This is a genomic window from Pseudomonas sp. Choline-02u-1 (genome assembly GCF_002836515.1).
In the GTDB taxonomy this organism is placed as follows: domain Bacteria; phylum Pseudomonadota; class Gammaproteobacteria; order Pseudomonadales; family Pseudomonadaceae; genus Aquipseudomonas.
In genome coordinates this window covers 57,672-115,342 of record NZ_PJBC01000065.1, presented here as the reverse complement: position 1 = coordinate 115,342, position 57,671 = coordinate 57,672, and the positions used below count along the sequence as shown (strand labels likewise).

The window sequence follows — 57,671 nt, the reverse complement described above, 5'->3', positions numbered from 1 at the left end:
GTCGAATTCCGCCAGCCGGACGGCTTCGACGAGCAGTCCTTCCGCGAAGGCCTGGCCGAGCGCGGGCAAGCGTTCGGCATGCTGTTTGAGCTGACCGCACCGAACTACCGGCCGAAAGTGGTGATCATGGTCTCCAAGGCTGATCACTGCCTCAACGACTTGCTCTACCGCCAGCGCATCGGCCAGTTGTCGATGGACGTGGCGGCGGTGGTGTCCAACCATCCGGATCTCAAGCCGCTGGCCGACTGGCACCAGATTCCCTACTACCATTTCCCTCTCGACCCCAACGACAAACCGGCGCAGGAGCGTCAGGTCTGGCAGGTGATCGAAGAAGCCGGTGCCGAACTGGTGATCCTCGCTCGCTACATGCAGGTGCTGTCGCCGGAGCTGTGCCGCAAGCTCGATGGCAAGGCGATCAACATTCATCACTCGCTGCTGCCGGGCTTCAAGGGCGCCAAACCGTATCACCAGGCTTACAACAAAGGCGTGAAACTGGTCGGCGCGACGGCGCATTACATCAATAACGATCTGGATGAAGGGCCGATCATTGCTCAGGGCGTCGAGGCGGTGGATCACAGTCATTACCCCGAGGATCTGATCGCCAAGGGGCGCGATATCGAAGGCCTGACGCTGGCGCGGGCGGTTGGGTATCACATCGAAAGACGGGTGTTCCTGAACGCCAACAGAACCGTCGTTCTCTAGATCGCCAAAAGATCGCAGCCTTCGGCAGCTCCTACAGGGGGATGCGATCCATGTAGGAGCTGCCGAAGGCTGCGATCTTTTGATTTACCGAGCACTCAACGCGCTGCCCAACCGGGGCAACGCAGTTCCATAAAAACAACAGCGAGGTGAAAGCATGTCTGGCAATCGTGGTGTGGTGTATCTCGGCGCTGGCAAGGTCGAAGTACAGAAAATCGACTATCCGAAAATGCAGGATCCGCGCGGTCGCAAGATCGAACACGGGGTCATCCTCAAAGTGGTCTCCACCAACATTTGCGGCTCCGACCAGCACATGGTGCGCGGCCGGACCACGGCGCAGACCGGTCTGGTGCTGGGCCACGAGATCACCGGTGAGGTGATCGAAAAGGGCTCTGACGTCGAAAACCTGAAAATCGGCGATCTGGTTTCCGTGCCGTTCAACGTGGCTTGCGGGCGCTGCCGTTCCTGCAAAGAGCAACACACCGGCGTCTGTCTGACCGTCAACCCGGCCCGTGCCGGTGGCGCTTACGGTTACGTCGACATGGGCGATTGGACCGGCGGCCAGGCCGAATACGTGCTGGTGCCGTACGCCGACTTCAACCTGCTGAAACTTCCGGACCGCGACAAGGCCATGGAGAAAATCCGCGACCTGACCTGCCTCTCCGACATCCTCCCGACCGGTTACCACGGCGCCGTCACTGCTGGCGTTGGCCCGGGCAGCTCCGTGTACATCGCTGGCGCCGGTCCGGTCGGTCTGGCGGCTGCCGCTTCGGCACGTCTGCTCGGCGCGGCGGTAGTGATCGTCGGCGACGTCAACACCATCCGCCTGGCTCACGCCAAAGCCCAGGGTTTTGAAATCGTCGACCTGTCCAAGGACACTCCGCTGCACGAACAGATCGCTGCACTGCTGGGCGAGCCGGAAGTCGACTGCGCGGTGGACTGCGTCGGTTTCGAAGCACGCGGCCACGGCCACGACGGCGTCAAGGCCGAAGCCCCGGCCACGGTGCTCAACTCGCTGATGGGCGTGGTACGCGTGGCCGGCAAGATCGGTATCCCCGGCCTTTACGTCACCGAAGATCCGGGCGCCGTCGACGCCGCCGCGAAAATGGGCAGTCTGAGCATCCGCTTCGGTCTGGGCTGGGCCAAATCCCACAGCTTCCACACTGGGCAAACGCCAGTGATGAAATACAATCGCCAGTTGATGCAGGCGATCATGTGGGATCGCATCAACATCGCCGAAGTGGTCGGCGTGCAGGTCATCAGCCTCGATCAGGCGCCGGAAGGCTACGGCGAGTTCGATGCCGGTGTGCCGAAGAAGTTTGTGATCGACCCGCACAAGTTGTTCAGTGCGGCTTAAGGTCTTACCGCAACAGAAGACGGCGACCCGAGGGTCGCCGTTTTTTATTGTCGTGCTTTTCACATTTTCTCGACGGATCGTAGCTGAAAATGGATCTGCAACCCGGAACATGCCACCCGATCCCCGGTCAAACCGCCAGTTTCGTCGCCGTTACCCGGTGGCAGCTTTTCCCCAAGAGGATGTCTGAATGAAGATTTCACGCGGTTTTGCCCTGGCATCGCTCCTGACCCTGGCAGCGGGGCCGGTATTTGCCGGTTTCAGCCTGAATGACGTGGCCGGTGCGGTGTCGGGCATGCAGGGTGGCGACAAGGCCGCGGCGGCTGCGCCGACCTCGGAGACCGCCGGTCTGCTCAGTGCCCTGAGTGCGCTGGACGTGACACCAGAGCAAGCGGTGGGCGGCACCAGTGCGATGCTGGGTCTGGCGAAGAATCAATTGAGCAGCACCGACTACTCGCAACTGGCCAAGGAAGTGCCGGGCATCGACAAGTTGTCCGGTGGCAGCGGCAATCTGGCGGCGCTCGGGGCGTTGCTCGGTTCGTCCGGCAAGTCTGCTGGCCTTGAGAATGCGTTGGGCAATGTCAAAGACAGCAACGACCTCAACAACGCGTTCAGCGCGCTGGGCATGGACACTGGCATGATCGGCCAGTTTGCCCCGGTGCTGTTGCAGTACTTGGGTCAGCAGGGCGTCGGCGGTTCGCTGTTGAGCAGCCTGGGCAACATCTGGGGCACCGGCACCGGCAGCTGAGTCAGCGGCGCTCGTTGCGCAACGCGACGATGCGCTGATCCTTCTCGGTCCAGAGCTGGTTGACCCAGTTCTGGACGCGCAGACGAAACGCCGGATCCTTCTCGTAATCGCCCTGCCACAGCGAGGGGTCGAGTTCGCGGGTGCGGATGTCGATGATCACGCGTGGCACGTTGCCGCTGATCAGGTCCCAGAAGCCCGGAATTTTCTCCTGCGGATACACCACCGTCACATCGAGCATCGCGTCGAGCTGTTCGCCCATTGCCGCCAGCACAAACGCCACGCCACCGGCCTTGGGTTTGAGCAGGTGGTTGAACGGCGATGCCTGCTGCGTGCTTTTCGCCAGGGTGTAGCGGGTGCCCTCCAGATAATTGACCACTGTCACGGGCTGGCGCTTGAACAGCTCGCACGCCGCTTTGGTGATCTCCAGATCCTTGCCCGCCAGTTCCGGGTTCTTCGCCAGAAAGGCTTTGGTGTAGCGCTTCATGAACGGGTAATCCAGCGCCCACCACGCCAGGCCCAGGAACGGCACCCAGATCAGCTCTTTTTTCAGAAAGAATTTGAAGAACGGCGTGCGCCGGTTGAGGGTCTGGATCAGCGCCGGAATGTCGACCCACGACTGATGGTTGCTGACCACCAGATAGGACGTGTCGCGGCGCAGATCGTCGCCGCCGCGTATGTCCCACTGCGTCGGGATACACAGCTGAAAGATCAGCTTGTCGATTTCGGCCCAGGTCTCGGCAATCCACATCACCGCCCCGGATGCACAGTCACGCCAGCGCCCGGGTGCGACCAGTTTGAGCAGGGCGAACACCATCAGTGGCCCGATCAGGATCAGGGTGTTGAGCAACAGCAGCAGGGTGACGAAACAGCCGGTGAGCAGGCGGCGCATAAGCAACTCTATTAAATGTCAGGGGCGGGCCATGATAAGCAGCTTCGCGCGGCAGGCCAAATCGGCGCTGACGAATGTTTCACTTCAGTCCCGTTAACCTGATCGTTCCCACGCTCTGCGTGGTAACGCCGCCCGGGACGCTCCGCGTCCCCTATGACGCAGAGCGTCACAGGATGCATTCCCACGCAGAGCGTGGGAACGATCAACCGCGCGGCGGTCTAAAATCCCGTTGCCCAACCTCCCAAGGAAGCCCCTTACGTGAAATCCCTCCTTGCTCTGTTTGCCCTTGTCGCGCTGCCGGTCATGGCCGCCGAGCCGACGCTGTACGGTCGCTACGAATACATCGCGCTGCCGGAAATCGGTGGCGAAGTGCTCAAGGCCAAGATGGACACCGGCGCGCTGACCGCCTCGCTGTCGGCCAAGGACATCGAAACCTTCACCCGCGATGGCGAAGACTGGGTGCGTTTCCGCCTCGCCACCAAAAATGCCAGCAACAAGGTCTTCGAACATAAGGTCGCGCGCATCAGCAAGATCAAGAGCCGCTCCGATGAAGATGACGAAGAGCGCGACACCAGCGAGGTCGCCAAGCGCCCGGTGGTGGATCTGGAATTGTGCCTGGGCAACGTCAAGCGCACCGTCGAGGTCAATCTGACCGACCGCAGCCACTTCAACTACCCGCTGCTGATCGGTGCCAAGGCTTTGCGCGAGTTCGGCGCGGCGGTCAATCCGGCGCGGCGCTACACCGCCGACAAGCCTGACTGCTAAGTGGTCTGATTGACGTAACCCCGGGCTTGGGGCACCGTTCGCGCACTAACTGCCACGGGCTCGGACGCCATGCCGCACATCCTGATTGTCGAAGACGAAGCGGCGATTGCCGACACACTGATTTTTGCCTTGCAGGGCGAGGGGTTCAGCACCACGTGGCTGAACCTCGGCGCAGCGGCGCTGGAGCATCAGCGGCAAACCCCGGCCGACCTGATCATTCTCGATATCGGTCTGCCGGACATCAGTGGCTTCGAAACCTGCAAGCAGCTGCGGCGCTTCACGGAAGTGCCGGTGCTGTTTCTCAGCGCCCGCGACGCCGAGATCGACCGCGTCGTGGGTCTTGAGATCGGCGCCGACGATTACGTGGTCAAGCCGTTCAGCCCGCGTGAAGTGGCCGCGCGGGTCAAAGCCATCCTCAAGCGCATGGCGCCGCGCCCAACCCCGGAAGCAGGCTCAACGCTATTTCGCATCGATGCCGAACGCGTGCAGATCAGCTATCGCGGCCAGCCGCTGAGCCTGACCCGCCATGAATTTCGTCTGTTGCAATGCCTGCTTGAGCAACCCGAGCGGGTATTTAGTCGCGAGCAACTGCTTGATGCCCTCGGCGTAGCCGCCGATGCCGGCTACGAGCGCAGCATCGACAGTCACATCAAAAGCGTGCGCGCCAAGTTGCGCCTGGTGCGCGCCGAAGCCGAGCCGATCCAGACCCATCGCGGCCTGGGTTACAGTTACAGCCCGGGGCACAGCTGATGTCGTTGGGTCTGCGGATCTTTCTGGTGTATGTGCTGTTTGTCGGCCTGACCGGTTATTTCGTCCTCAACACGGTGATGGAAGAAATTCGCCCTGGCGTGCGTCAGTCCACCGAAGAGACGCTGGTGGATACCGCCAACCTGATGGCAGAAATCCTGCGCGACGATTTCAAGGCCGGCACCCTCAGCGAGAATCGCTGGCCGCAATTGCTCCGCGCCTATGGCGAGCGCCAGCCGCAAGCGACGATCTGGGGTTTGCCGAAGAATCAGGTCAACCATCGCATCTACGTCACCGACGCCAAGGGCATTGTCGTGCTCGACTCCAGCGGCGTCGCGGTCGGCCAGGATTATTCGCGCTGGAACGATGTCTACCTGACCCTGCGCGGCGAGTATGGCGCGCGCTCCAGCCGCAGCGATCCTGACGATCCGAACTCCTCGGTGATGCACGTCGGCGCGCCGATTCGTGACAACGGCAAGATCATCGGCGCGGTCACCGTGGCCAAGCCCAATAGCTCGCTGCAACCCTATGTCGATCGCACCGAGCGGCGTTTACTGTTTTACGGCGCCGGGCTGATCGGCCTCGGTCTGTTGTTCGGCGCGTTGTTGTCGTGGTGGCTGAGTCGTGCGCTGCACCGCTTGACCGGCTATGCCCAAGCGGTCAGCGAAGGCCGACGCGTGGAAGTGCCGCATTATCGTGGCGGCGAACTGGAGCAACTGGCGACGGCGGTCGAGCAGATGCGCACGCAGCTCGAAGGCAAGGCCTACGTCGAGCGCTATGTGCACACCTTGACCCATGAATTGAAGAGTCCGCTGGCGGCGATTCGTGGTGCGGCGGAGTTACTGCAAAGTGAAATGCCGGCCGTGCAGCGTTTGCGCTTTGTCAGCAATATCGACAGCGAAAGCGCACGGATGCAGCAGTTGATCGAGCGCCTGCTCAATCTGGCGCAGGTCGAGCAACGCCAAGGCCTGGAAGAACGGGTGGCAGTGCCGCTGGCGCTGTTGGTCGCAGAACTGCTCAAGGCGCAGGCAGCACGGATCGAGGCCAAGCGACTGGGTGTCGAGCAAGCGATCGGTGAGGATCTGCTGTTGCTTGGTGAGCCGTTTCTGCTGCGTCAGGCGCTGGGCAATCTGCTGGAAAACGCGCTGGATTTCACCCTGGCGCAAGGGTTGTTGCGCTTGAGTGCCGAGCGGGTTGGCGAGCAGATCGAGTTCCGCCTGTTCAACCAGACCACGCCGATCCCCGATTACGCTTTGCCGCGCCTGACCGAGCGTTTCTACTCACTGCCGCGCCCGGACAGCGGACGCAAGAGCACCGGGTTGGGGCTCAATTTTGTCGAAGAAGTGGTGAAGTTGCATGGTGGCGGGATGCGCATTGGCAATGTCGAGGGCGGGGTTGAGGTGGTATTGCGCCTGCCTTGAGATAGCCAAAAGATCGCAGCCTTCGGCAGCTCCTACATTTGGAATACGGTACAACTGTAGGAGCTGCCGAAGGCTGCGATCTTTTGATCTTTCCACACAATCTCCATATTCCCCGCACATTCCCTCCACACCGCATCACCAGACTCCCCGCATCCAAACAGGGAGAGTCCCATGAACAAGAATCTGACCATCAAGCTCGGCGCCATCGCCTTGCTGATCCTGCTGTTGCTGATCCCGCTGCTGCTGATCGACGGCATCATCGATGAGCGTCAGCAATTGCGCGACGGCGTGCTCGAAGACATCGCGCGCAGCTCCAGTTACAGCCAGCAACTGACCGGGCCGGTCATGGTGGTGCCGTATCGCAAGGTCGTGCGAACCTGGAAAACCAACGAAAAAACCAACAAACGCTATGAGGACATCAGCGAAGCCCGCGGGCGCTTGTACTTTCTCCCCGAGCATTTCGAACTCGACGGCCAAGTCCAGACCGAGCTGCGCAAACGCGGCATTTACGAGGCGCGACTGTTTCACGCCGATAACCGCATCGACGGGCATTTTTCCCTGCCGGCGCAGTTGGGCATCAAGGAAAACTTTGCCGATTACCAGTTCGACGCACCGTTCCTCGCCGTGGGTATCAGCGATATTCGCGGTATCGAAAACGCGCTGAAACTCGAGCTCGGCGGCCAGCAACTGGACTTCGTACCCGGCAGCGAAGTGGCGTGGATTGGTGAGGGCGTACACGTGACGCTACCGGCACTCGACGCCAGCAAAGCCACGCAGCTGACCTTCGGCTTCGACCTGCGCCTGCAAGGCACCGGCTCGCTGCGCGTGGTGCCGGTGGGCAAGACCAGCAGCGTCAGCCTCGCCGCCAACTGGCCGCACCCCAGCTTCGTCGGCAACTTCCTGCCGGCCAAGCGCGAGATCAACAATCAGGGCTTCAGCGCCGATTGGCAGACCTCGTTTTTCTCAACCAACCTGCAAGAGGCAATGGAGCGCTGTGTCGCCGGCGATTGTGACGCACTCAACGGGCGCAGCTTTGGTGTGAGCTTCATCGACCCGGTGGATCAGTACCTCAAGAGCGACCGGGCGATCAAATACGCGCTGCTGTTCATCGTCCTCACGTTCGCCGGTTTCTTCCTCTTCGAAGTGCTCAAGAGCCTGGCGGTGCACCCGGTGCAATATGCCTTGGTCGGTGTCGCGCTGGCGTTCTTTTACCTGCTGTTGTTGTCGCTGTCGGAACACATCGGTTTTGCTCTGGCGTATCTGCTATCGGCGAGTGGCTGTGTGTTGTTGATCGGGTTTTATGTCAGCCACGTCCTGCGCAGCGCGCGGCATGGCCTGAGTTTTTCGGCCGGGCTGGCGGCGTTGTATGGCCTGCTTTATGGATTGCTGAGCGCTGAGGATTACGCGCTGCTGATGGGCTCGCTGATGCTGTTCGGTCTGCTCGGGGTGTTCATGGTGCTGACGCGCAAACTGGACTGGTACGGGATCGGGCAGAAATCGGCCAAGCCGTTGGAGTTTGATGTGGAGGTGATGCAATGAGCCGGGTGGGATTGCGTGAAGATCGGCGGGAGCTGGAGGTTTTGGTGACGCTGATTTTTGCAGCGCTGCCATCGGAACCGAGGTGGTGCATTCGCGAGCAAGCCCGCTCCCACATTGGATTTTTGTTGCTGCAACCATGGCATGAACAACACAAATCAACTGTGGGAGCGGGCTTGCTCGCGAAAAGGCCGGAACAGGCGCCGCCGGCTTAAGGCTTGGGCATCGTGGCGATCATGGACGGTCGCTGACTCACCTCAACGAACCAGTTGGCCAGTTGCGGGTTGGCATCCCGCCAGTCCATGTCCGGGAAGCGCAGGTCCAGATAACCCAACGCGCACGCCACGCTGATCGCCGCGACATCGAAATGGCTGGTCAGCTCGGCAATCGCCTCGCTCTCAAGCACCGCGAGGGCGCGGCGGATCTTGTCGCGCTGGGCATCGAGCCATTCGTCCCAATGTTTTTCCGCCGGGCGCAGCACGGTTTCATAACGCACCATCACTGAAGCATCCATGATTCCGTCGGCCATCGACGCCAGCGTCAGGCGCCGCCAGCGCGCCGCGCCTTCGCGGGGGATCAGCGGATTGCCGACGTGCTGCTGATCGAGGTACTCAAGGATGACGCGGCTGTCATGGATGACATTGCCGTCGGCCAGGCGCAGGGCAGGGATCTTGCTCAACGGGTTGTCGGCGATCAGCGCCGGGTTCGGGCTGACCGGGCTGAGCACGCAGTCTTGCAGCGCGACGCGATCCTGCTGACCGGTCTCGTGAAGCAGCACCATGACCTTGCGGACGAAGGGCGACAGGGTGTTGTGGTACAGGGTCATGCTGGGGGCGGACATGGGTGAACCTCGTTGGTCGGCGAATAGCAGGAGATTAGCCGTAGGAGCTGCGGAACGCTGCGATCTTTTGAATTTGATTCTGCTGTCAACAGCAAAAGATCGCAGCGTTCCGCAGCTCCTGCAAGGATCTCAGCTTCGCCGCATTAATCCTGTTATCGCCAGAAATGCCGGCACGCCAAGCCCGACCCAGCTCAACGCATCCCAGATTCCATCCCCCAGCAATGCGGCAAACAGCCCCGCCGCACTGAGCAGGGCGATCACGATCGGTGTGCTGAAGACTTTCCAGAAACTCGACTGACGTGGCTTCATGCCGAGGCCCCCGCCGTTTCCAGTACAGGCTTGGCCGCCTTGCGCCGCACCACCCACAAATACACGCCGCTGGCCAGCACGATGATCGTCAGCACGTCCAGCGTCGCCCAGAGAATCTTCATCGGCATGCCGCCGTAGTCACCAAAATGCAGCGGCTGCGACATGCCCATGGCGTCCATGTACCACGGCCGTTCCGCCACAGCTGTCACTTGCAAGGTCGTTGCATCGATCAGTACCGGCGTCAGCAGATGCGAGGTCAGATGCGTGCCACCCTTCATGAACACCGAGTAATGGTGCTCGCTGGAAAAACGGGTGCCGGGGAAGGCAATGAAGTCCGGCTTCATCCCCGGGGCTACTTCCTCGGCGATGTCGAGCAAGCGCGTGGCCGGGGCCAGTTGGGTCAGCGGCGGCGCATCGCGATACGGCGCGATCAGGGTGGTCAGCGCGTCGTTGCGCCACGCGGCGATGAGCAGGTCGGCGCAGGCGCTGATCACCCCCGTCACGCCCACCACCAGGCACCAGGTCAGGGTGACGACGCCAATCAAATTGTGCAGATCGAGCCAGCGCAGTCTTGTCGACTTGTCCTGGCGCACGGTGCCGAATTTCAAGCGGCGCATGAACGGCAGGTACAACACCGTGCCGGAGACGATCGCCACGACAAACAGCAGCCCCATGAACGCCAGCAGCAACTTGCCCGGCAGCCCGGCGAACATGTCCACATGCAGGCGCAGGATGAACAGCATCAGGCCGCCGTTGGCCGAAGGGGTTTCCAGCGCTTCACCCGTGCGCGCATCGAGCATGAAGGTGTGCGAAGAGTTCGGCTCGGTGTCGGCGGTTTTGGCCATGATCGCGAACGCCGCGTTCGGCTCTTCGTCGTCATAACCGAAGTACTGCATGACTTCGCCCGGGCGATGCTTCTGCGCAGCGTCGACCAGTTGCTGCAGGTTGAGTTGCGGCGTGTCGGCCGGCATCTCGCGCAGCTCGGGGGCGTTGCCGAGCAAATGATCGATCTCGTGGCTGAAAATCAGCGGCAGACCGGTCAGCGCCAGCATCAGCAGAAAGACTGTGCAGATCAGGCTGGTCCAGGTGTGGATGAACGACCAGCGGCGGATGGTTTTACTTTTCATTGCATGACCTTCAAAAACACCAAAGCCGCCCGCTGCGGGCGGCCTGGGAACAGGGCCTGTTTCAGCTCACTGGCTTACCACTTGTAAGTGGCGCTGGCGACGACACTCCGCTGGTCGCCGTAGTAGCAGTTGTAGCTGTCGCAGGTGGAAAGGTAGTCCTTGTCAAACAGGTTGGTCGCGTTGAGCGCCAGCGACGCACCTTTGAGGGTTTCGTCCAGACGACCGAGATCGTAATGTGCCGAAGCGTCGAACACGGTGTAGGCATCGGCTTTGCCCAGCCAGGTGTTGGCTTGATCGCCGTAGGTGTTGCCAGTGTAACGGGCACCGAATCCGATGCCGAAGCCGTCGAGTACGCCGCTATGCCAAGTGTAGTCGGTCCACAACGATGCTTGCTGATTGGGCATCAGTTGAAGGCGGTTGCCTTTGAAGTCGCCTTTTTGCACTTCGGATTTCGCCAGCGTGTAAGCAGCGATCACTTTCAGGTTTTCAGTGAGGTCGGACGTGGCTTCCAGCTCCAGACCCTTGACTTTCACTTCGCCAGTCTGGCTGGTGATCGGCGTGTTGCCAACGGTAGTCGTCACGGCAACGTTTTTCTGGGTCAGGTCGTAGACCGCTGCGGTCAACAGGGTTTTACTGCCCGGCGGCTGGAATTTAACGCCCAGCTCCCACTGTTTGCCTTCGGTCGGCTTGAGCGACCCGGTAGCGCTGGCGTCTGCGCCTGCAGTGGTCTGGAAGGATTCAGCGTAAGACAGGTAGGGCACGAAGCCCGAGTCGAACACATAGCTGATCGCTGCGTTGCCGCTGAAATGTTTCTCGCGATCGGTGTTCGTCGCATCGGTTTTGTTGAAGCGGGTAGCGGTGTGAACCCAGTCTTCGCGACCACCGAGCGTCAGGCGCCACTGGTCGAGAGCCATCTGATCCTGCACGTAGAGGCCGGTCTGGTTGATCTTCTGGTTGTAATCCAGATAGGCCGCCGAACGATCCGGCCGGACGATAGGTTGCCCATAGATCGGGTTGTTGACGTTGGTCTTCAGACCATCACCATAGATCGAAAGAAAGTTGCTGTTGTTACGCTGGTGATCCAACCCCAGTAACAGCGTGTGGCGAACGTCTCCAGTCGAGAAATCGGCTTGCAGATTATTGTCCACAGCAAACTGACTGATGTCTTCATCGACAGAAGTGCTGGTTCGGCCAACGTTGCCCTCGGCATCAACCGGGTTGAATTCATAGGCGCCGACGGTCAGAGCCTGGAACGACAGGTCCGACTTGGTGTAGCGCAAATTCTGCTTGAACTGCCAGACGTCATTGAGCCGATGTTCGAAGGCATAGCCCAGCGCGTAATAGGTGCGGTCGTAGTATTCCCAGTCCGGATCGCCGAGATTCTTGTGGTGAGAGATATCACCGAGCGGCGATTTGATCTTGGTGCCCTGGATCGGCAGAAACTGGCTGGTGATGCCGGTGTCGTCGCGGGTGAACTGGCTCAGCAGGGTGAACCGGGTGTCGTCGTCGATGTTCCAGGTCAGGCTCGGTGCGATGTTGTAGCGCTTGTTGTCGATGTGATCGACCTGCGTGCCGCTGTCGCGCACGACGCCGCTGAGGCCATAGAGAAACTGCCCGGCGTCATCGATCTTGCCGGTGCTGGCGAAGTTGATCTGGCGGTGGTTGTCGCTGCCGTATTGCAGCTGTACTGCGCTGCTGGCCTCGGCGCTCGGGCGGCGGCTGACCATGTCGAGCAGACCGCCCGGCGGAGTCTGGCCGTAAACCGACGAGGCCGGGCCACGCAGCAGGGCGAGGCGGTCGAGGTTCCAGGTTTCCTGTTTCGGGTTGGCGTACACGCCTTTGGGCAGCGGCAGGCCATCGAGGAACTGGGTCGGCTCGAAACCGCGCACGCGCAGCCAGTCGGCACGGGTGTCGCTGCCGTAGCTGCTGGCGGTGATGCCGGGCATGTAGCGCACGGCATCGTCGAGGCTGTGCACGCTGCGGTCGTCCATCTGCTGGCGGGTCGCCACCGAGATCGAACGCGGTGCTTCGACTAGTGCGGTGTCGGTCTTGGTGCCGGCGGCGGTGCGCGTTGCGGTGTAGCCTTCGACCGGGCCCCAGGCGCTTTCGAAGTTTTCCACGCCAATGACCGAAGTTTCCGGCAGAGCCAGCGTGCCCTCAGGCACGGCCACCAGGGTGTAAGTGCCGGCGCTGCTTTGTTCCAGTTGCAGACCGGTGCCACGCAAGGCTGCGCGCAGGGCACCGGCGGCGTCGTACTGGCCGTCGACCGGCGCCGAAGTCTTGCCTGCGGCCAGCGCTGGATTGAGTGAAAGGGCGAGGCCGCCCTGGCTGGCGATCTGGTTCAGCGTGGTCGACAGCGGCGCTGCTGGCAGGTGGTAGGCGCGCACGCTGGACGCTTGCTCAGCGGCGAGCAACGGACTGCTGATCAGTGGTGTGCCCAAAGCGATGGCAAAAGCCAGCAGACTGGGGCGCAACAAGGTGTCTGGCGAACGGGACATACGGCGGCTCCTGAATGGAAATATTTCTCAATTGCCTGTGTGCCGGACGAGATTGGAAAAGTGATAGGGCCAGATGAAAATTATTTCTATTAACTGAAAAACCGCCACATCTCTGCGGGATTGATCGTTGCCATGCGCAGCAAAGGAATGCCTCAATGGACGCTCTGCGTCCGCTTCGGCAGGGACGCAGAGCGTCCCGGGCTGCATTCCCACGCAGAGCGTGGGAACGATCAGGTCAAGGGGAGGAGGGCTCAGCCTTGGCCACGGTGACCCAATACGGCGTATGCCGCTCGATCTGCACGGGCAGGGTCGGCAGCAATGCACTCAGCGCTTTATCGGTGTCATGCAGCGGAAAGCTGCCGGTAATGCGCAGCTCGGCCACTTCCGGCGCCACGCCGAGATGGCCGCGCCGGTAGCGCCCGAGCTCGTGCACCAGATCGCCCAGCCGTGCGTTGTCCACCACCAGCATGCCGCGCGTCCAGGCATCGGCGCCGGGGGCGAGGGCGGCAATCGAGCCCAACCCGTCACTGCGCAGCAGCACTTGCTGGCCTTCGCGCAGGATCTGTTCCGCCGGGTTCGCCTGGGCATGGGCCGCGACCGCCGACTGCAACACGCTCAGGCGCGTGCCATCGTCCTCGCGCTTGACCAGAAAACGCGTGCCCAGTGCACGCATGCTGCCTTCGCGGGTTTCGACGATAAATGGCCGCGCATCGCCATGCCCGGTTTCGACGAGGATTTCGCCTTCCTGCAGCACGACCAGGCGGCGCTCGTCATCGAAGCGCACGTCGACCGCACTGTGGGTATTGAGATTGAGCACGGTGCCGTCCGCCAGGCGCACAGTGCGCTGTTCACCGGTGGCGGTGCGCTGATCGGCGAGCCAGTAATCGAGTGGCAGATAGCGCTCACTGACAAACAGCCCCAGACCGATGATCACCACGACACTGGCCAGCCCGCCGCCGAGTTTGCGCACGCGCCGGCGAATGCCTTCGCGCGATTGCAGCAACGCACTGCGGGCGGGGCCCTTGGCGACGTTGAAGCGCTGATCGAGCATGCCCAACTGGCGCCAGGCGCGAGCATGTTCTTCATGGGCCGCATGCCATTTGGCGAACTCTTCGCGTTCCAGCGCGGTGCCCGAATCGAGGGTCAATTGCCAGGCAATCGCCGCGTCGAGCACATGCGCCGGTACCGGGCGCGAACTGGCCGCGGTCATGTCGGCTCACCGTAAAGGGCGATGTAGCACTGGCGCAGGCCTTGCGCCAGATACTGGCGCACGCGCGGCACCGAGACGCCGAGTCTGGCGGCGATCTCGGCGTGGCTGAGGCCGTCGAGGCGGTTATACAGAAAGGCTGCACGAGCCTTGGTCGACAGTTTGCCGAGCAGGCGATCGATGGCTTTGAGGTCGTCGAGGATCATTTGCTGTTCTTCCACCGACGGTTGTTCGCTCTCCGGGACCAGCATCAGTTCGGTGAGGTAGGCCTGTTCCAGCGCGGCGCGGCGGAAGTAGTCGAACAACAGGCCCTTGGCGATCGCCACCAGAAAGGCCCGAGGTTCGCGCGGCGTCAGCAGTTCGTCGCGGTTGAGCAGCCGCACAAACGTGTCCTGGCTCAGGTCTTCGGCACGCTGCGGACATGCCACATTGCGCCGCAACCACGCCAGCAGCCAACCGCGATGGTCGCGATACATCGCACCGACGAGCTCACTGTGGGGGTTGGGCACTGACGACACCGGACATCACCGATTGGGAAATGTTAACTAACGAGAACAGTTCGCGATTCTGGCAGAGGTGGGAATGGTTAGCAATTGGCCACTGATCAGGTGACATGGACGCATGCCCCTGTAGGAGCTGCCGCAGGCTGCGATCTTTTGATCTTGCTGTTTATAAAATCAAAAGATCGCAGCCTGCGGCAGCTCCTGCAGGGGTAGTGCTAGAAAGAGTGAGTTTGCTGCCGCCGCTTCCACTGACTCAACCGCTGCTGCAGCTGCAATGGACTGCCAATCTGCAGCGCCCGCGCCCGGCTGAACAGAATCAACGCCAACTCTGCCGTCGCCAGCGCATCGGCACTCGCGTTATGCCGTTCAAACACTTCAAGGCGAAACCACTCGATCCATTCATCCAGCCCGGCCTCGCGAATCTGCGCATGCGGGCATAACAGCGGCGCTATTTCCGCCACATCCAGAAACACATGCTGCAGCTTGTGCCCCAGATGCTCCTTCAGCGCCCGCCCGAGCATGTGCTGATCGAACGGCGCATGAAACGCCAGCACCGGGCTGTCAGCGATGAACTCCAGCAGCTCCAGCAATGCCTCGGCCGGGTCGCTGCCTGCGGCGATCGCATTCGGCCCGAGGCCGTGAATCAGTACGCTGGGGCTGAGCTTCACTTCCCGACATTGCAGGGTCTTTTCGAACTGCTGGCGGAAATCGATCGCGCCGTCCTCGATCACCACCGCGCCGATCGACAACACGCGATCCTTGTTGATGTTGAGACCGGTGGTTTCCAGATCCAGCACCACCCAGCGCTGCTCGCGCAGGCTGCAATCGCTCAGCTCGGCAAGCGCCGTCAGCTTCGCCAGCCGCTGCTGCAAATCCACCGGCACGACAGGACTGGCCGGACGCAGCCAGGAAAACAGGCTCATAGCTGATACCGCAACGTCAGACTGCTTTGCAGGCGCTGCGCCTGGCGCAGGGATTCACGCAGGATGCGCCGGTCGAGGTGATTGAGGCTGTCGGGATCGACTCGATTGGAGTACGGCTGATTTTCCCGGGTCTGCAGCTGATGCTGCTGCATGCGCGTTTGCTGAATGAAGTGATACGCCTCTTCATAGGCCGCGCCGTCGAGTGGTTCGATGACTTCTTTATCGACCAGCTGGCGAAAGCGCTCCAGGGTGTTGTTGGCCTCGATGCCGTTGGCCAGCGCCAGCAGACGGGCGCCGTCCACGAACGGCGTCAGGCCCTGGATTTTCAGATCCAGCGTGGCCTTCTCACCGTTCTTGCGGGCCAGCACAAAGTCACGGAAGCGCCCCACCGGTGGGCGGTTGCGCAGTGCATTTTCGGCGAGCATGCGCTGGAACAAACGGTTGTCAGCGACCTGGTCGAGAATGCCCCGGCGCAATTGCTCGCAGCCTGGCTCATCGCCCCAGACCACGCGCAGGTCGAAATAAATGCTCGAACCCAGGAGGTTCTCCGGCGTGGCTTCGCGGATAAACGCCGCAAAGCGCCGCGCCCATTCGGCCCGCGACAGACACAGCTCGGGATTGCCGGCCATGATGTTGCCCTTGCACAGAGTAAAGCCGCACTGCGCCAGGCTCTGGTTGATCTGCTGGGCAATCGGCAGCAGCTTGCCGCGGATCTCCGCCGCGTGCGCTGCGTCGCGGGCATCGAACAAAATGCCGTTGTCCTGATCGGTGTGCAGCGTCTGCTCGCGCCGGCCCTCGCTGCCAAAACACAGCCAACTGAACGGCACGCCCGGGTCGCCTTTTTCGGCGAGGGTCAGTTCGATGACCCGGCACACCGTGTGATCGTTGAGCAGGGTGATGATGTGGGTGATCTGCGTCGACGACGCGCCGTGGGCGAGCATGCGTTCGACCAGTTGGCCGATTTCGCCGCGCAGGGTCACCAGTTGCTCGACACGTTGCGCGCTGCGGATGGTCCGGGCCAGATGCACCAGATCGACCCGTTGCAGGGAGAACAGATCGCGCTCGGACACCACGCCGCACAGGCGCTGATCCTTGACCAGGCAGACGTGGGCGATGTGCCGCTCGGTCATCGCGATCGCTGCATCGAATGCGCTGTGATCCGGCGACAGATAAAACGGTGATCGAGTCATGTGCTGCTCGATGGCGTCGCTGAAATCGCCGACACCTTCGGCGACCACGTGGCGCAAATCGCGCAGGGTGAAGATCCCCAGCGGCGCCTTGTGCTCATCCACCGCGACGATGCTGCCGACCTGTTGCTCGTGCATCAGCTTTACCGCTTCACGCAGCGGCGTAGTGGCGCTGCAGGTCACTGGATGGCGCATCGCAAGCTCACCGAGACGGGTATTCAGCGAATATTGGGTGCCGAGGGTCTCCACGGCTTTTTGCTGCACTTGCTGGTTGACCTGATCGAGCAGGCTGCTGACCCCGCGCAGGGCGAAGTCGCGGAAGGTGCTGGAAAGGGCGAAGAGTTTGATGAACGCCAGTTTGTTCAGTTGCAGGCAGAAGGTGTCCTCGCCTGCCAGATGTTCGGTGCGGGTGGCGCGCTCACCGAGCAGGGCGGCCAGCGGAAAGCATTCGCCGGTGGTGATTTCGAACGTGGTTTCGGTGCCGGGTTTGGTGATGTGCTGGCGTTCGCCGACCACCCGGCCCTGTTTGACGATATGAAAATGTTCCACCGGCCCGTCGGCCGGTTTGATGATGCTCTCGCCCTGGGCAAAAAAACGCAGCTGACATTGCTCCACCAGATAGGCGAGGTGGGCATGTTCCATCTGATTGAAGGGCGGGAAGCGCTGGAGAAATTGCAGGGTGCCCTGAATGTTCTGCAAAACCGCGGTTTTCCCTGCCTGGGTGAAGGCGTCCGCTTTGCTCATAACCATTACCGCAGTCTTTTTCGAATTGTTGTTGTCGGATCGTTGCGGCCATGGTCGACCCCGGCGGGCAGGGTGCCCATTGGACGTAAGTCTAGGTTTTGCCACCATTGGCCGATTTTCGGAAATAACCTACGCAAAAGCTCGGAAAAGCTTGGGCTAGCCACTTGGAAAAAATTCCGACGAAGTGCACATTGAAGCGCTGTCCGGCGATGTCTGACGACTTGCCAGGGATTGATTGAACATTTAGAGAGCGCCATGTCCGACCACGATATTTTGAGCGACGCCGAGCGTGAAGCGCTCAGCGCAGTGATGCTCGAACCCGATCTGCCGCCGCAGCGTGTCTTGATCGTCGACGACGACAAGGACGCCCGCGAGCTGTTGTCGGAGATTCTCGCGCTCGATGGCATTCATTGCATGACCGCAGCCAGCGGTGAAACCGCGCTGAAAATGCTTGAGGAAAAACCTTCGATCGGCCTGGTCATTACCGACCTGCGCATGGGCAATGTCGATGGCCTCGACCTGATTCGCCAGGTGCGCGAATCGGTGCGGGCAGCGATGCCGATCATCATCGTCTCCGGCGATGCCGACGTGAAGGACGCGATCGAAGCGATGCATTTGAGCGTAGTGGATTTTCTGCTCAAGCCAATTGATACGGGCAAGTTGCTGGGGTTGGTGAAACACGAATTGGGCATTGAGCCCTAAGATACATCCCGTTGCCCAGGAGATGATCGTTCCAACGCTCTGCGTGGGAATGCACCCATGGACGCTCCGCGTTCGCTGTTGTGGGACGCGGAGCGTCCCGGGCTGCATTCCCACGCGGGAGCGTTGGAACGATCAAAGCATTCAATCCACCTCACAAAAAAAGGCCCTGATCTCTCGATCAGGGCCTTTTGTATTCCAGTCATCAGCGCCAGTTACAGACCATTCCTGGCCTTGAACTCGCGACGACGACGGTGCAGCACCGGCTCGGTGTAGCCGTTCGGCTGTTTGGTGCCTTCAATCACCAGTTCAACCGCTGCCTGGAAGGCAATGTTGCTGTCGAAGTCCGGTGCCAGCGGGCGATACAGCGGATCGTTGGCGTTCTGACGGTCGACCACCGGCGCCATGCGCTTGAGGCTTTCCATCACTTGCTCTTGGCTGACGATGCCGTGGCGCAGCCAGTTGGCGATGTGCTGGCTGGAGATACGCAGCGTCGCACGGTCTTCCATCAGGCCGACGTCATTGATGTCCGGCACTTTCGAGCAGCCGACGCCCTGGTCGATCCAGCGCACCACGTAACCGAGAATGCCCTGGGCGTTGTTGTCCAGTTCGTTCTTGATCTGCTCTGGGGTCCAGTTCGGGTTCACCGCCAGCGGGATGGTCAGGATGTCATCCACCGAGGCACGCGCACGTTTGGCCAGTTCGGCCTGACGCGCAAACACGTCAACCTTGTGGTAATGCAGCGCGTGCAACGCAGCCGCGGTTGGCGACGGTACCCACGCAGTGTTGGCACCGGCCAGCGGGTGAGCGATCTTCTGCTCAAGCATCGCGGCCATCAGGTCCGGCATCGCCCACATGCCTTTACCGATTTGCGCACGGCCTTGCAGGCCGGTGCTCAGACCGATATCGACGTTCCAGTTTTCGTAGGCGCCGATCCACTTCTCAGCTTTCATGTCAGCCTTGCGCACTACCGGGCCGGCTTCCATGGAGGTGTGGATTTCGTCGCCGGTGCGGTCGAGGAAACCGGTGTTGATGAACACCACACGCTCGCTGGCGGCCTTGATGCAGGCCTTGAGGTTGACCGTGGTGCGGCGCTCCTCGTCCATGATCCCGACTTTGAGGGTATTGCCCGGCAGGCGCAGGACGTCTTCGATACGCCCGAACAGCTCGTTGGTGAACGCCGCTTCTTCCGGGCCGTGCATCTTCGGTTTGACGATATACACCGAACCGGTGCGGGTGTTGCGCCGCGAGGTGTTGCCGTTGAGGTTGTGCATTGCCGCAAGACAAGTCACCAGACCATCGAGGATGCCTTCCGGCACTTCGTTGCCTTGACTGTCGAGGATGGCGTCGATGGTCATCAGATGGCCGACGTTGCGCACGAACAACAGCGAACGACCGTGCAGGGTCACTTCACCGCCATGGGGCGCGGTGTAGGTACGATCCGGGTTCATGGTGCGGGTGAAGGTCTGGCCGCCCTTGGCGACCTCTTCCGACAGGTCACCCTTCATCAGGCCGAGCCAGTTGCGGTAGATCACCACTTTGTCATCGGCATCGACGGCGGCCACGGAGTCTTCGCAGTCCATGATCGTGGTCAGCGCCGCTTCCATGAGAATGTCTTTTACGCCGGCTGCGTCGGTCTGGCCGACCGGGGTGCTGGCGTCGATCTGGATTTCGAAGTGCAGCCCGTTGTGCTTGAGCAGAACCGCGATCGGCGCGTTGGCGTCGCCCTGGAAGCCGATCAACTGAGCGTCATCGCGCAGGCCGCTGTTGCTGCCGCCCTTGAGCGTCACCACCAGTTTGCCGTCAGCGATTTTGTAGCCGGTCGAATCGACGTGGGAGCCGGCCGCCAGTGGAGCGGCTTCGTCGAGGAAGGCACGGGCGAAGGCGATGACTTTGTCGCCACGCACCTTGTTGTAGCCTATGCCTTTTTCCGCGCCGCCGTCTTCGCTGATCGCGTCGGTGCCGTAGAGGGCGTCGTACAGCGAACCCCAGCGGGCGTTCGAAGCGTTGAGCGCAAAGCGCGCGTTCATCACCGGCACGACAAGTTGCGGGCCGGCGGTGCGGGCAATTTCATCATCGACGTTTTGCGTCGTCGCCTGGAAATCAGCCGCTTCTGGCAGCAGGTAACCGATTTCTTGCAGGAACGCTTTGTAAGCCACGGCGTCGTGCGAACGGCCGGCATGCTGCTGATGCCAGGCATCGATGCGCGCCTGGAAGTCATCGCGTTTGGCGAGTAGGGCTTTGTTCTTCGGCGCCAGGTCGTGGATGACCTTGTCGGCACCTTCCCAGAATTGTTCGGCGGTGAGGCCGGTACCGGGAATGGCTTCGTTGTTCACGAAGTCGAACAGGACTTTGGCGACCTGCAGGCCACCGACTTGAACGTGTTCAGTCATTGCTTGCCTCACTCTGCTCAGCTATTTCGCTTTTCAGCTCGTCAATTTAACAATGAAGCTTCTGGCCATTTAAACCACAAACCTGCCGACCAGTACATGCCATTGCTGGCGGCTGGGCTAGGACCAATCAACGGCTTGGAGGCCTTGCTGACGGGGCTTTCAGGGTTGCGAAGGGCCTTGGGCAGACATCGATCCAGCGTTATGTAGTGCGCGCTGCGGCATACTACATGATGAGTTGCGCTTGTGAAAATCAGACTAATTACGTCGTTCTGCGACCTCATGACGCATTGCGGTCACGTCGCGGAACCGGATGTTCTCAAAAAAGTGTTGGATTGTTCCAGCTAAATATCGAAAGTTGTACACGATTTGTTCGGTCAGATATCTCGCTGGTGCGGCTATTCGCGCGCAGGCTCGCTCCCACGGGGCGATCGCATTGCCAATGTGGGAGCGAGCCTGCTCGCGAAAGCGCCGGTCCATCCAACGCAAAACAAGCCCTTGCCTATACTTGCCCTTCGATAACAAAAGTCATGAACAGAGGGCTGCGCCATGGACCATCTCGTACTCACCGTTTTTGCCCCGGACAAGCCCGGGCAGGTCGAGCGCATCGCCCAATGCATCGCCGAGCACGGCGGCAACTGGCTGGAAAGTCGCATGTCACGCATGGCCGGGCAGTTCGCCGGGATCCTGCGCGTGGGCGTGCCGGCGGAGGCTTACGATGAACTGGTCGATGCCCTGCAAGCGCTGTCGGCCCATGGCATTCGCGTATTGATTGCCGAAAGCGGAGTGGAGCAGTCCTGCACGTGGAAACCGATCGCCATGGAATTGGTCGGCAATGACCGACCGGGCATCGTCCGCGATATCACTCGGCTGTTGAGCGAACAGGGTGTGAACCTGGAGCGGCTGGTCACTGAAGTACGTCCGGCGCCAATGAGCAGTGAGCCGCTGTTTCACGCCGAGGCGATTCTCGCGGTACCACTGACGCTGTCGCTGGACGTTCTGCAGGCGCGCCTGGAAACCCTGGCCGATGATCTGATGGTCGAACTGGTGTTACGCACAGAGGTTTAAGCGCAGACAGGGTTATTCAGGTTTAACGTGCACCTGCCTGTGGATAACCTGTAGAGACAGCCCGCCACGCCACGTCGGCCGTGGCTTTGCGTCAGTTGGTCAAAAAACCGCCAACATTCAGTGACTTGCACACAAACGGCGGGGATCACGCTGTGGATAAGCTTGGGAAGGAACGATGCAGGCCACGAGGACCGTGGGCTGCGGAGCTTTGTGCGTTTTTTGATCAGGCGCGCCGACGCAAACTTATCCACGCGTCGACGCTGTAGATCGCCAGACCGGCCCAGATAAACATGAACGCAACCAGCGTGCTGGACGACAAATGCTCACCAAACAGCAGCACGGCTTGCAGCAGCACCAGGGTCGGCGCGATGTATTGCAGGAAGCCGATGGTGGTGTAAGGCAGATGGCGCGTGGCGGCGTTGAAACACACCAGCGGCACCAGCGTCACCGGACCGGCGGCGACCAGCCACCAGGCTTCGGAGGTGGTCCAGAAGGCCGGCTGCACACTGGTGGCAGTCTGGTTGAACAGCAACCACGCGATCGCGATCGGCACCAGCATCCAGGTTTCCACCACCAGCCCCGGCAACGCCTTGACCGGCGCCTGCTTGCGGATCAGACCGTAGAAACCGAAAGTCAGCGCCAGCGCCAGCGACACCCAAGGCAAACTGCCGACCTGCCACACCTGCTGCGCCACGCCCACCGCAGCCAAGCCAACGGCCACCCACTGCATGCGCCGCAGCCGTTCGCCAAGGATCACCATGCCCAGCAGCACGTTGACCAACGGATTGATGTAGTAACCCAGACTCGCCTCGAGCATGCGGCCGTTGTTCACCGACCACACGTAGGTCAGCCAGTTGGCCGCGATCAGCGTGCCGCTCAGGGCCAGAATCGCCAGACGTTTGGGGTTGTCGAGCAACTCGCGCAGCCAGCCTGGGTGTTTCCATACCATCAGCAGCAACGCACCGAACAGCGCCGACCACAGCACCCGGTGGATGATGATCTCGACGGCCGGGACTTCGGCGATGGCTTTGAAATAGATCGGGAACAGGCCCCAGATGATGTAGGCGCTCAGGCCCAGAATGTACCCGCGACGCGGGTTGGCGGCTTGCATGCAGAATCCTTGCTCAGGCAGCTGACAAAGAAAGAATTGTAAGGAGGTTGTAAAGATGTGTCGTGTTAGAAAGCAAAAAGATCGCAGCCTTCGGCAGCTCCTACAGGGATATGCATTCCAAGGCAGGAGCTGCCGAAGGCTGCGATCTTTTGATCTTTGATCAGAAGAGTTTCAGCGGCTCTTCATTCAGCGCCGCCAACTGCTCACGCAACGCCAGCACCTGATCGCCCCAATAACGTTCGGTGCCGAACCACGGAAAGCTGTGCGGGAACGCCGGATCGTCCCAGCGCCGTGCCAGCCAGGCGCTGTAGTGCATCAGGCGCAGGGCGCGCAGCGGTTCGATCAGTGCCAGTTCGCGCGGGTCGAAATCATGGAATTCGTTGTAGCCGTCCATCAATTCCGACAGCTGCCCCAGACACTCCTGGCGATCGCCAGCGAGCATCATCCAGATGTCCTGCACCGCCGGGCCCATTCGGCAATCGTCGAGGTCGACAATGTGGAACATCTCGTCGCGGCACATCATGTTGCCGGGGTGGCAGTCGCCGTGCATGCGGATGTTCTGGTGCGGCGTGGCGGCGTAGACATCTTCGACGCGCTTGAGCAGGTCGCGGGCGACGGACTCGTAAGCCGGCAGCAGGCTCTTGGGAATGAAATTGCCTTCGAGCAACGTCTTCAGCGAGGCATGACCGAAGTTCTGCACGGCCAGGGCTTCGCGGTGCTCGAACGGCTTGGTGCCGCCCACTGCATGCATGCGCCCGAGCAACTGGCCGAGGCGATACAGCTGATCAAGATTGCCCGGCTCCGGTGCACGGCCCCCCCGGCGCGGGAAAAGCGTGAAGCGGAAACCGGCATGCTCGTGCAGGGTTTCGCCGTTGTGGATCAGCGGCGCCACTACGGGGATGTCGATGTCGGCCAGTTCGAAGGTGAACTGGTGCTCCTCAAGGATGGCTTCGTTGGTCCAGCGCTGCGGACGGTAGAACTTGGCGATCAGCGGCTCGGCGTCTTCGATGCCGACCTGATAGACACGGTTTTCATAGCTGTTGAGCGCCAAAATGCGCGCATCGCTGAGAAAACCGATGCTTTCGACGGCATCCAGGACGAGATCGGGGGTTAGGGTTTCAAACGGGTGGGCCATGCTGACTCCTGCGCGCAGCAGGCTGCTGCGTCCGGCTCGGCATGGTAGCGCAGACTGTAGCGGTTGAGGGTTTTGCCTTGGATATGGACGCCTGTAAGCGCTTCTTCGCGAGCAAGCCCCCTCCCACAATGGATCTGCAGTGTGCCAATCCTCTCATTCACACAGGCGATCAAATGTAGGAGCGGGCTTGCTCGCGAAAGCGGTTGATCAGGCGCCGACGATCCCGCCGTCTTCGCGAGTAATCGCCATCACCGAAGACCTTGGCTTGCCGTTGGGCAGATGCTCGGGAAAGGTCGAGCCGCCGTTCTCGCCCGGATGCTGAATCCCGACAAACAGGGTTTTCTGATCCGGCGAAAAGCTGATTCCGGTCACCTCGCAACCCACCGGCCCGACCATGAAGCGGCGAATCTCTCCGGTCGCAGGATCGGCGCAGAGCATCTGGTTGTTGCCCATCCCGGCGAAGTCGCCAGCGTTGCTGGAATCGCCATCGGTGAGAATCCACAGGCGTCCGGCCTTGTCGAAACCCAGGCCGTCGGGGCTGTTGAACATGTTCTGCGGGGTGATGTTCGATGAGCCGCCCTTCGGCGTTCCGGCATGCACGCCCGGGTTGCCGGCGACCACAAACAGATCCCAGGCAAACGTCTTCGAGGCATGGTCATCGCGGTCGGTACGCCAGCGCAGAATCTGCCCGTAAACGTTCTTCTCGCGTGGGTTCGGCCCGCCCACCGGCTGACCGTCTTCGCCGCGCTTGGCGTTGTTGGTCAGGGTGCAATAAACCTGACCGTCCTTGGGGCTGACGACGATCCACTCCGGGCGGTCCATGCGCGTCGCGCCGACGACGCTGGCGGCGAGGCGCGCGTGGATCAGCACTTCAGCCTGATCGGCAAACCCGCTGCTGGCGTCGATGCCGTTTTTGCCGTGGCTCAGTTCGATCCACTGGCCGCGGCCTTTCGGGTGATCGGGGTTGCCGTCGCCGGCATCGAATCTGGCTACATACAAAGTGCCGTGATCGAGGATGTCGCGGTTGGCTTTCTGGTTACGGTGATTGATGCGATCGCGGCTGACGAATTTGTAGATGAACTCGCCACGCTCGTCGTCGCCCATGTACACCACGGCGCGACCGTCGTCGGTCTCGGCCAGCGCGGCGTTTTCATGTTTGAAGCGGCCCAGAGCAGTGCGTTTGACCGGAGTCGATTGCGGATCGAACGGATCGATCTCGACCACCCAGCCGTGACGGTTGAGCTCGTTCGGGTTCTTGGCCATGTCGAAGCGCGGGTCGTGCGGGTGCCAGTTGATGTCTTTGCTGCTCGCAACTACGCCATAGCGCTTTTGCGCGGCATCGAACTGTTGCTGGGCGTTGCTGCTGCCGAAGCAATCGGTGAAGTTTTCTTCGCACGTCAGATAAGTGCCCCACGGCGTCTTGCCGTTAGCGCAGTTCTGGAAGGTGCCGAGGACTTTTTTGCCGTGCTTGTCGGCGGCGGTTTTCATCAAGTCGTGGCCGCGGGCCGGACCACTGATGCGCAGCGGCGAGTTACCGTGAATCCGCCGGTTGTAGCGCGAGCCCTGGACGAATTGCCACTGGCCGTTCTTGCGCTGCACTTCGATCACCGACACGCCTTCGCAGGCCAAGGCCTTGCGCACGTCTTCGGCCGATTGCGGCATGCCGCCGTGCGGATACAGATAGCGGTAGTTGGTGTATTCGTTGTTGATCGCCATCAACGCGCGGTTTTTGTCGTCGGGGAAGGCGAACAGGCTCATGCCGTCGTTGTTGTCGCCGAACTGCACTTCCTGTGCGGCGGCGGTGCCATTGCCGCTCGGGTCGAAGGCCGGGCCGTTCTTGTGCAACGGCTGGCCCCAGCTGATCAGCACCGAAGACTTGTAGCCCTTGGGCAGGCTGATGCCGTCGGTGGTCGCCGCCGGGATGCTCTCGAAACCGAGCAGGCGGCTGTTGCCGGCGCTGACGCTGGCGGCCATGACGCTGCGGCTCAACAGGTTGCCGCCGAGGAACATCGCCGCGCCACACAACGCACCGGCGCTGATGAAACCGCGACGGCTGAGGCCGACCATTTTTTCCAGATCAGTGGATTGGTTTTCTTCTAATAGGCTCACATCAGGCTCCCTGCTTGGTTATGGGCAACACCTTAATGCGGGTCGATGACGCTTTTGTGGCAAGGGCCGATCAGAGCGGCGTGCCGATCAGCACATTGGACGGCGCGCATTGCACCTGCACCTGATCGCCGACGCCCAGGCTTTGGCGGTGCAAGTGCAGCGGTTCGGCCAGGGCGCAAAGGGTCTGGCCGTTGGGCAGCGAAATGCGCACTTCGCTGGGGCCGTTCTCGGCCTCGAGAATCGCCTCGATGGTGCCGCGCAGGACATTGTGCCCGGGCGTGGCGGGCTGATCGGTGCCGAACAGTTCAAGCCAGCCAGCCTTGATCAGCGCCATCACTTCTGTGCCGATCTGCAATTGCAGATGCACGGTGCTGTCGTGGGTGATCTGCGCATCCAAAGCTATGTGTCCGGCCAGGTCGAGGCGGACCAGATCATTGCGCCCCTGTGCCTGAATCGCTGCCACCGTGCCATGCAGTTGATTGCGTGCGCTGGTCCTGAGCATCAGCCGCCCGAGCAAATCCAGATCGCTGGCGTCTTCCGCCGCCTCCAGCACCTGCGCCTGCAACGCCTGCAATTTCTGATACAGGCGCAGCACCCGCTCACCCTCGCTGGACAGTCTCGCGCCACCACCCCCCTTGCCGCCCACCACGCGCTCGACCAAGGGGTTCTGCGCCAGGTTGTTCAGCTCATCGATCGCATCCCACGCCGCCTTGTAGCTGAGTCCCGCACTCTTCGCCGCACGGGTTATCGAACCCTGCTCGGCGATGTGTTGCAGCAGGGCGATGCGCTGCGGGCGGCGGACGATGTGTTGGGACAGCAGGGTGGGCGTGGACATGGCAGAACGCTTCTGGCTCGGGCGATGAGAGGGACGTTGGCCACTTGCAGCGCATGAGTCAAGCCGAACACGGTTTTCTGTAGGAGCTGCGGCGCGCTGCGATCTTTTGATCCTGTTTTTTACAATCAAAAGATCGCAGCGTGCCGCAGCTCCTACAGGGCTATGTCTCGTCTTCAAGAGCCTGGTTTCGGCGTACGAGCCAGGCAGTACACATCCACCCGCGCCGCACCTGCATTCATCAACAACCGCGCCAGCGCCCGGGCGGTCGCGCCGGTGGTCAGGACATCGTCAATCAGTGCGAAATGGCGACCGCTTACCTGCGCTTCAGGCGCCAGCGCGAAGGCATTGCGCAAATTGCGTTTGCGCGCCTTGGCATCCAGATCCTGCTGGGCGTCGGTGTCCATGATCCGCCGCAGAAGCTGTGCTTCACAGGGCAAATCCAGCGAAACACTCAACCAGCGTGCAAGCATTGCCGCCTGATTGAAGCCCCTCTGACGCAGACGTTTATTCGCCAGCGGCACCGGCAGCAGCACATCGGGTCTCGGCAAGTCCTCGTCAAATCGATGTTGCAGGTATTGGCCGAGAACGTCGGCGAGCAGGTGGCCAAACGGCCATTTCGCGTTGTGTTTAAAGCGCGTAATCAGACTGTCCACCGGGAAGCCATACACCCAGGGCGCGACGACCTGTTCGAAAGCCGGCGGCTCTAGCAGGCACTCGCCGCAGGTCAAGCCATGTCCAGTCAGTGGCAAAGCGCAGCTCCGGCAATGGCTGCCGAGCCAGGGCAGTTCAGTTTCGCAGGCCTCGCACATTGGCGTTTGTGCTTCTGCGGGCTCATCGCACAGCAAACAGATCTGTACGTTTTTTAAACAGATGTAAACCTGTCCTTGGTATTGCGGTTGACAGCGCATCGCTCTTCCTTAAATATGCCGAACATCCGTGTAGCGCCTGTGGGTATTCCGTTTCCCCGGCGCCAGCCAAGCATAACCAAGGAATTGCCCATGAGCGCGAGCACCACCGCCACCCTGCGTCACGATTGGTCTCTGGCCGAAGTCAAAGCACTCTTCGTACAGCCATTCAACGACCTGCTGTTCCAGGCGCAAACGGTGCACCGCGCACATTTCAACGCCAACCGCGTGCAGGTCTCGACGCTGCTGTCGATCAAGACCGGTGCCTGCCCGGAAGATTGCAAGTACTGCCCGCAGTCCGGGCACTACAACACCGGCCTGGAAAAAGAAAAACTGATGGAAGTGCAGAAGGTCCTCGAAGAAGCGGCCCGAGCGAAAGCCATTGGTTCGACGCGATTCTGCATGGGCGCGGCGTGGAAACATCCATCGGCCAAAGACATGCCGTATGTGTTGAAGATGGTTGAAGGGGTGAAAGCCCTGGGTCTGGAAACCTGCATGACACTTGGCCGTCTCGATCAGGAGCAGACCGAGGCGCTGGCCAAGGCCGGCCTCGACTACTACAACCACAACCTCGACACCTCGCCAGAGTTCTACGGCAGCATCATCACCACCCGCACTTACAGCGAGCGCCTGCAGACGCTGGCCTATGTGCGCGAGTCGGGGATGAAAATCTGCTCCGGCGGCATTCTCGGCATGGGCGAATCGCTGGACGATCGCGCCAACCTGCTGATCCAGTTGGCCAACCTGCCCGAGCATCCGGAATCAGTGCCGATCAACATGCTGGTGAAAGTCGCCGGCACGCCGCTGGAAAACGCCGAGGACATCGACCCGTTCGACTTCATCCGCATGCTCGCCGTGGCGCGCATCCTCATGCCGCAATCCCACGTGCGCCTGTCCGCTGGCCGCGAAGCGATGAACGAGCAGATGCAGGCTCTGGCATTTTTCGCTGGTGCCAACTCGATTTTCTACGGCGACAAATTGCTCACCACCGCCAACCCGCAGGCGGACAAGGACATGCAGTTGTTCGCTCGCCTCGGTATCCAGCCGGAGGCCCGTGAAGAGCATTCCGATGAGGTTCATCAGGCTGCGATCGAGCAGGCACTGGTGGAGCAGAAGAGCAGCGAGCAATTCTATAACGCAGCGGTTTAATCCTGCGCGAATGTATCTGAAGGAATGCAACACCTTGTGGGAGCGGGCTTGCTCGCGAAAGCGTCAGGCCAGTCAACATACCGTTGAATGTTAGACCGCATTCGCGAGCAAGCCCGCTCCCACAGAGGATCTGTGTCATTTGAAAAATCGAGGCCTGCATGTCTTTCGATCTCGCCGCACGCCTTGCCGCCCGCCGTGCCGAAAACCTCTACCGGCAGCGCCCGCTGCTCGAATCACCGCAAGGGCCAGAAGTGGTGGTCGACGGCCAACCGCTGCTCGCGTTCTGCAACAACGACTATCTGGGTCTGGCCAATCATCCGCAGGTGATTGAAGCCTGGCGTGCCGGCGCTGAGCGCTGGGGCGTTGGTGGCGGCGCCTCGCACCTGGTCATCGGCCACAGCAGCCCGCATCACGCGCTGGAAGAAGCGCTCGCCGATCTGACCGGACGGCCACGTGCGCTGCTGTTCACCACCGGCTACATGGCCAACCTCGGCGCGGTCACCGCGCTGGTCGGACAGGGCGATACGGTGCTGGAAGACCGGCTCAATCACGCCTCTTTACTGGACGCCGGTCTGTTGTCCGGCGCGCGTTTCAACCGCTATTTGCACAACGACGCCGAGAGTCTGAGCAAACGCCTGGAAAAAGCCACCGGCAACACGCTGGTGGTTACCGATGGCGTATTCAGCATGGACGGTGATGTTGCCGACCTGCCTGCACTGGCCCGCGAGGCCAGAGCCAAAGGCGCGTGGCTGATGGTTGACGATGCGCATGGCTTCGGCCCACTGGGCGCCAACGGTGGCGGCATCGTCGAGCATTTCGGCCTGAGTCAGGACGATGTGCCCGTGCTGGTCGGCACCCTCGGGAAAGCTTTCGGCACCGCCGGGGCCTTTGTCGCCGGCAGCGAAGAGTTGATCGAAAGCCTGATCCAGTTCGCCCGCCCATACATCTACACCACCAGCCAGCCGCCAGCCCTGGCCTGCGCGACGCTGAAAAGCCTCGAGCTGCTGCGCAGTGAACACTGGCGCCGGGAACACTTGCAGACGCTGATTCGCCGGTTCCGCCAAGGCGCCGGGCAGATCGGGCTGGAGCTGATGGACAGCTTCACGCCGATCCAGCCGATCATGATCGGCGATGCCGGGCGCGCTGTGCGGCTGTCGCAAATGCTGCGTGAGCGCGGGCTGATGGTCACTGCGATTCGCCCGCCCACTGTGCCGGTCGGCAGTGCGCGATTACGCGTGACGCTGACCGCCGCCCACAGCGAGGCGCAGGTGCAACAGTTGCTGGAAGGGTTGGCAGATTGTTTCGCTCGACTGTCGTTGGAGCCAAGCCATGCGTGATCGTCTGATTTTGCTGCCCGGCTGGGGCCTTGGCGTGTCACCGCTGGAACCGCTGGCGGCGGCTTTGCGTGGCCTCGACGAATATTTGCAGGTCGAGATCGAACCGCTGCCGGAGCTGGATTGCGCTGACCTCCAAGCATGGCTCGATGAACTCGATGCGCGCATTGCGCAAGAAGTCTGGCTCGGTGGCTGGTCGCTGGGCGGCATGCTCGCCTCTGAGTTGGCGGCAAGGCGCGGCGAGGCGTGCTGCGGTGTGCTGACGCTGGCGAGCAACCCTGCGTTTGTTGCGCATCAACAGTGGCCGAGCGCGATGCCCAGCGAGACTTTCGATGCGTTTCTTGCCGGTTGCCAAGCCGATCCGCGTACCACGCTCAAGCGCTTCGCTCTGCTATGTGCGCAAGGTTCGCCAGACCCGCGTGGCTTGTCGCGCTTGCTGCTCAGTGGCGCGCCCGCCACCGCCCCGACTGCCCTGATGGCGGGTCTGGAGCTGCTCTCGCAGCTGGATACACGCCAGGCGTTGCAGGCGTTTCGCGGCCCGCAGCTTCATCTGTTTGGCGGGCAGGACGCGCTGGTTCCGGCGCAAGCGGCCGGCGCACTGTTCGCGCTGTTGCCGGATATCGAAATTGGCCTGATCGAACAGGCCAGCCATGCTTTTCTGCTGGAAGATCCGCACGGAGTCGCGGGTGCGATCCAGGCGTTTCTACATGAGTGCGCTGATGACTGATCTGTCCTTTGTGCTGCCCGGGGGCTTGCCCGACAAGCGCCAGGTAGCCGCGTCTTTTTCCCGCGCAGCGGCCAGTTACGACAGCGTCGCCGAGTTTCAGCGGGAAGTCGGCACGCAGTTGCTTGAACGGTTGCCGGCGAGTTCCATGCCGTCGCGCTGGCTCGATCTTGGTTGCGGAACCGGCTATTTCACCCGGGCGCTGGCCGCACGTTTTACCCAGAGTAGCGGTGTTGCGCTGGACATTGCCGAGGGCATGCTCAATCACGCTCGGCCGTTGGGCGGCGCTGAGCATTTCATTGCCGGCGATGCCGAAAGGCTGCCGTTGCAGGATGCGAGCCTAGAGCTGATTTTCTCCAGTCTCGCGTTGCAGTGGTGCGCCGACTTCGATGCGGTGCTGAGCGAAGCCTTCCGCGTGTTGAAGCCAGGCGGGATATTTGCGTTTGCTAGTCTGTGTACAGGGACGCTGTTCGAGTTGCGTGAGAGTTGGCAGCAGGTCGACGGGCTGGTGCACGTCAATCGCTTCCGTGAATTCGTCCGCTATGAGCAGTTATGTGCTGGCAGAGGCATGCGCATCTTGGCTCTGGAGAATCAGCCGCACGTGTTGCATTACCCGGATGTGCGCAGCCTGACTCATGAGCTGAAGGCGTTGGGCGCGCACAATCTGAATCCCGGCCGGCCGGGCGGTTTGACCGGACGCGCGCGGATTCTCGGGCTGATCGATGCTTATGAGCGGTTCCGTCAGCCTGCGGGGCTGCCGGCAACGTATCAGGTGGTGTACGCCGTATTGGAGAAACCCCTATGAGCGCAGCTTATTTCATTACCGGTACCGACACCGATGTCGGCAAGACTACCGTCGCTGCCGGGTTGCTCCACGCGGCGCGGTCGGCAGGCTTGAGCACGGCGGCGGGCAAGCCGGTGGCTTCCGGGTGCGACGTCACGCCCAAAGGCTTGCGCAATTGCGACGCTTTGGCGCTGCTGGCCGAATGTTCGCTGCCGCTGACTTATCAACAGGTCAACCCGGTGGCATTCGAGCCCGCGATTGCTCCGCATCTGGCGGCGCGCGAAGCTGGTGTGGCGCTGACCGTGCAGTCGTTGCTGGTGCCGATGCGCGGGATTCTGGCGATGAACGCCGATTTCACCCTGATTGAAGGCGCGGGCGGCTGGCGGGTGCCGTTAGCGGATCAGGACAATCTGTCGGACCTGGCGATCGCACTGAAGCTGCCGGTGATTCTGGTGGTGGGTGTGAGGCTGGGCTGTATCAGTCATGCCTTGCTGACTGCCGAAGCGATTGCCCGAGATGGCCTGCAGTTGGCGGGTTGGGTGGCCAACATCATTGATCCAAAGACTTCACGACTGGAGGAAAACCTTGCGACACTGGCCGAGCGTATCCCCGCGCCGTGCCTGGGCCGAGTGCCGAAACTCAAGGCGTTGAGCGCCGAAGCGGTGGCCGAGCATTTGCAACTGGATTTGCTCGATTAAGTTTCTCGCTATGAACAGGCACTGTGCCATTAGTGTTTTTGACGGGTGTTTTGCTGGCGCGTCTGCTTCAATGGCGAGCATTGATCCTTTGCAGGGATGAGAGTGACTATGGAAATCTCCGGCAATACAGCTTTTTATGCGGGGCTGAGCTCGATTCAGTCCGGGCAGAACCGCGTCGATCAGGCCGCCAGCCAGATCGCCAACAACACCATCGAACGCTCGGTGACCAGCCAGTCGTCCGAAGTGCAGGTCAATCGCCTGCGCGGTGTGGATCGCGCGCAGGAATCGGATCTGACCAGCAATATCGTCGAACTGTCGCAGGGCAAAATCCAGGCAGAGCTGGGTGTGAAGGTGGCCAAGGCGTCCGACGAAGTGCTTGGGACGATTATCGACACCTTCGCCTGATTGGATTTTTTGTAAACATCGAAACGCCGCGCATGTCGCGGCGTTTTTCGTTTAAGTCTTTCTTGCTCAACCAATCTTTTTCAGAAAGCTCGTGGCCTGCGCGCAGTCACGACGATTTATCGTGTCCGCAATTTGATTAAGCCGATGACGAACGGCAAAAGAACGGCGCTTGACAAGATTTCGGCGTAAACGTATGTTTCAAACAACTGTTTGACCGTCATAACAACTCAACACGGTCGTTCATTCCCGGTTACATCAGCAGAGGTTTATCGCTATGCCTGACTACAAGGCCCCCTTGCGTGATATTCGCTTCGTTCGTGACGAGCTGCTCGGCTACGAAGCGCACTATCAGAGCCTGCCAGCGTGCGCAGATGCCACGCCGGACATGGTTGACGCCATCCTCGAGGAAGGCGCCAAGTTTTGTGAGCAGGTACTGGCGCCGCTGAACCGCGTGGGCGATCTGGAAGGTTGCACCTGGAGCGAGTCTGGCGTGAAAACCCCGACTGGCTTCAAAGAGGCATACAAGCAATTCGTCGAAGGCGGCTGGCCAAGCCTGGCTCACGACGTTGAGCACGGCGGCCAAGGCCTGCCGGAGTCGTTGGGTCTGGCAGTCAGCGAAATGGTTGGCGAAGCCAACTGGTCGTGGGGCATGTACCCAGGCCTGTCGCACGGTGCGATGAACACCATCTCCGAGCACGGCACCCCTGAGCAGCAGGAAGCCTATCTGACCAAACTGGTCTCCGGCGAATGGACCGGCACCATGTGCCTGACCGAACCGCACTGCGGCACCGACCTGGGCATGCTGCGCACCAAGGCCGAGCCTCAGGCCGACGGTTCCTACAAAGTGTCCGGCACCAAGATCTTCATCTCGGCCGGTGAACACGACATGGCCGACAACATCGTCCACATCGTACTGGCCCGCCTGCCGGACGCACCGGCTGGCACCAAAGGCATCTCGTTGTTCATCGTGCCGAAATTCCTGCCAAACGCCGATGGCACCCTTGGTGCGCGCAACGCCGTGAGCTGCGGTTCGCTGGAACACAAGATGGGCATCCACGGCAACGCCACCTGCGTGATGAACTTCGACGGCGCCACCGGTTACCTGATCGGCCCGGCGAACAAAGGCCTGAACTGCATGTTCACCTTTATGAACACCGCTCGTCTCGGTACCGCACTGCAAGGTCTGGCTCACGCTGAAATCGGCTTCCAGGGCGGCCTGAAGTACGCTCGCGATCGCCTGCAAATGCGCTCGCTGACTGGCCCGAAAGCGCCGGACAAAGCCGCTGACCCGATCATCGTTCACCCAGACGTGCGCCGCATGCTGTTGACCATGAAGGCGTTCGCCGAAGGCAACCGCGCGATGGTCTACTTCACCGCCAAACAAGTCGACATCGTCAAATACGGCGTCGATGAAGAAGAGAAGAAGAAGGCCGATGCACTGCTGGCGTTCATGACTCCGATCGCCAAAGCGTTCATGACCGAAGTCGGTTTCGAAGCCGCCAACCACGGCGTGCAGATCTACGGCGGCCACGGCTTCATCGCCGAGTGGGGCATGGAGCAGAACGTTCGCGACAGCCGCATTTCGATGCTGTACGAAGGCACCACCGGTATTCAGGCCCTCGACTTGCTCGGCCGTAAAGTGCTGATGACTCAAGGCGAAGCTCTGAAGGGCTTCACCAAGATCGTCCACAAGTTCTGCCAGACCAACGAAGGCAACGAAGCCGTTCAGGAATTCGTCGCACCGCTGGCTGCACTGAATAAAGAGTGGGGCGAGCTGACCATGAAGGTCGGTATGGCGGCCATGAAGGATCGCGAAGAAGTTGGCGCTGCCTCCGTGGACTACCTGATGTACTCCGGTTATGCCTGCCTGGCCTACTTCTGGGCTGACATGGCACGTCTGGCTGCGGAAAAACTGGCTGCCGGCACCAGCGACGAGGCGTTCTACACCGCCAAGCTGCAAACCGCGCGCTTCTACTTCCAGCGCATCCTGCCACGTACTCGCACACACGTGGCCACTATGCTGTCGGGCGCTGGCAACCTGATGGACATGAAAGAAGAAGACTTCGCACTGGGCTACTAACCCTTAGCGCAGTCTGACGAAACCGCTGCTCCCGTTCGGGAGCAGCGGTTTTTTTGTTTGCGGATCGCTCAGATAGTCGGGCTTTCGGCCGTTACAGAGAACGTGTGTGATCTGGATCACATTGTGTGGGCTTGGTCGCACTTTGCAGGCACAATGCCATCTCTTTGCTATGACGGGTCGGAGCTTACCCTTGCCGCGTTCTTCCGCTGTACGTTTCAGTCATTTCCTGCCTTCACTGCTGTTATTGCTTGCGGGGCTGGCGGCTGCGTATGTCAAAGATCTCAGCGTGTTTTTCACGTCCCTGTTCAACGTCTTGCCGACCCTGGTTCTGCTGCTCGGCGGGGCGTATTGCGCGGTGTACCGACGTCAGCGCGAACTGTTTCTGATGCTCACGGTGTACATCGCCTATTTCCTGCTCGATACCCAGACCGACTTTTACCGTGACAACGGCAAGGTTCGCGAAGACGCTGCGGTGGTGTTCCATCTGGTTTGCCTGCTGCTACCGTTGTTATTCGGGCTGTTCGCCGCATGGCAGGAACGCACCCATCTGTTTCAGGACATGGTCGCCCGGTTCGCCGTATTGCTGGCATTCGGCAGCGTGGCGCTGGGGCTGGAGCAAAGTTATCCGCAGGCGCTGCTGTTGTGGCTGTCGGAAATCCGCTGGCCGGCGCTGCACGGCGCATGGATGAGCCTGATACAGTTGTCCTACCCGGTGTTCATTTCGGCCTTCCTTTTACTGGCCTGGCAATACTGGCGTAACCCGCGCCCATTACACGCGGCGCAACTGGTCGGCTTGCTCGGTGTGTTCTGGATGTTGCCGAAAACCTTCATTCTGCCGTTCACCCTCAACATCATGTGCAGCCAGGTGATGCTGATGATCGCAGCCGCAGTTGCGCATGAAGCCTATCAAATGGCCTTTCGCGACGAACTCACCGGCCTGCCCGGTCGTCGCGCGCTCAACGAACGGATGCAACGCCTGGGGCGCAACTATGTGCTGGCGATGAGTGACGTCGATCACTTCAAGAAATTCAACGACACCCACGGCCACGATGTCGGTGATCAGGTCCTGCGCCTGGTCGCCAGCAAACTGTCGAAAATCAGCGGTGGCGGTAGGGCGTATCGCTACGGCGGTGAGGAATTTGCCTTGGTGTTTGCAGGCAAAACCCTTGAGGAATGCATGCCGCACCTGGAAGTAATCCGTGAGTCGATTGCGTCCTACAGCATTCAGTTGCGCAACCAGGAAAACCGCCCGCAGGATGATCAGCAAGGTCGCCAGCGCCGTAGCGGTTCCGGCGCGTCGGCGGTGTCAGTGACGGTGAGTATCGGTGTCGCCGAACGCGTCGAACAGCGTACTCCGGAAGAAGTGCTCAAGTCCGCCGACCAGGCGTTGTACAGCGCCAAGGGTGCCGGGCGTAACTGCGTCATGGCATTCGGGCAGAACCGTCGCGGCGCGGTGCGCATGGATACCGCTGCGGGTTGAGTGATGATGGCGCATTCAGCGCCCGCACAATGATTGTCGGGCGGGATGGCCGCCAGTAGGTTGCTGAAATCTGCTGACGGAGAAGCCACCATGCCCGAGTACAAAGCTCCCCTGCGCGACATGCGCTTTCTGATTGATCACGTCTTCGACTTCCACACCAGTTACGCCAGTCTCGGCGCGCATGACGCCAGCCCGGACATGATCAACGCGATCCTCGAAGAGGGCGCAAAGTTCTGCGAGAACGTTCTGGCACCGCTCAATCGCAGCGGCGACGAAGAGGGCTGCCATTTCGACAATGGTGTGGTGACAACGCCTACAGGCTTCAAGCAGGCTTTCGCACAATACGTCGAGGGCGGCTGGCACGGGTTGGCGGCCGATCCAGCTTACGGTGGCCAAGGGCTGCCGAGTTCGCTGGGGCTGGTGATCAGCGAGATGGTCGGCTCCAGTAACACGTCCTGGGGCATGTACCCGGGCCTGACCCACGGCGCGATGTCGGCGATCCACGCCCACGGCACCGCCGAACAGAAAGACACCTACCTGAGCAAACTCACCGCTGGCCAGTGGACCGGTACCATGTGCCTGACCGAAGCCCACTGCGGTACCGATCTGGGGATCATCAAGACCCGCGCGGTGCCTCGGGCCGACGGCAGCTACGCGATCACCGGCAGCAAGATTTTCATTTCCGCCGGCGAGCATGACCTGAGCGACAACATCATCCATCTGGTACTGGCCAAGTTGCCGGACGCACCGGCTGGAACCAAGGGCATTTCCCTGTTTATCGTGCCGAAATTTCTTCCCGATACAGCAGGCGAAGCGGGAGAGCGCAATGGCGTTTCCTGCGGCTCGATCGAGCACAAGATGGGCATCAAGGCTTCAGCCACCTGCGTGCTGAACTTCGATGCCGCCACCGGTTACCTGATCGGCGAGCCGAACAAGGGCCTCAACTGCATGTTCACCATGATGAACCACGCGCGGCTCGGCACCGGCATGCAGGGGCTGTGTCTGGGCGAGGCGAGTTTTCAGGGGGCGATCAAGTACGCCAACGACCGCCTGCAGATGCGCGCGCTGACAGGTGCCAAAGCGCCGGAAAAACCTGCCGACCCGATCATCGTCCACCCGGACGTGCGACGCATGCTGCTGACCATGAAAGCCTTCAATGAAGGCAATCGCGCGCTGACCTATTTCACCGCGCAGATGCTTGATGTCGCGCACCTGAACAGCGATGCCCAGGCGCGTCAGGAAGCCGAAGACCTGTTGGCATTCCTTACGCCGATCTGCAAGGCGTTCATGACCGACACCGGGCTGGAAGTGACCAACCACGGGATGCAGGTGTTCGGCGGCCATGGCTTCATCCGTGAGTGGGGCATGGAGCAACTGGTGCGCGACTGCCGGATTGCGCCGATTTACGAGGGCACCAACGGCATTCAGGCGCTCGACCTGCTCGGGCGCAAGGTGCTGGGCAGTCAGGGCAAGCTGCTGCGCGGCTTCACCAAAATCGTCCACAAATTCTGCGCAGCGCACGCCGGACACGCGCAGTTGGGCAACTTCGTCGAGCAACTCAACGGGCTCAATCAACAGTGGGGCGATCTGACCATGAAGGTCGGCATGGCCGCGATGAAGAATCCGGACGAAGTCGGCGCGGCGTCTGTCGATTACCTGATGTACAGCGGTTACATCATCCTTGGCTACCTGTGGCTGCGCATGGCGTTGGTTGCTCAGGCACAACTGGACGCAGGCGAGGGCGAGGCTGATTTCCTGAAGGGCAAATTGGCAACGTGCGAGTTTTACTTCAAGCGCTTGTTGCCGCGCACAGCTGCGCATCGGGCGGCGATCGAAGCGGGGAGTGATTGTTTGATGAATCTGTCGGCGCAGGCGTTTGCTTTGTAGGGCAGATAGAAAGATCACTACGATATTTTTCCAGTGACCAAAAATAACAAACCAGTCACCGGTTGACCCTATGTGTCGCAAAAGTTGTTGAGGTACACTCGGGCTCAGAAAATATCATTCCACGAACCACCTGTTTAGATCTTGCGAGGTTTGCCATGGCTGACTACAAAGCGCCGCTGCGCGATATGCGCTTCGTCCTCAATGAAGTGTTCGAGGTCGCCAAACTCTGGGCCGAGCTGCCTGCGCTGGCCGAGACCGTCGACGCCGAAACCGTTGAAGCGATTCTCGAAGAGGCCGGCAAGGTCACCAGCAAAAGTATCGCGCCACTGAGCCGTGCCGCTGACGAGGAAGGTTGTCATTGGGCGGACGGTGCCGTCACTACTCCGGCGGGTTTCCCACAGGCTTATCAGACTTATGCCGAAGGCGGCTGGGTCGGCGTTGGCGGCGATCCGGCCTATGGCGGCATGGGCATGCCCAAAGCCGTGTCGGCGCAAGTCGAAGAAATGGTCAACTCCGCCAGCCTGGCTTTCGGTCTGTACCCGATGCTGACTGCCGGCGCCTGCCTGTCGATCAACGCTCACGCTAGCGAAGAATTGAAAGCTGCGTACCTGCCGAACATGTACGCCGGGATCTGGGCCGGTTCCATGTGTCTGACCGAGCCGCACGCCGGGACCGACCTGGGGATCATTCGGACCAAAGCCGAACCTCAGGCTGACGGCTCCTACAAGATCAGCGGCACCAAGATTTTCATTACTGGTGGTGAGCACGACCTCACCGAAAACATCATTCACCTGGTGCTGGCCAAGCTGCCGGATGCTCCAGCAGGTCCGAAAGGCATTTCGCTGTTCCTGGTGCCGAAGTTCATGGTCAATGCGGACGGCAGCCTCGGCGCACGCAACCCGGCCAACTGCGGTTCGATCGAACACAAAATGGGCATCCAGGCCTCGGCAACCTGCGTGATGAACTTCGACGAAGCGGTCGGCTATCTGGTTGGCGAGCCGAACAAAGGCCTGGCCGCGATGTTCACCATGATGAACTACGAGCGTCTGGGCGTCGGAATTCAGGGCCTGGCCACGGGCGAGCGCTCCTATCAGAACGCTGTTGAATACGCGCGCGATCGCCTGCAGAGCCGTTCGCCAACCGGCGCGCAGAACAAGGACAAAGTCGCTGATCCGATCATCGTTCACCCGGACGTGCGACGCATGTTGCTGACCATGAAAGCCTCGAACGAAGGCGGCCGGGCATTTTCCACTTACGTCGCGATGCAATTGGACACCGCCAAGTTCAGCGAAGATGCGACCACCCGCAAGCGCGCGGAAGACCTGGTGGCGTTGCTGACGCCGGTGGCGAAAGCCTTTCTCACCGATCTGGGGCTGGAAACCACTGTCCACGGGCAGCAAGTCTTCGGCGGCCACGGCTACATCCGCGAATGGGGCCAGGAGCAACTGGTGCGCGATGTACGCATCACGCAGATCTACGAGGGCACCAACGGCATTCAGGCGCTGGATCTGGTCGGGCGCAAGATCGTCGGCAGCGGCGGCGCGTTTTACCAGCTATTCGCTGACGAGATCCGTCATTTCACCGCAACCGCCAGCGCCGACCTGGGCGAGTTCACCAAGCCGTTGAACGATGCCGTCGACACTCTCGACGAACTGACTGCGTGGTTGCTGGATCGGGCGAAAAACAATCCGAACGAAATCGGCGCAGCCTCGGTCGAATATTTGCAAGCATTCGGTTACACCGCTTACGCCTACATGTGGGCGTTGATGGCCAAAGCCTCGCTCGGCAAGGAAGCCCAAGACGACTTCTATGCGAGCAAGCTGGGTACCGCACGCTTCTATTTCGCCCGTCTGCTGCCGCGCATCCACTCGTTGAGCGCGTCGGTAAAGGCCGGCAGTGAGTCGCTGTTTCTGCTGGATGCAGCGCAGTTCTGATCCTGTGCTCGTCCTGTAAGCATTCGCTTACATGACGCGCTGCTGTTCTCCCATATGCATATATTGGATCCACGGCTAATCTACGTTTCATGGACGTCGCGCAGGAAGCGCAAAGTAAACAACACGGACACGTAGGATTCTGCCAGGGTGGCGGAGTGAAATGGATGTCAGGGAAACAGTCTGCAAAGCCCCGCTTCGGCGGGGTTTTCTTTTGCCTGAAGAAAAATATCAGGCGATAGGATCGAGCGGTGCCTTTGCTTCGCGGTCGATCACCTCCTCAAGCAATGTCTGCAGCAGTGCCAACGAGGCCTGCTGGCGTTGCACATCGCGGCACACCAGGCCGACTTTAAGTGGCACGCGAGGCTCGCTGAGCGGTTTCCACAGCAAATCAACATCGTCGTATTCCTTTTGCGAACGTCCCGGTAGCACCGTCGCCAGCCTGGTGTGCGGCAGGCTGTCGAGAATCCCCAGCATATTGTTCAGCTCGGCCTGCACCTGCGGACGGCGCCCGAGGCTGGTCAGTTGCGCCTGCCAGATCTGCCGAATCTGGAATTCCTCACCGAGCAACAGCATCGGCAGTTCGGCAGCCTGGCGCATCGAGACTTTCTTGAACTCGCGCAACGGATGATCCGCCGGAATGACCAGCGTCAGTTCGTCTTCATACAGCAACACGCCGTGCAGCCCGGGTTGGCGCGGCGGCAGATAACTGATGCCAATGTCCAGCGAACCGTTGAGCAGGCGCCGTTCGATTTCCAGCCCGGTCAGCTCGTAGATCTGCACCACCAGATGCGGCTGCGCCCTGCGCACACGCTCGAGCATTTGCGGCACGAGGCTGGTGTGTACCGTTTGCAGCACGCCGATCGCCAGGGTCCGCAACGCCTGCCCCTTGAAATTGCCCAACGCCTCGCGCGCCCGCTGCAAGCCATCGAGCAGCGGTAATGCGTGGTTATACAAGGTGTGCGCAGCCAGGGTCGGCAGCAGACGCTTGCTGCTGCGTTCGAACAGCGTCACGTCGAGGTTTTGCTCCAGCTGACGGATCTGTTGCGACAGCGCTGGTTGCGAGATCGACAGGCGTTCCGCCGCCCGGCCGACGTGTCCTTCTTCGTAGACCGCGACGAAATAACGCAGTTGTTTGAAATCCATAAGTAGTGCTTATCGAAATGGCTGGGAAATCGAAATGGCCTGATGCCGTTTGCGCGCCTAGTCTAAACGCATTCACAAGGCTTACAGGGCCAGAAAACGTGATGAATTCCATTTGCTTCGTTAGTACTTACATAGGCAGTTCAAAAAACCTCAAGCGAGGTTTTTTCGCATGAATTTGTTCAGTTTGCGGCGCCAGACGCCGAGTCTGGACGACCTCACCTTCGAGGCGGGGCCATCCGCTATGACCGACCACCTCAATGCCCAACGCCTGATGCCCAGTGTTGAACGACCGCATCAAGTGTTCGTTCGGGGCCAGGGTTCCTGGCTGTGGGACAGCAATGATCGCGCCTACCTGGACTTTTCCCAGGCTGGCGGCGCCAACAGCCTTGGCCACAGCCCCACGGCGTTGGTCAAAGCCATCGCCAATCAGGCCCAGGCGCTGATCAACCCGGGCTTCAATCTGCATAATCGCGGCATGCTCAGCCTCGCCGAGCGTCTCTGCGCCAGCACCTCCAGCGATCAGGCGTACCTGCTCAACAGTGGCAGCGAGGCTTGTGACGCGGCAATCAAACTGGCGCGCAAATGGGGCCAACTGCATCGCAGCGGGGCTTCGCGGATCATCGTGGCGCAGCAGGGTTGCCATGGCCGCAGTCTGTCGACGATTGATCGGGTGCCATTCAACGACTTGCCGGCGCTGCATGCGGCGGTCGACGCGCAAACCGTAGCAGTCATGCTTGAACCGATCCAGAGCGATACCGGAGTTATCCCCGCGACCGAGCACTACCTCAAAGGCGTCGAGCGGCTGTGCCGCGAGTTGGGCATTCTGCTCATTCTCGACGAAGTGCAGACCGGCATCGGCCGCTGCGGCACCTTGCTCGCCGAACAGTCCTACGGCATTCGCGCCGATATCGTTGTGCTCGGCAAAGGACTCGGCGGCGGCTTGCCGCTGGCGGCGTTGCTGGCGCGGGGCAAGGCCTGCTGTTTTGCCGTTGGGGAGCTGGGCGGCATCCATCACGGCAACGCACTGATGACTGCGGCCGGTCTGGTGGTACTCGACAGCGTGCACGACCGAAGCTTCCTCCAGCAGGTCAAGGACAATGGCCAGCATCTGCGCGAAGGCCTTGCACGACTGGCGCACCGCTATGGCCATGGTGAGTTGCGCGGCCAAGGCCTGTTCTATGGGTTGACGCTATCGGCAGATTGCGCCGATGCCGTCGTGCACGCCGCACTGCACGAGGGCCTGATATTGAACGCCGCGCAACCCGACTGCCTGCGCTTCACCCCGGCGCTCACGGTCAGCAATGCCAACATCGACGAAATGCTCCTGCGTCTGGGCCGTGCCTTCTCACGAGTGCACACCGCCCAATTGCAATGCCGCAAGGGTATCGCCGTCTGAGCTGAGGTTCCCCCAACCGATTTCCCGAACCGTCTCGCGGTATAACGCACGCCCCACGCCTGATTCTTTTGGCGTGGGGCGTTTTTTTTGTGGTGCTGGCGATCAAATAGCAAGCGTAATGAACCCTGACGAACGGCGCAGGTCGATTAGCTTGTATGGCTCAAGTGAGCCAACCCCCACTCAGGAGCTGCCCCATGGATTTCATTCGTATCATCATCGCTATTCTGTTGCCGCCACTGGGCGTGTTTCTGCAGGTCGGGTTTGGCGGGGCGTTCTGGCTGAACATTCTGCTGACGCTGTGCGGTTACATTCCGGGGATCGTGCATGCGGTGTATATCATCGCCAAGCGCTGAGTCCGGTAGCGTCTATCAGACAGCTTTCGCGAGCAGGCGCGCTCCCACAGGGAATTAGTGATTGAAGCGGATCCAATGAGGGAGCGAGCCTGCTCGCGAACGGGGCGATACGGTTTTCAGTCAGTCAGCTCCATCACCCGCCGATAAAACATCCATTCCTGTTCCAGCGCATGCGCCTGGTTGGCCGCGCGGCGAAAGCCGTGGCGTTCGTCGGGGTAGTAATGCGCCTCGACCGGGATGCCGTTGTGCTCCAGCGCCGCGACCATGGCGCGGGTCTGTTGCGGCACGACCACCGCGTCCAGTTCACCCTGAAAGAAAATCACCGGGACGCGGATGTTATCTGCGTGCAGCAGCGGAGTGCGGGCGGCATAGCGTTCGGCATCCAGATCGGGGTCGCCGATCAGCCAGTCCAGGTAATCACCCTCGAACTTGTGCGTAGCCCGGGCCAAAGCGACCGGATCGCTGACACCGTAGAGGCTGGCGCCTGCGCGGAAAACCTGTCTGAACGCCAGTGCGCACAGCGTTGTGTAGCCGCCCGCACTGCCACCACGAATGAACGCACGGTCGCCGTCGATCATCTCCCTGCCGGCAAGGTAATCGACCACGGCGCAGGCATCCTCGACATCCACCTCGCCCCAGCGCAGATGCAGCGCTTGCCGATATTCGCGGCCATAACCGCTACTGCCGCGATAGTTGAGGTCGGCCACCGCAAAACCCCGCTGCGTCCAGTACTGGATGCGCGGGTCGAGCATCGGATAGCACGCCGACGTCGGGCCACCATGGATAAACACCAGCAATGGCGGTTTCGCTTCACCGTTCATGGCCGGGTAGAAGAAACCGTGCGCCTCGCCGGATCCGCTGGGATAGCGCAAGGTCTGCGGGCGGCTGATATGTTCGGCGGGCAACGGAGCCACGCCGCCGGCCAATACCTTCACTGCGTGAGACACGCGATCAATGGCAATGACTGCCGACGGACTGACCGGCGATGCGGCGATGCAATAGATGAATTGTTGATCCATTGCCAAGTGACGGAAGCGGCTGTAGTCGCCGCTGAAGTCTTCACTGCCAAGGGCCAGGCGACCGAAACCACCCTCGCTCCAGCTGGCTAAATATTGATCGCCGACAGGCAACCACGTGCAGCCACCAAGCTGCCACGGCGCGGGCGCATGATCCGCCTCGGCACAGGCCAGCGCTTGCAGACCATCAGACGTTTCGACCCACGGCTGCCAGTAGCCGCCACGATCCGTCAGGCAGTAGAGTCGTCCGTCGGTGCCGAAGCGCGGCTGCTGAATCGACTCCTCCATCTGCTCGCCGGCTATACAACGGGGCGCAGAAAAATCATCTTCCGCGAGCATCAAACGCGTCGATGTCCACGGTTGATGCGGGCGGCTCCACTCGATCCACGCCAACCGCTGGCCGTCGGGGCTGAGCGTTGGCGACGCATAAAAGTCGGCGCCTTCTGCCAACACCTGTCGCGTGCCGTCCGCCGGATCGATCGCCACCAGCCGATGCTGATCCTGCTGTTCCTCAACCGCCAACACCCGGCCAGCAGCAAACTGCAGATCACCATAGCGACAGTCAGTCGACGTCAGCGCGGCCGGCTCGCCATCCAGCGCCTGCCGATACATCTGCTGATCCGCTTCATTGACGAAAACCACGCCGTCGGGCGTCAGACAAAACGCGCCACCGCCATATTCGTACACGCGGCTACGTACGCTGTAGCCATCCGGTGTCAGACGTTTCGCCACGCCATCGCGCCAATGCCAGATCCGGCACGCGGCGTCCTCGGGGCGATATTCATTCCAGAACAAGCCGTGGGCGCCGAGCTGCAGTTCGGCGAAGTCGGTGCCGGCGGCGACGGCTTGGGCGGCGCTGAAAGGCTCAGCCCTTGGCGATGAGGCGTGAGTTTCGTTCATTGCGAAAGGCCAATTGTTCGATGGATTGAGTGGCGGTCTCGGCTTCTTCGCGGGCCTTGAGGATCACGCCGTGGTGTTCGGACTTGCTGCACACCGGGTCGGCATTACTGGCATCGCCGGTGAGCATGAACGCTTGGCAGCGACAGCCGCCGAAGTCTTTTTCTTTCTCGTCGCAAGAGCGGCAGGGCTCCGGCATCCAGTCGTAACCGCGAAAGCGATTGAAGCCGAACGAGTCATACCAGATGTGCTGCATGCTGTGATCGCGCACGTTGGGAAACTGCACTGGCATCTGGCGAGCGCCATGGCAGGGCAGGGCCGTGCCGTCCGGGGTGACGGTCAGAAAGATGCTGCCCCAGCCGTTCATGCAGGCTTTCGGGCGTTCTTCGTAGTAGTCGGGGGTGACGAAAATCAGCTTGCACGGATGCCCTTCGGCTTCCAGTTTGGCCCGGTATTCGTTAGTGATGCGTTCGGCGCGTACCAGTTGCTCCCTGGTCGGCAACAGGCCGACACGGTTGAGCTGCGCCCAACCGTAGAACTGGCAAGTGGCGAGTTCGACGAAATCGGCCTCCAGCGCAATGCACAGCTCGATGATGCGGTCGATCTTGTCGATGTTGTGCCGATGGGTGACGAAGTTCAGCACCATCGGGTAGCCGTGGGCCTTCACCGCCCGGGCCATTTCCAGCTTTTGCGCGAAGGCCTTTTTCGAGCCGGCGAGCAAATTGTTCACTTGCTCGTCACTGGCCTGGAAGCTGATCTGGATATGATCGAGCCCGGCCTTTTTGAAGTCGCTGATTTTCTGCTCGGTCAGGCCAATGCCGGAGGTGATCAGGTTGGTGTAGAAACCCAATTGCCGCGCTTCGTGAATCAGTTCGGCAAGATCCTGGCGCACCAATGGTTCGCCACCGGAAAAGCCCAGCTGCGCCGCGCCCATTTCCCGCGCTTCGCGGAAAACCTTGATCCACTGTTCCGTCGTCAGTTCTTTGCCCTGCTCGGCGAAATCCAGCGGATTGGAGCAATACGGGCATTGCAGCGGGCAGCGGTAGGTCAGCTCGGCGAGCAGCCACAGCGGCAGGCCGACTTGCGGTTTTGCCGGTAGATCAGGCAAGGGTGAGCCAGTGTTGCTCACGGGCAACCTCCATGAATTGCTCGATGTCGTCACCGAGCTCGGGCACGCCTGGGAACTGCTCGTCGAGTTTGGCAATGATCGCCGCGACATCGCGCTCACCGTCAATCAAGCCGCCGATCAGCGCGGCCGTCTCGTTGAGCTTGATCATGCCTTCCGGGTACAGCAACACGTGGCCTTTCTGCGCTGGCTCGTACTGGAAGCGGTAGCCGGGACGCCAGCTCGGGACTTTGCTGCGGTCGAAACTCATAAGCTGATTCCTTTATGCCAGACCCTTTGATCGGTGACGCTGTGATACGGCGCACGGTTCAGTTCGTAGGCCATGCTCATGGCATCGAGCATGCTCCAAAGAATGTCCAGTTTGAACTGGAGAATTTCCAGCATGCGCTCCTGACCTTCGCGAGTCTTGTAGTGCTCAAGGGTGATCGCCAGCCCATGCTCGACATCACGCCGCGCCTGACCGAGTCGGGTGCGGAAATATTCGTAACCGGCCGGGTCGATCCACGGGTAATGCTGCGGCCAGCTGTCCAGGCGCGACTGATGGATCTGAGGCGCGAACAGTTCGGTCAGCGAGCTGCTGGCCGCCTCCTGCCAACTGGCGCGACGGGCAAAGTTGACGTAGGCATCGACGGCGAAACGCACGCCGGGCAGCACCAGCTCCTGGGAGCGCAATTGATCCGGGTCGAGGCCGACCGCCTGGCCGAGACGCAGCCAGGCTTCGATACCGCCATCTTCACCGGGCGCGCCGTCGTGGTCGAGCAGACGCTGAATCCACTCGCGACGGATCTCTCTATCCGGGCAGTTGGCGAGGATCGCCGCGTCTTTCAGGGGAATGTTCACCTGATAGTAGAAGCGGTTGGCGACCCAGCCCTGAATCTGTTCGCGGGTCGCGCGGCCTTCGTACATCGCCACATGATAGGGGTGGTAGATGTGGTAGTAGGCGCCTTTGGCGCGCAGGGCCGCTTCGAATTCGGCGGGGGACAGCGGGGTGTCGATCATTGCGGTTCTCCGGGGAACAACCGTTGAAATCCTGGGTGTCTGTTCGGACGCCTTCGCGAGCAAGCCCGCTCCCACATTGGATCTGTGGCGTACACAAAACTCCTGTGGGAGCAGGCTTGCTCGCGAAGGGGCCGGTCGCTACAACACAATACTCATGCCATCAAACGCCACTTCAACATTGCGCCGCGCGAGTTCTGCGCGCTCGGCCGAATCCTCGTCGAGAATCGGGTTGGTGTTGTTGATGTGGATAAGCACCTTGCGCTGCTCAGGCAACTGCTCCAGCACTTCGAGCATGCCGCCCGGGCCGTTCTGGGCCAAGTGGCCCATCTCGCGACCGGTGCGGGTGCCGACGCCACGGCGCTGCATTTCATCGTCATCCCACAGCGTGCCGTCGACCAGCAGGCAATCGCTGCCCGCCATGATTTCCAGCAGCGGCGCATCGACCTTGCCCAGCCCTGGCGCGTAGAACAGCTTGCCGCCGGTGTTGAGGTCTTCAACGATCAAGCCGATGTTGTCGCCCGGATGCGGATCGAAGCGATGCGGCGAATACGGCGGCGCGGCGCTGCGCAACGGCAATGGTGTAAAACGCAGATTCGGGCACGCCGCTACGGTGAAGCTCTGGTCGAGTTCGATGCGATTCCAGTCCAGCCCGCCGTTCCAGTGCGTGAGCATTTTGAACAGCGGAAAACCGGTGCTCAGGTCTTCGTGAACCATGTCCGTGCACCACACCTGATGCGGGCAGCCTTCGCGCAGGCTGAGCAGGCCGGTGGTGTGGTCGATCTGGCTGTCCATCAGAATGATCGCGCTGATGCCGGTGTCGCGCAGGGCCCGGCCCGGTTGCATCGGGGCGAAGCTTTGCAGTTGCGCGCGGATGTCTGGCGAGGCGTTGCACAGCACCCAGTTCACGCCGTCATCGGAAATGGCGATGGACGATTGGGTGCGAGCCCTGGCATTCAGGCTGCCGTCGCGAAAGCCTGCGCAGTTGACGCAGTTGCAGTTCCACTGCGGAAAACCGCCACCGGCGGCCGAACCCAGAATCTGGACGAACATGAACGCTCCATCATTTCAACGCGGAAAATAAAACGCCTCGGCGAGCCGAGGCGTTGCACTGCAATTCTACGTAAGCAGAACTCAGCGGCTGGCGAAGTACATGGTGACTTCGAAGCCGATACGCAGGTCGGTGTAAGCAGGTTTGGTCCAGGCCATGAGATGTCTCCTTCTGAGGGTTGGGATAGCGCTATCCATAGGTATAGTCCACGGCAGCGCGACGATGTTCCAATTAGTTAGGCGGCTATGTTACTCAAAATTTCAGCGTAATGACCCGTGAATCTTTGAGAAAGCTCCTTGCAGCCCCGGTAACGATCAGTTTGCCGCTTGCCACGGCGCGCCCGGTACCGATTCATTGGCCAGGCAGTGGTGGCCGCCGTCCGCATTGATCAGCCGTTGCGCAGCGGCCAGTAAAGCCTGGCGATCAACCTGCCGGATGGCTGTGACAAGTTGCTCACGGTAATCCGACGAGTGGCCGCCGAGTTTGACCTGCCACAGGAATTCGGCCGCATCCCTGGCCGACAGCGTGGCGTCGTCGAACTGATCGGCGAGGCTTTGGCGCTGTTGCTTCAGGCTAGCGTCGTCGAGCTTTTCGATCAGCGCTGGAATGTCCTTGAAGAACGCTTGCATGTGTTCGAGCAACTTGACCGCCGAGGCCGTCGGCGATTGCACGCCGAAGACCATTGCCGTCGTCCCATGCAACTGACGTAGCGCGCTGAACACGGCGTAACCCAATTGCAGCTCGACGCGCAGGCGCTGGTAGAAAGGTGTCTGGCACAACTGTGCGAGCAGGCGCCAAGCGGCTTCATCAGCGATATCGTGGTTGGTCGGGCAGATGAGCAGCAAGGCATGTTCACTGGAAGCGGTGTCGATCTTGCTCCAGCGGTATCCGCCGTTGCCGTGCGGGGCAATCGGCAGTTGATTGTCCGGTGTGCCGGGAATGCGGCTGAGCGCCAGGCCCATGGCTGATTGGGTTTGCTGGTTCAGGCCAAGAGCCAGGCCGTCCCAGCGGGCAGTGGTCCACAGCTGCTTGATGTCATCGCTGGATTCAATCGTGGGCAGGGACTTTTCCGGTAGAGCTTCGAGTAGTTGGCGGATCGGCATCGAGGGTGTTTGCGCCTCGTCGCGCGGCGAATCGGCGTCGATGGCTGTCAGACATTGCAGCGCATGTTCGAGGACGCTCGGCATCGGTTCCTGTAGTCCGGTCATTTTCAGCAGCCATTGGTTACCTGGGGCGCTGAAAGACAGATCCACTCCGGCTTCAGCCGCATCCTGCCGCGTCTGGCGCAGACTACGCTGCAATCTCGAGCGCAGATCTGCGCCGGCCGCCGCCTCGACCTGCCAGCGCAAATAAATCGCCCCTTCATCGCTGTGGTCCGGCAGCGCTTGGCTGAACTGCATCGGCGAGCGTTCGCGACGGCTGCGCGAGCGATCCTGGGCGAACGTGCGCAGGCCGCGGTGGGCGCTGGTCTGGCCGCGAATCAGCCCGGCGTTGGTCAACGGTTCACTGGTGTGCAGGAACGGGTTGGCGGCGGGCGGGTGCCAATGATCGCTGAAGTTATCCACAACACCGATTTCGCTCAGGATGTGCTCTAGTGCGGCGGCGCCCGATTCGGTCAGGCCGAATGCTTGCTGCTCGATGTCGAGGCGCGCCAGTTGCAAGGCCCCGCTGACTTGCTGCTGGCGCTGAAGCAGGGCGGCGTATTCCTCGCGCAAAGGCGTCCAGTCCTGTCGGGTGAAGAAACTCAGCCAGTCCAGCAGGTATTCGCCAATGGCGTTCAATTGCTCGCCGTCGGCATGGAATTGAAGATGCAGCAGTGCTTGCCCGGCGAATTGATAGATCGGTGCGGCCTTCAGGCTTTCTGCCAATTTCTGTTGTTGCAGGTGTGCGAGCAAACCACCGGGTTTTGCGCTGTTCAACCAATGGCACAAAAAGGCCATCGCCTCTGCGGATGACTCGGGTAGGCCATCGAAAGCGATTAACAGGTTCGCGTGAGCGCCGACCTGTTGATAACTTTTTACCGTCAGCGGTGGCGGGGCGACTTGGGCAACTTCATCCCCAACCGGCAACACCGCAGTCAATTGCTGCGCCAACTCCCGAAGCTCATCGATAGTGTGCGGCCCGACCAGACTGAGGGTCATTTGCCCGGTTCGATAAAAGCGCTGATGGAAATCTTTCAGCGCCGACTGAAACCCCGGCGACTCCACCTGCAAGCTGTCCCGATTGCCCGCATGAAATCCACGCAGCGGGTGCTGCGCGGGTAAACCGTCATACAAGGCAAACTGCTGCTGCGCTGTCGGATCCTGCGACCAGGCGACAAATTCCGCCTGCAATACTTCCCGTTCACGCAGTTGATCGTCCAGATTCATACGCGGCCGGGCAAGCATGTCTGACAGACGCTCCAGCCCCGCGCTGAAAGGCGACACAGGCAGCTCGAAGAAAAAATCCGTGGTGCGTTCGCGGGTGCTGGCGTTGACCTGTCCGCCGTGACGTTGCACGTAGGCCATCAGCCCTTCATCTGTGGGAAAACGCTCGGTGCCGAGAAACAGCAAGTGCTCAAGAAAATGCGCCAGCCCCGGCCATGCCAACGGCACGTCATGGCTGCCGGCCGCCACGCGCAACGCGGCGGCGCTGCGCTTGAGGGCGGGCACATGGCGCAGGGTCACGCGCAAGCCGTTGGCCAGAGTTTCTGTGTGAGGGCGAGGATGAGTCGGCGCAGGCATGGGCACTTCCAGAACAGTGAAGCGCCCATGCTAGCGGATTAGCGACGGTTGAGCGCGCCGTAAAGCTCTGGCCGGCGATCGCCGAGATAGCGGTTGGCCTGGCGTGAATCGTTCATCAGTTGTCGGTCCAGCTCACCGACGATCAACGCTTCGTCCAGACCTGCCAGGGCGCTACGGCTGCCGTCCGGCGCGGCGATGCTGCTTTGCCCGCAATATTGAATGTCGCCTTCATGTCCGCAGTAATTGGCGTAAGCCACGTAGCACTGGTTTTCGAAGGCGCGGGCGCGCACGGTGACATCGGCGACGAAGTCGAACGGAATCATGTTTGCCGTCGGCACCACAATCAGCTCGGCGCCGGCCAAGGCCAGACGACGCGCGTTTTCCGGAAACTCCAGGTCATAACAGATCAGGAAACCGAGCTTCCAGCCGTTCAGTTCAACCAACGGCAACTCCGCTTCGCCCGGGCTGAACATCGACCGGTCAAGGTCGCCGAACAGATGCGACTTGCGGTAATTGCACAGACGCTCGCCGTGGCCATCGACCAGTTGCACGGCGTTGTAGATCTGCCCATCGGCGGTGCGCTCCGGGTAACCGTAAACGATCGCCAGACCAGCAGCCTTGGCGATGCGACCGATCTGCTGCGCCCATTCGCCGTTGTAGACCTCGGCCAGCGTGCCGACCGCTTCGGCGCCGATGTTGTAACCGGTCATGAACATCTCCGGCAGCACCAGCAGATCAGCGCCTTTGGCCTCCATCGCCACCTGATGCAGGCGATGCAAGTTGGCGGCGGGGTCCAGTGGCAGCGGTGGACATTGGTAAACGGCTACACGCATCGGGGAATCCTCTTACTCGGGCAGGGCGATAGGGCCGATGTCTTTGAACACATCACCCGGGCCGGGGTTCGCTTTATGTGTCGAACCGCCGAAATGCTTCATGATGCCCCACACCGCATTGAGCGAAGTCTGCACCGCGCCTTCGACCCACGCCGGTGTCCACGACACGTCGTCTCCAGCGATGAAAATACCGCGTTGCTCGGCCGGCATCTCGTCCTGCATGAAGTGCGCGTACATGCGCTGGTTGTAGCGGTAATGGCCGGGCAGGGCGCCTTTGAAGGCGCCGAGGAAGTACGGATCGGCTTCCCACGACACAGTGATCGGGTCGCCGATGATGCGTGCGGCGATGTCGACTTTCGGATAAATCTTTTTCAGCGCGTTCAACGCCAGTTCAACGCGTTTTTCCACCGGATGAGGGAGCATTTTCAACGCGTCGCTCATCCACGAGTAGGACAGGCAGATGACACCGGGTTTGTCGTCACCGTTGTCGAACAGATAGGTGCCACGGGTCAGGCGATCGGTGAGGGTCATGCTCATCACGTCGCGGCCGGTTTCCGGATCCTTGTCTTTCCAGAACGGCCGGTCGACCATCACGAAGGTTTTCGACGACTGCATGTAGCGGGTGCGGTCGAGGGCCATCCACATTTTCTGCGAGAACAGGGTTTCGTCGCATTCGATTTGTGTGGTCAACAGCCAGCTCTGGCAAGTGGTGAGCACAGCGGCGTATTCACGGGTGTCACCATTGTTGTCGGTGACGGCGAAACGACCCTGTGGCGCGTGGGCAATTTTCTTCACGCCCGAGCGCGGCGCGCCACGGTGCAGGGATTTCAGGCTGGTACCCGCCGGCCAGTGCACGCAGCGTTCCGGCACATGGCGCCAGATGCCCTGCGGCACCTGTTCGACGCCACCGACCACCAGGTGCTGGTGATCGTCGCAATTGGTCATTACGACGCGGAAGATTTCCAGCATCGAATTGGGAAAGTCCGAATCCCAGCCGCCGGTGCCGAAACCGACCTGACCGAATATTTCACGGTGTTGGAACGACAACTTGGCGAAGGCTTTCGACGTGGCGACGAAGTCATAAAAAGTCCGGTCGTCCCATAGCGGCACAAGCTTGTTCCACAATTCTTTGAGACGCGGCACATCCCGCTCGCGAATGGCTTGCTGGATTTCGGAAAACTGCGAGCCGGCCTCCAGCGCATCCGCCCACGCGTCAGCGACTTCCTGAAACAATGCAGGAAGATCCTTCAGGCTTTCGGCGTAATAGGTTTCGCCTTCCAGGTCGATCACGGTGCTGCCAGAAGCGCCGGTCAACGGGTTGGGGAAAGGTCTGGTTTCGAGGCCAAGCTTGTCAACGTAGTGGTAGAACGCCGTGGAGGACACCGGAAAGCGCATGCCACCGAGCTCCGCGACGATGGCATCGGTGCCGTTGAAGGCTTGCGAGCGCAGACGTCCGCCGAGTTTCGACGCCTCGTACACCACCGGTTTCAAACCGAGCTTCATCAATTCGTAGGCAGCCACCAGACCGGCTATGCCCGCGCCGACAATCGCCACTTCAGCGCCATGGTGTTGCTCGGGAATGCTGCCCAGACCTGCGGGATGCTCGATCCAGTCGTCAAACGCGAACGGAAAGTCCGGACCGAAAATGGTGACTGGTTTTTTCCCGTCTGCAGGATGGCGATTGTTGTTGTTCATGGCTGACCTTGTTGGCGACTCGACGCAGGATTCGCGTCTGAGTATAGAAAAAGATGCCAGCCATTCTAGGGAGCGCGGAGCGCGTTAATAAGACGCAATGTGTCGTCGTTTTGCCTGATTGTTGTGCAGACTGACGATTGCAGGCTGCATACCGACCAAAAAGTGAGAGCAAGCCTGCTCGCGAAGCGGCGCAACTGGAATGCCCGGCCAATGCTCAGACCGGTTGCCCCCGATCAATCTTGCTGCTCAGAATGATCGACGTCGTGGTCTTCTCCACGCCATCGACGCTGCCAATCTGATCCAGCAACTGATCAAGCTGCTCCGGCGAATCGGTGCGCAACCACGCCACATAATCAAATTCGCCACTCACCGCACACAGCTGCTGCACCTGCGCCATCGCACTCAAGCGCCGCAGCACGTCCTTGCCGGAGCGCGGCTGCACCTTGATCCCGACGTAGGCTTGCAGCCCGCCATCGACGACACGCTGACCGAGGCGCACGCCGTAACCGGTGATCACTTTGGCCTTTTCCAGCCGGGCCAGACGCGACGTCACCGTCGTGCGAGCAATGCCTAGCTGACGGGCAAGCATGGCCACGCTTTCGCGGGCGTTGATTTGCAGCGCGGCGATCAGCTGGCGGTCGATTTCGTCGAGCGCAGCAGGGCGGGTGTCTGACAAGGGGGGCTCCATAGGGCGCGGATCTTGGAGCGAGCATGTTACAGGCTCAACCGGCCAGGCGCTTGTGGGCGATAAATCGAATGGTTTGCCACCTTGGGGAGCGAAGAGGAGAAACAAAAAAGCAGCGCAATGCGCTGCTTTATTCGATTGGATTGTCGGTTATCTGGCCATTCTGCGTAATGCCCGATCGATAAGCTCGATCTGAAAGCGGTACCGGAGATTTACATGTTTGAGCAATACCGCCCCTATGGATAGGCCGAGTACCAAAGCAATAATCATTAATAAAGCGCTATTTCCCCAGTTTCCGCGCACAGGTCCGGTCAACAGGGTCTGACTGATCCAGGGCAAACCGCCGAATTTTTCCGCGCAAACGTAGGCCGTTCCCAGCAAAGCAAGTGCTGCAGCTTTTTCGCCAAAAAACAGGGCAACTCGGGCTTCTGCTCGATTGATTCTGAGTTCGAGCAAATATTTTGCATCTAGAAGCGCCACTTCCGTATGAGGTTGAAGTGAATCTACTAACGCATTCTCGTGTTTGACATCGGCGATCATGCTTCTCAAGGTGATGGTCTCCCATCGGAAGAGCGCGTGGATCAATGCCAGGATAGGTGTAAGCAGCGACAGCAGAGTAAATATTGTCGAGGCGAACACTAGAAGGAGAGCCAGATATTTGGCCTGTTCCGGCAGCGGAGTCTGCGGTGTATGCCAGTAGGCCATGCAGGCAGCCACGGCCATTCCGGCACCGCCAAGAGCGAGACACCAATTGGCAAACTTCTCTGCGTTCACTTCGAGCCTGCTGCGTCTCGCAGACGCCTTCAGGGGCCTGCAGGTACTCAAGTGCTCAAGAACTTTGATGGTGTCTTCGATGTGTATTTCCGGAAGTTCCTTTTCCATTACGCTCTTTGCCTGCTCCATTGCAATTGATGTCGGGTATGTCCCGCATGCGCCACTCACATCCTGGTGACGGGTACGGCTGAATGGCCCACAAAACACGAAAACAAAAAAGGCCTATGCCATCAAGCACAAGCCTTTGTTTGTTTGGTGGGCCCACACGGACTCGAACCGTGGACCAAAGGATTATGAGTCCTCTGCTCTAACCAACTGAGCTATAGGCCCTCAGTAGGCGGCGGATTATAGCGACGGTTTCGCGGCTGTGCTATCCGAAAAATCCGATACGGTTACATGCAGAAATGTCGCGGCGAATTCGTCCGGTGGCAACGGCAGACTGACGATGTAGCCCTGGATCTGTTCACAGCCTTCCGCGGCAAGGAATTGTTGTTGCGCCTGGGTTTCCACGCCTTCGGCAATCACGGTGAACTGCATGCTGCGGCCGAGTGCGATGATGGCGCGCACGATCGCCGCGTCGTGGGGGTCGTCGGGCAGTCCGCGAACGAAAGACTGGTCGATCTTGAGGATGTCCAGCGGCAGGCGCTTGAGGTAGCTGAGCGAGGAATAGCCGGTGCCGAAGTCATCGATCGCCAGTTGCACGCCGAGGTGTTTGAGCTGGTGCAGTACCGCCAGCGCCTCCTCGGCCTGACTCATGATGAAATTTTCGGTAATTTCCAGTTGCAGTAAATCCGGGCGCAGGCGGTTTTCCTTGAGCAGCTGTTCGATGCGCACCAGCAGATTTGGCTGGCGTAGTTGCGCGCCGGCGAGGTTCACCGAAAGGGGGCCGAGTGGTTGGTAGATCCGGTTCCACTCGAACATCTGCCGACATGCGGTTTCCAGCACCCAGTCACCGATCTGCAGGATCATGCCGTTCTCTTCGGCCAATGGGATGAAGTGCTCGGGTGGCACTTCGCCGAAGGTCGGGTGGCGCCAGCGAATCAGAGCTTCTGCACCGACCAGACGGTGGTCGTCCAAGCTGATTTTCGGCTGGTAGTAGAGAAACAGTTCGTCGCGCTCGATGGCGCGGCGCAGTTCGTGTTCCAGCGCTATGCGTTCACTGGCCTGGGCGGTGAGGTCGCGTGTGTAGCTTTCGACGCGGTTGCGCCCCTTGGCTTTGGAGCGGTACATCGCCGCGTCGGCGTTTTTTACCAGCGTGGCCACGTCGCAACCGTCGCGTGGATAGAGGCTGGTACCGATACTGGCGCTGATGAAAAACTCGTGTTCGCCGGCCTGAAAAGGCGCACCGAAGCAGTTGAGCAGTTTCGTCGCGATGTTGTCGGCGTCGCTGGCTTGCTGCAAACCCGGCAGCAGAAGGATGAATTCGTCGCCACCTAACCGCGCAACGGTATCGATATCCCGTAACTGTTCCTTCAGGCGCACGGCGATGCCCTTGAGCAACAGGTCGCCGACCGGGTGGCCGAGGCTGTCGTTGATGTGTTTGAAGCGATCGAGGTCGAGAAACAGCACGGCGCCCTGGCCGCCATTTTCCTGTTGGCTGGTGAGGGCCATTTGCAAACGGCTTTCGAATAATGTGCGGTTCGGCAAGCCGGTGAGCGGGTCGTGGTGAGCCTGGTAATCGAGCTTGGCCTGGGCGTGCTTGAGGCTGGAAATATCGGCGAACACCGCGACGAAGTGGGTGATGAATTTGTCACGATTGCGCACGGCGCTGATGGTCAGCCAGCTGGGGTACAGCTCGCCATTCTTGCGCCGGTTGGAAATCTCGCCTTGCCAGTGGCCTTCATCGGTCAGCTGGTGCCACATCGCCGCATAGAAAGCGCTGTCATGCAGCCCCGACGCCAATAGCCGTGGCGTGTGGCCCAGCGCTTCGCTTTCGCTGTAGCCGGTAATTTCAGTGAAGGCGCGATTGACCGCGCTGATGTGTTGTTGGGTATCGGTGATCAACACGCCTTCGGCGGTGCTCTCGAAAACGGTCGCAGCCTGTTGCAGTTTTTCCTGCATGAGATGGCGTTCGGTGATGTCGCGGGCGATGGTCAGCATGCAGTCTTCGTCGCCGATCGGCAGTGGGCGACTGGAGACCTCGCACAGGCGGATCTGCCCATCGCTGCGACGGATATGACAAGTGAAGTCGCGGACAAAACCGTCGCGTTGCAGCAGGTCGAGCATCTGTTTGCGTTCATTGAGGTTGACCCAGATCCCCAGATCCAGCGTCGAGCGATCTACTGACATGGCGCTGTTGAAGCCGGTGATGCGACTGAAGCCTTCGTTGACCTCCAACAGCAGCCCGTCGCTCTGGCGCGACAGCAGCAAGCCATCCGGTGATGCATGGAAAGCCTTGGCAAACTTCTCCTCCGAGGTTTGCAGTTGCTGTTGCGTTTCCTTGAGCTGGCTGATGTCGCGCACTACAACCACCAGCGCCGGGGTGGTGTCGAGGTCGAAGGGCTCGGCGGAAATCAGCCCGGTGAACACTTGGCCGTTATTGCGGCGAAAGGGCATTTCCAGATTGCGGATGCTGCCAGCCTGCAAACGCTGCAAGAGGCCCGGCCCGACGCCGGGAATGCCCCAGATATTGAGATTGGTGGCAGTTTGGCCGATCACGTCCTCGGCCCGTAGGCCGATCTGCTCTTCGAAGGCCTCGTTGACCTCCAGCAGGCAGCCGTCGGACAGGCGTGCGATCACCAGAATGTCCGGGCATTGC

The 57,671-nt window shown here is 60.7% G+C and carries 49 protein-coding genes and 1 tRNA gene (2 of these 50 cut by a window edge); 21 read left to right on the top strand and 29 right to left on the bottom strand.

Annotated elements, in window-relative coordinates; translation table 11 throughout:
- From purU to CXF97_RS22025, 3 genes are all read left to right on the top strand, one after another.
- Nucleotides 1–702 carry the 3' portion of a formyltetrahydrofolate deformylase gene (gene purU, locus CXF97_RS22035; protein WP_101161020.1) on the top strand. 156 nt of this gene lie to the left of the window's left edge, so only the last 702 of its 858 coding nucleotides appear in the window; its start codon lies off the left edge, out of view; its stop codon occupies nt 700–702.
- A gap of 154 nt (nt 703–856) precedes the next feature.
- Entirely contained in the window at nt 857–2,056 is a 1,200-nt protein-coding gene (gene fdhA, locus CXF97_RS22030) for a formaldehyde dehydrogenase, glutathione-independent (RefSeq protein ID WP_101161018.1), read from the top strand.
- Nucleotides 2,057–2,243: 187 nt separating this feature from the next.
- The gene (locus tag CXF97_RS22025; protein WP_101161015.1) at nt 2,244–2,801 is read left to right on the top strand and encodes a DUF2780 domain-containing protein; all 558 of its coding nucleotides are present in this window, start codon (nt 2,244–2,246) and stop codon (nt 2,799–2,801) included.
- Between the two features lies 1 nt (nt 2,802).
- Here CXF97_RS22025 and CXF97_RS22020 read toward each other — a convergent pair whose 3' ends face one another.
- On the bottom strand, nt 2,803–3,690 hold the full coding sequence (locus tag CXF97_RS22020) for an acyltransferase (protein WP_101161012.1): 888 nt from the start codon (nt 3,688–3,690) through the stop codon (nt 2,803–2,805).
- A gap of 258 nt (nt 3,691–3,948) precedes the next feature.
- Between CXF97_RS22020 and CXF97_RS22010 the strand changes: the two genes are divergently transcribed.
- The 4 genes from CXF97_RS22010 to creD all read left to right on the top strand — a co-directional run bounded on the left by CXF97_RS22010 (nt 3,949) and on the right by creD (nt 8,162).
- On the top strand, nt 3,949–4,455 hold the full coding sequence (locus tag CXF97_RS22010) for an ATP-dependent zinc protease (RefSeq protein WP_101161008.1): 507 nt from the start codon (nt 3,949–3,951) through the stop codon (nt 4,453–4,455).
- A 69-nt stretch (nt 4,456–4,524) separates the two neighbouring features.
- On the top strand, nt 4,525–5,205 hold the full coding sequence (creB, locus tag CXF97_RS22005; protein ID WP_101161004.1) for a two-component system response regulator CreB: 681 nt from the start codon (nt 4,525–4,527) through the stop codon (nt 5,203–5,205).
- The gene (gene creC, locus CXF97_RS22000) at nt 5,205–6,623 is read left to right on the top strand and encodes a two-component system sensor histidine kinase CreC (protein WP_101161001.1); all 1,419 of its coding nucleotides are present in this window, start codon (nt 5,205–5,207) and stop codon (nt 6,621–6,623) included. The genes creB and creC overlap by 1 nt, the downstream gene beginning before the upstream one ends.
- A gap of 171 nt (nt 6,624–6,794) precedes the next feature.
- A complete protein-coding gene (creD, locus tag CXF97_RS21995) occupies nt 6,795–8,162 on the top strand; it encodes a cell envelope integrity protein CreD (RefSeq protein WP_101160998.1) in 1,368 nt (455 codons plus the stop codon).
- 208 nt (nt 8,163–8,370) lie between these two features.
- Here the strand turns inward: creD and CXF97_RS21985 are convergent, their stop codons facing one another.
- From CXF97_RS21985 to CXF97_RS21950, 8 genes are all read right to left on the bottom strand, one after another.
- Nucleotides 8,371–9,000: a glutathione S-transferase gene (locus CXF97_RS21985; RefSeq protein WP_101160993.1), complete on the bottom strand. Its 630-nt coding sequence runs from the start codon at nt 8,998–9,000 to the stop codon at nt 8,371–8,373.
- 129 nt (nt 9,001–9,129) lie between these two features.
- A complete protein-coding gene (locus CXF97_RS21980) occupies nt 9,130–9,309 on the bottom strand; it encodes a hypothetical protein (protein WP_101160989.1) in 180 nt (59 codons plus the stop codon).
- Entirely contained in the window at nt 9,306–10,436 is a 1,131-nt protein-coding gene (locus tag CXF97_RS21975) for a PepSY domain-containing protein (RefSeq protein ID WP_101160985.1), read from the bottom strand. The genes CXF97_RS21980 and CXF97_RS21975 overlap by 4 nt, the downstream gene beginning before the upstream one ends.
- A 74-nt stretch (nt 10,437–10,510) precedes the next feature.
- Nucleotides 10,511–12,934 carry a TonB-dependent siderophore receptor gene (locus tag CXF97_RS21970; RefSeq protein ID WP_101160983.1) on the bottom strand — a complete coding sequence of 808 codons (2,424 nt, stop codon included), beginning with the start codon at nt 12,932–12,934 and terminating at the stop codon, nt 10,511–10,513.
- Nucleotides 12,935–13,169: 235 nt separating this feature from the next.
- Nucleotides 13,170–14,144, bottom strand: coding sequence for a FecR domain-containing protein (locus tag CXF97_RS21965; protein ID WP_101160980.1), 975 nt, complete (start codon nt 14,142–14,144; stop codon nt 13,170–13,172).
- Entirely contained in the window at nt 14,141–14,617 is a 477-nt protein-coding gene (locus tag CXF97_RS21960) for an RNA polymerase sigma factor (RefSeq protein ID WP_256589921.1), read from the bottom strand. Before CXF97_RS21960 ends, CXF97_RS21965 begins: the two co-directional genes overlap by 4 nt.
- Nucleotides 14,618–14,859: 242 nt before the next feature.
- Entirely contained in the window at nt 14,860–15,567 is a 708-nt protein-coding gene (locus CXF97_RS21955) for a PolC-type DNA polymerase III (protein ID WP_101160975.1), read from the bottom strand.
- Nucleotides 15,564–17,498, bottom strand: coding sequence for a putative nucleotidyltransferase substrate binding domain-containing protein (locus CXF97_RS21950; protein ID WP_305881937.1), 1,935 nt, complete (start codon nt 17,496–17,498; stop codon nt 15,564–15,566). Before CXF97_RS21950 ends, CXF97_RS21955 begins: the two co-directional genes overlap by 4 nt.
- A 255-nt stretch (nt 17,499–17,753) precedes the next feature.
- Here CXF97_RS21950 and CXF97_RS21945 point away from each other — a divergent pair, with 255 nt between their 5' ends.
- Nucleotides 17,754–18,200, top strand: a complete 447-nt coding sequence (locus CXF97_RS21945) for a response regulator (protein WP_101160970.1) — start codon at nt 17,754–17,756, stop codon at nt 18,198–18,200.
- 212 nt (nt 18,201–18,412) lie between these two features.
- Here the strand turns inward: CXF97_RS21945 and CXF97_RS21940 are convergent, their stop codons facing one another.
- Complete coding sequence (locus CXF97_RS21940) at nt 18,413–20,590, bottom strand: malate synthase G (protein ID WP_101160967.1); 2,178 nt, start codon at nt 20,588–20,590, stop codon at nt 18,413–18,415.
- Between the two features lie 546 nt (nt 20,591–21,136).
- Between CXF97_RS21940 and CXF97_RS21935 the strand changes: the two genes are divergently transcribed.
- On the top strand, nt 21,137–21,655 hold the full coding sequence (locus CXF97_RS21935; RefSeq protein WP_016772854.1) for a glycine cleavage system protein R: 519 nt from the start codon (nt 21,137–21,139) through the stop codon (nt 21,653–21,655).
- A 223-nt stretch (nt 21,656–21,878) separates the two neighbouring features.
- On the opposite strand, the gene rarD is transcribed toward CXF97_RS21935, so the two are convergent.
- From rarD to CXF97_RS21910, 5 genes are all read right to left on the bottom strand, one after another.
- Complete coding sequence (rarD, locus tag CXF97_RS21930) at nt 21,879–22,766, bottom strand: EamA family transporter RarD (RefSeq protein WP_101160965.1); 888 nt, start codon at nt 22,764–22,766, stop codon at nt 21,879–21,881.
- Nucleotides 22,767–22,926: 160 nt separating this feature from the next.
- Nucleotides 22,927–23,901: a serine/threonine protein kinase gene (locus tag CXF97_RS21925; RefSeq protein WP_101160963.1), complete on the bottom strand. Its 975-nt coding sequence runs from the start codon at nt 23,899–23,901 to the stop codon at nt 22,927–22,929.
- 207 nt (nt 23,902–24,108) lie between these two features.
- Entirely contained in the window at nt 24,109–26,010 is a 1,902-nt protein-coding gene (locus CXF97_RS21920; RefSeq protein ID WP_101160960.1) for a PhoX family phosphatase, read from the bottom strand.
- 70 nt (nt 26,011–26,080) lie between these two features.
- A complete protein-coding gene (locus tag CXF97_RS21915) occupies nt 26,081–26,845 on the bottom strand; it encodes a TOBE domain-containing protein (RefSeq protein ID WP_101160957.1) in 765 nt (254 codons plus the stop codon).
- A gap of 173 nt (nt 26,846–27,018) precedes the next feature.
- A complete protein-coding gene (locus CXF97_RS21910) occupies nt 27,019–27,753 on the bottom strand; it encodes a ComF family protein (RefSeq protein WP_101160955.1) in 735 nt (244 codons plus the stop codon).
- Nucleotides 27,754–27,843: 90 nt separating this feature from the next.
- Here CXF97_RS21910 and bioB point away from each other — a divergent pair, with 90 nt between their 5' ends.
- From bioB to CXF97_RS21860, 10 genes are all read left to right on the top strand, one after another.
- Nucleotides 27,844–28,899: a biotin synthase BioB gene (bioB, locus tag CXF97_RS21905; RefSeq protein ID WP_016772860.1), complete on the top strand. Its 1,056-nt coding sequence runs from the start codon at nt 27,844–27,846 to the stop codon at nt 28,897–28,899.
- A 158-nt stretch (nt 28,900–29,057) separates the two neighbouring features.
- Nucleotides 29,058–30,236 carry an 8-amino-7-oxononanoate synthase gene (bioF, locus tag CXF97_RS21900; protein WP_101160952.1) on the top strand — a complete coding sequence of 393 codons (1,179 nt, stop codon included), beginning with the start codon at nt 29,058–29,060 and terminating at the stop codon, nt 30,234–30,236.
- Nucleotides 30,229–30,960 carry an alpha/beta fold hydrolase gene (locus CXF97_RS21895; RefSeq protein WP_101160949.1) on the top strand — a complete coding sequence of 244 codons (732 nt, stop codon included), beginning with the start codon at nt 30,229–30,231 and terminating at the stop codon, nt 30,958–30,960. Before bioF ends, CXF97_RS21895 begins: the two co-directional genes overlap by 8 nt.
- Nucleotides 30,953–31,762 (top strand): malonyl-ACP O-methyltransferase BioC, encoded by an 810-nt coding sequence (bioC, locus tag CXF97_RS21890; RefSeq protein ID WP_101161782.1) that lies wholly within the window; start codon nt 30,953–30,955, stop codon nt 31,760–31,762. Before CXF97_RS21895 ends, bioC begins: the two co-directional genes overlap by 8 nt.
- A complete protein-coding gene (bioD, locus tag CXF97_RS21885) occupies nt 31,759–32,439 on the top strand; it encodes a dethiobiotin synthase (protein ID WP_101160946.1) in 681 nt (226 codons plus the stop codon). The genes bioC and bioD overlap by 4 nt, the downstream gene beginning before the upstream one ends.
- Nucleotides 32,440–32,547: 108 nt before the next feature.
- On the top strand, nt 32,548–32,844 hold the full coding sequence (locus CXF97_RS21880; protein WP_071173831.1) for a pyrroloquinoline quinone biosynthesis protein PqqE: 297 nt from the start codon (nt 32,548–32,550) through the stop codon (nt 32,842–32,844).
- A 274-nt stretch (nt 32,845–33,118) separates the two neighbouring features.
- Complete coding sequence (locus CXF97_RS21875) at nt 33,119–34,924, top strand: phenylacyl-CoA dehydrogenase (RefSeq protein WP_101160943.1); 1,806 nt, start codon at nt 33,119–33,121, stop codon at nt 34,922–34,924.
- Between the two features lie 190 nt (nt 34,925–35,114).
- Nucleotides 35,115–36,404: a GGDEF domain-containing protein gene (locus CXF97_RS21870; RefSeq protein WP_041476719.1), complete on the top strand. Its 1,290-nt coding sequence runs from the start codon at nt 35,115–35,117 to the stop codon at nt 36,402–36,404.
- Between the two features lie 90 nt (nt 36,405–36,494).
- Entirely contained in the window at nt 36,495–38,291 is a 1,797-nt protein-coding gene (locus CXF97_RS21865; protein ID WP_101160941.1) for an acyl-CoA dehydrogenase C-terminal domain-containing protein, read from the top strand.
- 155 nt (nt 38,292–38,446) lie between these two features.
- On the top strand, nt 38,447–40,225 hold the full coding sequence (locus CXF97_RS21860; protein ID WP_101160938.1) for an acyl-CoA dehydrogenase C-terminal domain-containing protein: 1,779 nt from the start codon (nt 38,447–38,449) through the stop codon (nt 40,223–40,225).
- A gap of 228 nt (nt 40,226–40,453) precedes the next feature.
- Here the strand turns inward: CXF97_RS21860 and CXF97_RS21855 are convergent, their stop codons facing one another.
- Nucleotides 40,454–41,368, bottom strand: a complete 915-nt coding sequence (locus tag CXF97_RS21855) for a LysR family transcriptional regulator (protein ID WP_101160935.1) — start codon at nt 41,366–41,368, stop codon at nt 40,454–40,456.
- Between the two features lie 169 nt (nt 41,369–41,537).
- Between CXF97_RS21855 and CXF97_RS21850 the strand changes: the two genes are divergently transcribed.
- Complete coding sequence (locus tag CXF97_RS21850) at nt 41,538–42,764, top strand: aspartate aminotransferase family protein (protein ID WP_101160933.1); 1,227 nt, start codon at nt 41,538–41,540, stop codon at nt 42,762–42,764.
- A 194-nt stretch (nt 42,765–42,958) separates the two neighbouring features.
- The gene (locus tag CXF97_RS21845) at nt 42,959–43,117 is read left to right on the top strand and encodes a YqaE/Pmp3 family membrane protein (RefSeq protein ID WP_003228885.1); all 159 of its coding nucleotides are present in this window, start codon (nt 42,959–42,961) and stop codon (nt 43,115–43,117) included.
- A 116-nt stretch (nt 43,118–43,233) separates the two neighbouring features.
- Here the strand turns inward: CXF97_RS21845 and CXF97_RS21840 are convergent, their stop codons facing one another.
- From CXF97_RS21840 to CXF97_RS21780, 13 genes are all read right to left on the bottom strand, one after another.
- Nucleotides 43,234–45,033: a S9 family peptidase gene (locus CXF97_RS21840; protein ID WP_101160930.1), complete on the bottom strand. Its 1,800-nt coding sequence runs from the start codon at nt 45,031–45,033 to the stop codon at nt 43,234–43,236.
- Entirely contained in the window at nt 44,999–46,138 is a 1,140-nt protein-coding gene (pqqE, locus tag CXF97_RS21835; RefSeq protein WP_178081227.1) for a pyrroloquinoline quinone biosynthesis protein PqqE, read from the bottom strand. Before pqqE ends, CXF97_RS21840 begins: the two co-directional genes overlap by 35 nt.
- A complete protein-coding gene (gene pqqD / locus CXF97_RS21830) occupies nt 46,131–46,406 on the bottom strand; it encodes a pyrroloquinoline quinone biosynthesis peptide chaperone PqqD (protein WP_101160925.1) in 276 nt (91 codons plus the stop codon). Before pqqD ends, pqqE begins: the two co-directional genes overlap by 8 nt.
- On the bottom strand, nt 46,403–47,155 hold the full coding sequence (gene pqqC / locus CXF97_RS21825) for a pyrroloquinoline-quinone synthase PqqC (RefSeq protein WP_101160923.1): 753 nt from the start codon (nt 47,153–47,155) through the stop codon (nt 46,403–46,405). Before pqqC ends, pqqD begins: the two co-directional genes overlap by 4 nt.
- A 138-nt stretch (nt 47,156–47,293) precedes the next feature.
- Entirely contained in the window at nt 47,294–48,205 is a 912-nt protein-coding gene (pqqB, locus tag CXF97_RS21820; RefSeq protein WP_101160920.1) for a pyrroloquinoline quinone biosynthesis protein PqqB, read from the bottom strand.
- An 81-nt stretch (nt 48,206–48,286) separates the two neighbouring features.
- Nucleotides 48,287–48,361, bottom strand: a complete 75-nt coding sequence (pqqA, locus tag CXF97_RS21815; RefSeq protein WP_003444522.1) for a pyrroloquinoline quinone precursor peptide PqqA — start codon at nt 48,359–48,361, stop codon at nt 48,287–48,289.
- A 156-nt stretch (nt 48,362–48,517) separates the two neighbouring features.
- Complete coding sequence (gene pqqF, locus CXF97_RS21810) at nt 48,518–50,926, bottom strand: pyrroloquinoline quinone biosynthesis protein PqqF (protein WP_101160917.1); 2,409 nt, start codon at nt 50,924–50,926, stop codon at nt 48,518–48,520.
- Nucleotides 50,927–50,964: 38 nt separating this feature from the next.
- Nucleotides 50,965–51,759 (bottom strand): carbon-nitrogen hydrolase family protein, encoded by a 795-nt coding sequence (locus CXF97_RS21805; RefSeq protein ID WP_101160914.1) that lies wholly within the window; start codon nt 51,757–51,759, stop codon nt 50,965–50,967.
- A gap of 12 nt (nt 51,760–51,771) precedes the next feature.
- Nucleotides 51,772–53,454 (bottom strand): NAD(P)/FAD-dependent oxidoreductase, encoded by a 1,683-nt coding sequence (locus CXF97_RS21800; protein WP_101160911.1) that lies wholly within the window; start codon nt 53,452–53,454, stop codon nt 51,772–51,774.
- 214 nt (nt 53,455–53,668) lie between these two features.
- Nucleotides 53,669–54,130 carry an Lrp/AsnC family transcriptional regulator gene (locus tag CXF97_RS21795; RefSeq protein ID WP_101160908.1) on the bottom strand — a complete coding sequence of 154 codons (462 nt, stop codon included), beginning with the start codon at nt 54,128–54,130 and terminating at the stop codon, nt 53,669–53,671.
- Nucleotides 54,131–54,289: 159 nt separating this feature from the next.
- Nucleotides 54,290–55,021 carry a hypothetical protein gene (locus CXF97_RS21790; protein ID WP_101160906.1) on the bottom strand — a complete coding sequence of 244 codons (732 nt, stop codon included), beginning with the start codon at nt 55,019–55,021 and terminating at the stop codon, nt 54,290–54,292.
- A 145-nt stretch (nt 55,022–55,166) separates the two neighbouring features.
- A tRNA-Ile gene (locus CXF97_RS21785) sits at nt 55,167–55,243 on the bottom strand.
- 15 nt (nt 55,244–55,258) lie between these two features.
- On the bottom strand, nt 55,259–57,671 hold the 3' portion of the coding sequence (locus tag CXF97_RS21780; protein ID WP_101160903.1) for a bifunctional diguanylate cyclase/phosphodiesterase. 1,334 nt of this gene lie beyond the right edge of the window; the window shows 2,413 of its 3,747 coding nt (coding positions 1,335–3,747); its start codon lies off the right edge, out of view — the gene reads right to left on this strand; it ends in the stop codon at nt 55,259–55,261.

Excerpts from the sequence above, each read along its gene's own strand:
- CXF97_RS21945 (WP_101160970.1), top strand. The coding sequence starts at position 17,754 with ATGTCCGACCACGATATTTTGAGCGACGCCGAGCGTGAAGCGCTCAGC.
- CXF97_RS21895 (WP_101160949.1), top strand. The coding sequence starts at position 30,229 with ATGCGTGATCGTCTGATTTTGCTGCCCGGCTGGGGCCTTGGCGTGTCA.
- pqqF (WP_101160917.1), bottom strand. The coding sequence starts at position 50,926 with ATGCCTGCGCCGACTCATCCTCGCCCTCACACAGAAACTCTGGCCAAC.
- CXF97_RS21845 (WP_003228885.1), top strand. The coding sequence starts at position 42,959 with ATGGATTTCATTCGTATCATCATCGCTATTCTGTTGCCGCCACTGGGC.
- CXF97_RS21955 (WP_101160975.1), bottom strand. The coding sequence starts at position 15,567 with ATGAGCCTGTTTTCCTGGCTGCGTCCGGCCAGTCCTGTCGTGCCGGTG.
- CXF97_RS21840 (WP_101160930.1), bottom strand. The coding sequence starts at position 45,033 with ATGAACGAAACTCACGCCTCATCGCCAAGGGCTGAGCCTTTCAGCGCC.
- CXF97_RS21985 (WP_101160993.1), bottom strand. The coding sequence starts at position 9,000 with ATGTCCGCCCCCAGCATGACCCTGTACCACAACACCCTGTCGCCCTTC.
- fdhA (WP_101161018.1), top strand. The coding sequence starts at position 857 with ATGTCTGGCAATCGTGGTGTGGTGTATCTCGGCGCTGGCAAGGTCGAA.
- CXF97_RS21805 (WP_101160914.1), bottom strand. The coding sequence starts at position 51,759 with ATGCGTGTAGCCGTTTACCAATGTCCACCGCTGCCACTGGACCCCGCC.
- CXF97_RS21970 (WP_101160983.1), bottom strand. The coding sequence starts at position 12,934 with ATGTCCCGTTCGCCAGACACCTTGTTGCGCCCCAGTCTGCTGGCTTTT.
- CXF97_RS22020 (WP_101161012.1), bottom strand. The coding sequence starts at position 3,690 with ATGCGCCGCCTGCTCACCGGCTGTTTCGTCACCCTGCTGCTGTTGCTC.
- rarD (WP_101160965.1), bottom strand. The coding sequence starts at position 22,766 with ATGCAAGCCGCCAACCCGCGTCGCGGGTACATTCTGGGCCTGAGCGCC.
- creB (WP_101161004.1), top strand. The coding sequence starts at position 4,525 with ATGCCGCACATCCTGATTGTCGAAGACGAAGCGGCGATTGCCGACACA.
- CXF97_RS21880 (WP_071173831.1), top strand. The coding sequence starts at position 32,548 with ATGGAAATCTCCGGCAATACAGCTTTTTATGCGGGGCTGAGCTCGATT.
- bioC (WP_101161782.1), top strand. The coding sequence starts at position 30,953 with ATGACTGATCTGTCCTTTGTGCTGCCCGGGGGCTTGCCCGACAAGCGC.
- CXF97_RS21940 (WP_101160967.1), bottom strand. The coding sequence starts at position 20,590 with ATGACTGAACACGTTCAAGTCGGTGGCCTGCAGGTCGCCAAAGTCCTG.
- creD (WP_101160998.1), top strand. The coding sequence starts at position 6,795 with ATGAACAAGAATCTGACCATCAAGCTCGGCGCCATCGCCTTGCTGATC.
- creC (WP_101161001.1), top strand. The coding sequence starts at position 5,205 with ATGTCGTTGGGTCTGCGGATCTTTCTGGTGTATGTGCTGTTTGTCGGC.
- bioF (WP_101160952.1), top strand. The coding sequence starts at position 29,058 with ATGTCTTTCGATCTCGCCGCACGCCTTGCCGCCCGCCGTGCCGAAAAC.
- CXF97_RS21860 (WP_101160938.1), top strand. The coding sequence starts at position 38,447 with ATGGCTGACTACAAAGCGCCGCTGCGCGATATGCGCTTCGTCCTCAAT.
- CXF97_RS21800 (WP_101160911.1), bottom strand. The coding sequence starts at position 53,454 with ATGAACAACAACAATCGCCATCCTGCAGACGGGAAAAAACCAGTCACC.
- CXF97_RS21975 (WP_101160985.1), bottom strand. The coding sequence starts at position 10,436 with ATGAAAAGTAAAACCATCCGCCGCTGGTCGTTCATCCACACCTGGACC.
- CXF97_RS21925 (WP_101160963.1), bottom strand. The coding sequence starts at position 23,901 with ATGGCCCACCCGTTTGAAACCCTAACCCCCGATCTCGTCCTGGATGCC.
- pqqD (WP_101160925.1), bottom strand. The coding sequence starts at position 46,406 with ATGAGTTTCGACCGCAGCAAAGTCCCGAGCTGGCGTCCCGGCTACCGC.
- CXF97_RS21950 (WP_305881937.1), bottom strand. The coding sequence starts at position 17,498 with ATGAGCAAAGCGGACGCCTTCACCCAGGCAGGGAAAACCGCGGTTTTG.
- bioB (WP_016772860.1), top strand. The coding sequence starts at position 27,844 with ATGAGCGCGAGCACCACCGCCACCCTGCGTCACGATTGGTCTCTGGCC.
- CXF97_RS21910 (WP_101160955.1), bottom strand. The coding sequence starts at position 27,753 with ATGCGCTGTCAACCGCAATACCAAGGACAGGTTTACATCTGTTTAAAA.
- CXF97_RS21875 (WP_101160943.1), top strand. The coding sequence starts at position 33,119 with ATGCCTGACTACAAGGCCCCCTTGCGTGATATTCGCTTCGTTCGTGAC.
- CXF97_RS21935 (WP_016772854.1), top strand. The coding sequence starts at position 21,137 with ATGGACCATCTCGTACTCACCGTTTTTGCCCCGGACAAGCCCGGGCAG.
- CXF97_RS22025 (WP_101161015.1), top strand. The coding sequence starts at position 2,244 with ATGAAGATTTCACGCGGTTTTGCCCTGGCATCGCTCCTGACCCTGGCA.
- CXF97_RS21865 (WP_101160941.1), top strand. The coding sequence starts at position 36,495 with ATGCCCGAGTACAAAGCTCCCCTGCGCGACATGCGCTTTCTGATTGAT.
- CXF97_RS21855 (WP_101160935.1), bottom strand. The coding sequence starts at position 41,368 with ATGGATTTCAAACAACTGCGTTATTTCGTCGCGGTCTACGAAGAAGGA.
- CXF97_RS21850 (WP_101160933.1), top strand. The coding sequence starts at position 41,538 with ATGAATTTGTTCAGTTTGCGGCGCCAGACGCCGAGTCTGGACGACCTC.
- CXF97_RS21960 (WP_256589921.1), bottom strand. The coding sequence starts at position 14,617 with ATGTATCGCGACCATCGCGGTTGGCTGCTGGCGTGGTTGCGGCGCAAT.
- CXF97_RS21790 (WP_101160906.1), bottom strand. The coding sequence starts at position 55,021 with ATGGAAAAGGAACTTCCGGAAATACACATCGAAGACACCATCAAAGTT.
- pqqB (WP_101160920.1), bottom strand. The coding sequence starts at position 48,205 with ATGTTCGTCCAGATTCTGGGTTCGGCCGCCGGTGGCGGTTTTCCGCAG.
- CXF97_RS21915 (WP_101160957.1), bottom strand. The coding sequence starts at position 26,845 with ATGTCCACGCCCACCCTGCTGTCCCAACACATCGTCCGCCGCCCGCAG.
- CXF97_RS21965 (WP_101160980.1), bottom strand. The coding sequence starts at position 14,144 with ATGACCGCGGCCAGTTCGCGCCCGGTACCGGCGCATGTGCTCGACGCG.
- pqqC (WP_101160923.1), bottom strand. The coding sequence starts at position 47,155 with ATGATCGACACCCCGCTGTCCCCCGCCGAATTCGAAGCGGCCCTGCGC.
- bioD (WP_101160946.1), top strand. The coding sequence starts at position 31,759 with ATGAGCGCAGCTTATTTCATTACCGGTACCGACACCGATGTCGGCAAG.
- CXF97_RS21980 (WP_101160989.1), bottom strand. The coding sequence starts at position 9,309 with ATGAAGCCACGTCAGTCGAGTTTCTGGAAAGTCTTCAGCACACCGATC.